The sequence below is a fragment of the Zoogloea dura genome, from assembly GCF_012927165.1.
GTDB lineage: Bacteria > Pseudomonadota > Gammaproteobacteria > Burkholderiales > Rhodocyclaceae > Zoogloea > Zoogloea dura.
This window is the reverse complement of the sequence record NZ_JABBGA010000008.1, coordinates 1-56,095: the sequence shown is the minus strand read 5'-3', so window position 1 is coordinate 56,095 and position 56,095 is coordinate 1. Positions and strand designations below refer to the sequence as shown.

General features: G+C 66.8%; 57 protein-coding genes (1 of these 57 cut by a window edge). 30 read left to right on the top strand and 27 right to left on the bottom strand.

Features of this window, described 5'->3' with window-relative positions; genetic code table 11:
- The 11 genes from gshA to HHL15_RS11680 all read left to right on the top strand — a co-directional run.
- A protein-coding gene (gshA, locus tag HHL15_RS11730) for a glutamate--cysteine ligase (protein ID WP_169145954.1) crosses the window boundary here: on the top strand, window positions 1–686 show its 3' portion. 613 nt of this gene lie to the left of the window's left edge; 686 of the gene's 1,299 nt are visible here — the last part of the coding sequence; its start codon lies off the left edge, out of view; the stop codon is at window positions 684–686.
- Window positions 687–760: 74 nt separating this feature from the next.
- Window positions 761–1,702, top strand: a complete 942-nt coding sequence (gene gshB / locus HHL15_RS11725) for a glutathione synthase (RefSeq protein ID WP_169145953.1) — start codon at window positions 761–763, stop codon at window positions 1,700–1,702.
- Window positions 1,693–2,745 carry an FAD:protein FMN transferase gene (locus HHL15_RS11720; RefSeq protein ID WP_169145952.1) on the top strand — a complete coding sequence of 351 codons (1,053 nt, stop codon included), beginning with the start codon at window positions 1,693–1,695 and terminating at the stop codon, window positions 2,743–2,745. Before gshB ends, HHL15_RS11720 begins: the two co-directional genes overlap by 10 nt.
- Before the next feature lie 115 nt (window positions 2,746–2,860).
- Window positions 2,861–3,244, top strand: coding sequence for a PTS sugar transporter subunit IIA (locus HHL15_RS11715; RefSeq protein ID WP_169145951.1), 384 nt, complete (start codon window positions 2,861–2,863; stop codon window positions 3,242–3,244).
- 77 nt (window positions 3,245–3,321) lie between these two features.
- The gene (locus tag HHL15_RS11710; RefSeq protein ID WP_169145950.1) at window positions 3,322–3,591 is read left to right on the top strand and encodes an HPr family phosphocarrier protein; all 270 of its coding nucleotides are present in this window, start codon (window positions 3,322–3,324) and stop codon (window positions 3,589–3,591) included.
- Between the two features lie 34 nt (window positions 3,592–3,625).
- The gene (gene ptsP / locus HHL15_RS11705) at window positions 3,626–5,347 is read left to right on the top strand and encodes a phosphoenolpyruvate--protein phosphotransferase (RefSeq protein ID WP_169145949.1); all 1,722 of its coding nucleotides are present in this window, start codon (window positions 3,626–3,628) and stop codon (window positions 5,345–5,347) included.
- 204 nt (window positions 5,348–5,551) lie between these two features.
- Window positions 5,552–6,673: a homoserine O-succinyltransferase MetX gene (gene metX, locus HHL15_RS11700; protein WP_169145948.1), complete on the top strand. Its 1,122-nt coding sequence runs from the start codon at window positions 5,552–5,554 to the stop codon at window positions 6,671–6,673.
- Between the two features lie 10 nt (window positions 6,674–6,683).
- Window positions 6,684–7,271 carry a methionine biosynthesis protein MetW gene (gene metW / locus HHL15_RS11695; RefSeq protein WP_169145947.1) on the top strand — a complete coding sequence of 196 codons (588 nt, stop codon included), beginning with the start codon at window positions 6,684–6,686 and terminating at the stop codon, window positions 7,269–7,271.
- Between the two features lie 44 nt (window positions 7,272–7,315).
- Window positions 7,316–7,732, top strand: coding sequence for a hypothetical protein (locus tag HHL15_RS11690; RefSeq protein ID WP_169145946.1), 417 nt, complete (start codon window positions 7,316–7,318; stop codon window positions 7,730–7,732).
- Window positions 7,733–7,775: 43 nt separating this feature from the next.
- The gene (locus HHL15_RS11685; protein WP_169145945.1) at window positions 7,776–8,645 is read left to right on the top strand and encodes a Dyp-type peroxidase; all 870 of its coding nucleotides are present in this window, start codon (window positions 7,776–7,778) and stop codon (window positions 8,643–8,645) included.
- Between the two features lie 38 nt (window positions 8,646–8,683).
- Window positions 8,684–9,172: a ribonuclease HI family protein gene (locus HHL15_RS11680; protein ID WP_169145944.1), complete on the top strand. Its 489-nt coding sequence runs from the start codon at window positions 8,684–8,686 to the stop codon at window positions 9,170–9,172.
- Here the strand turns inward: HHL15_RS11680 and HHL15_RS11675 are convergent.
- The 13 genes from HHL15_RS11675 to HHL15_RS11615 form a co-directional block, all read right to left on the bottom strand.
- Entirely contained in the window at window positions 9,137–9,739 is a 603-nt protein-coding gene (locus HHL15_RS11675) for a Gx transporter family protein (RefSeq protein ID WP_169145943.1), read from the bottom strand. The genes HHL15_RS11680 and HHL15_RS11675 overlap by 36 nt on opposite strands.
- Window positions 9,720–10,109, bottom strand: a complete 390-nt coding sequence (locus HHL15_RS11670; RefSeq protein WP_169146114.1) for a NusG domain II-containing protein — start codon at window positions 10,107–10,109, stop codon at window positions 9,720–9,722. Before HHL15_RS11670 ends, HHL15_RS11675 begins: the two co-directional genes overlap by 20 nt.
- A gap of 197 nt (window positions 10,110–10,306) precedes the next feature.
- Window positions 10,307–11,149, bottom strand: coding sequence for an RNase adapter RapZ (rapZ, locus tag HHL15_RS11665; protein ID WP_169145942.1), 843 nt, complete (start codon window positions 11,147–11,149; stop codon window positions 10,307–10,309).
- Window positions 11,150–11,304: 155 nt separating this feature from the next.
- Window positions 11,305–12,222 (bottom strand): MBL fold metallo-hydrolase, encoded by a 918-nt coding sequence (locus HHL15_RS11660; RefSeq protein ID WP_328825031.1) that lies wholly within the window; start codon window positions 12,220–12,222, stop codon window positions 11,305–11,307.
- A gap of 10 nt (window positions 12,223–12,232) precedes the next feature.
- Complete coding sequence (locus HHL15_RS11655; protein WP_169145941.1) at window positions 12,233–12,415, bottom strand: DUF1289 domain-containing protein; 183 nt, start codon at window positions 12,413–12,415, stop codon at window positions 12,233–12,235.
- An 11-nt stretch (window positions 12,416–12,426) separates the two neighbouring features.
- Window positions 12,427–12,639, bottom strand: a complete 213-nt coding sequence (locus HHL15_RS11650; protein WP_169145940.1) for a DUF1289 domain-containing protein — start codon at window positions 12,637–12,639, stop codon at window positions 12,427–12,429.
- Between the two features lie 156 nt (window positions 12,640–12,795).
- The gene (gene fghA / locus HHL15_RS11645) at window positions 12,796–13,647 is read right to left on the bottom strand and encodes an S-formylglutathione hydrolase (protein WP_169145939.1); all 852 of its coding nucleotides are present in this window, start codon (window positions 13,645–13,647) and stop codon (window positions 12,796–12,798) included.
- Between the two features lies 1 nt (window position 13,648).
- Window positions 13,649–14,755: an S-(hydroxymethyl)glutathione dehydrogenase/class III alcohol dehydrogenase gene (locus HHL15_RS11640; RefSeq protein WP_169145938.1), complete on the bottom strand. Its 1,107-nt coding sequence runs from the start codon at window positions 14,753–14,755 to the stop codon at window positions 13,649–13,651.
- Window positions 14,756–14,782: 27 nt separating this feature from the next.
- Complete coding sequence (locus HHL15_RS11635) at window positions 14,783–15,367, bottom strand: LOG family protein (RefSeq protein ID WP_169145937.1); 585 nt, start codon at window positions 15,365–15,367, stop codon at window positions 14,783–14,785.
- Window positions 15,368–15,380: 13 nt separating this feature from the next.
- A complete protein-coding gene (locus HHL15_RS11630) occupies window positions 15,381–16,001 on the bottom strand; it encodes a 2-hydroxychromene-2-carboxylate isomerase (RefSeq protein ID WP_169145936.1) in 621 nt (206 codons plus the stop codon).
- 16 nt (window positions 16,002–16,017) lie between these two features.
- Complete coding sequence (locus HHL15_RS11625; RefSeq protein WP_235943362.1) at window positions 16,018–16,455, bottom strand: PaaI family thioesterase; 438 nt, start codon at window positions 16,453–16,455, stop codon at window positions 16,018–16,020.
- 11 nt (window positions 16,456–16,466) lie between these two features.
- Window positions 16,467–17,609 (bottom strand): carbonate dehydratase, encoded by a 1,143-nt coding sequence (gene can / locus HHL15_RS11620; protein ID WP_169145935.1) that lies wholly within the window; start codon window positions 17,607–17,609, stop codon window positions 16,467–16,469.
- Between the two features lie 183 nt (window positions 17,610–17,792).
- Entirely contained in the window at window positions 17,793–18,224 is a 432-nt protein-coding gene (locus tag HHL15_RS11615) for a MerR family transcriptional regulator (RefSeq protein ID WP_169145934.1), read from the bottom strand.
- Window positions 18,225–18,343: 119 nt separating this feature from the next.
- Here HHL15_RS11615 and HHL15_RS11610 point away from each other — a divergent pair, with 119 nt between their 5' ends.
- From HHL15_RS11610 to HHL15_RS11595, 4 genes are all read left to right on the top strand, one after another.
- Window positions 18,344–19,366: an MBL fold metallo-hydrolase gene (locus HHL15_RS11610; protein ID WP_169145933.1), complete on the top strand. Its 1,023-nt coding sequence runs from the start codon at window positions 18,344–18,346 to the stop codon at window positions 19,364–19,366.
- Window positions 19,367–19,382: 16 nt separating this feature from the next.
- The gene (locus tag HHL15_RS11605) at window positions 19,383–21,197 is read left to right on the top strand and encodes a PHA/PHB synthase family protein (RefSeq protein WP_169145932.1); all 1,815 of its coding nucleotides are present in this window, start codon (window positions 19,383–19,385) and stop codon (window positions 21,195–21,197) included.
- 124 nt (window positions 21,198–21,321) lie between these two features.
- Window positions 21,322–21,786: a putative toxin-antitoxin system toxin component, PIN family gene (locus HHL15_RS11600; protein ID WP_328825029.1), complete on the top strand. Its 465-nt coding sequence runs from the start codon at window positions 21,322–21,324 to the stop codon at window positions 21,784–21,786.
- 100 nt (window positions 21,787–21,886) lie between these two features.
- Window positions 21,887–22,705: a mechanosensitive ion channel family protein gene (locus tag HHL15_RS11595; RefSeq protein WP_169145931.1), complete on the top strand. Its 819-nt coding sequence runs from the start codon at window positions 21,887–21,889 to the stop codon at window positions 22,703–22,705.
- Window positions 22,706–22,762: 57 nt separating this feature from the next.
- On the opposite strand, the gene HHL15_RS11590 is transcribed toward HHL15_RS11595, so the two are convergent.
- Complete coding sequence (locus tag HHL15_RS11590) at window positions 22,763–23,599, bottom strand: helical backbone metal receptor (protein WP_169145930.1); 837 nt, start codon at window positions 23,597–23,599, stop codon at window positions 22,763–22,765.
- Between the two features lie 100 nt (window positions 23,600–23,699).
- Here HHL15_RS11590 and ald point away from each other — a divergent pair, with 100 nt between their 5' ends.
- From ald to HHL15_RS11565, 5 genes are all read left to right on the top strand, one after another.
- On the top strand, window positions 23,700–24,815 hold the full coding sequence (ald, locus tag HHL15_RS11585) for an alanine dehydrogenase (RefSeq protein ID WP_169145929.1): 1,116 nt from the start codon (window positions 23,700–23,702) through the stop codon (window positions 24,813–24,815).
- An 83-nt stretch (window positions 24,816–24,898) separates the two neighbouring features.
- Window positions 24,899–25,381 (top strand): MarR family winged helix-turn-helix transcriptional regulator, encoded by a 483-nt coding sequence (locus HHL15_RS11580; RefSeq protein WP_169145928.1) that lies wholly within the window; start codon window positions 24,899–24,901, stop codon window positions 25,379–25,381.
- A 115-nt stretch (window positions 25,382–25,496) separates the two neighbouring features.
- Entirely contained in the window at window positions 25,497–26,921 is a 1,425-nt protein-coding gene (locus HHL15_RS11575; RefSeq protein WP_169145927.1) for an efflux transporter outer membrane subunit, read from the top strand.
- 34 nt (window positions 26,922–26,955) lie between these two features.
- Window positions 26,956–28,203 (top strand): HlyD family efflux transporter periplasmic adaptor subunit, encoded by a 1,248-nt coding sequence (locus tag HHL15_RS11570; RefSeq protein ID WP_169145926.1) that lies wholly within the window; start codon window positions 26,956–26,958, stop codon window positions 28,201–28,203.
- A 3-nt stretch (window positions 28,204–28,206) separates the two neighbouring features.
- On the top strand, window positions 28,207–29,760 hold the full coding sequence (locus tag HHL15_RS11565; RefSeq protein WP_169145925.1) for a DHA2 family efflux MFS transporter permease subunit: 1,554 nt from the start codon (window positions 28,207–28,209) through the stop codon (window positions 29,758–29,760).
- A gap of 6 nt (window positions 29,761–29,766) precedes the next feature.
- Here the strand turns inward: HHL15_RS11565 and HHL15_RS11560 are convergent, their stop codons facing one another.
- Genes HHL15_RS11560 through argS form a run of 4 tightly spaced genes read right to left on the bottom strand, consistent with a single transcriptional unit; the run spans window position 29,767 to window position 33,723 of the window.
- Window positions 29,767–30,534, bottom strand: a complete 768-nt coding sequence (locus HHL15_RS11560; protein ID WP_328825028.1) for an SDR family oxidoreductase — start codon at window positions 30,532–30,534, stop codon at window positions 29,767–29,769.
- 50 nt (window positions 30,535–30,584) lie between these two features.
- Window positions 30,585–31,208, bottom strand: a complete 624-nt coding sequence (locus HHL15_RS11555; RefSeq protein ID WP_169145924.1) for a thiol:disulfide interchange protein DsbA/DsbL — start codon at window positions 31,206–31,208, stop codon at window positions 30,585–30,587.
- Window positions 31,209–31,236: 28 nt separating this feature from the next.
- Window positions 31,237–31,971: an SPOR domain-containing protein gene (locus HHL15_RS11550; RefSeq protein WP_169145923.1), complete on the bottom strand. Its 735-nt coding sequence runs from the start codon at window positions 31,969–31,971 to the stop codon at window positions 31,237–31,239.
- Window positions 31,972–31,989: 18 nt separating this feature from the next.
- A complete protein-coding gene (gene argS, locus HHL15_RS11545; protein ID WP_169145922.1) occupies window positions 31,990–33,723 on the bottom strand; it encodes an arginine--tRNA ligase in 1,734 nt (577 codons plus the stop codon).
- A gap of 165 nt (window positions 33,724–33,888) precedes the next feature.
- Between argS and HHL15_RS11540 the strand changes: the two genes are divergently transcribed.
- The 7 genes from HHL15_RS11540 to HHL15_RS11510 all read left to right on the top strand — a co-directional run bounded on the left by HHL15_RS11540 (window position 33,889) and on the right by HHL15_RS11510 (window position 41,699).
- A complete protein-coding gene (locus HHL15_RS11540; protein WP_169145921.1) occupies window positions 33,889–34,563 on the top strand; it encodes a hypothetical protein in 675 nt (224 codons plus the stop codon).
- Between the two features lie 82 nt (window positions 34,564–34,645).
- On the top strand, window positions 34,646–36,181 hold the full coding sequence (ubiB, locus tag HHL15_RS11535; protein WP_169145920.1) for a ubiquinone biosynthesis regulatory protein kinase UbiB: 1,536 nt from the start codon (window positions 34,646–34,648) through the stop codon (window positions 36,179–36,181).
- Between the two features lie 72 nt (window positions 36,182–36,253).
- Window positions 36,254–38,392, top strand: a complete 2,139-nt coding sequence (rocD, locus tag HHL15_RS26915; protein ID WP_408065726.1) for an ornithine--oxo-acid transaminase — start codon at window positions 36,254–36,256, stop codon at window positions 38,390–38,392.
- Window positions 38,389–38,739: a YajD family HNH nuclease gene (locus HHL15_RS11525; protein WP_169145918.1), complete on the top strand. Its 351-nt coding sequence runs from the start codon at window positions 38,389–38,391 to the stop codon at window positions 38,737–38,739. Before rocD ends, HHL15_RS11525 begins: the two co-directional genes overlap by 4 nt.
- A gap of 215 nt (window positions 38,740–38,954) precedes the next feature.
- On the top strand, window positions 38,955–39,713 hold the full coding sequence (locus HHL15_RS11520) for a hypothetical protein (protein WP_169145917.1): 759 nt from the start codon (window positions 38,955–38,957) through the stop codon (window positions 39,711–39,713).
- Window positions 39,701–40,288, top strand: a complete 588-nt coding sequence (locus tag HHL15_RS11515) for a FlgO family outer membrane protein (protein ID WP_169145916.1) — start codon at window positions 39,701–39,703, stop codon at window positions 40,286–40,288. The genes HHL15_RS11520 and HHL15_RS11515 overlap by 13 nt, the downstream gene beginning before the upstream one ends.
- A 145-nt stretch (window positions 40,289–40,433) precedes the next feature.
- Window positions 40,434–41,699: an Hsp70 family protein gene (locus HHL15_RS11510; RefSeq protein ID WP_169145915.1), complete on the top strand. Its 1,266-nt coding sequence runs from the start codon at window positions 40,434–40,436 to the stop codon at window positions 41,697–41,699.
- A gap of 17 nt (window positions 41,700–41,716) precedes the next feature.
- On the opposite strand, the gene HHL15_RS11505 is transcribed toward HHL15_RS11510, so the two are convergent.
- The 6 genes from HHL15_RS11505 to scpA all read right to left on the bottom strand — a co-directional run bounded on the left by HHL15_RS11505 (window position 41,717) and on the right by scpA (window position 50,962).
- A complete protein-coding gene (locus tag HHL15_RS11505; protein ID WP_169145914.1) occupies window positions 41,717–43,048 on the bottom strand; it encodes a GGDEF domain-containing protein in 1,332 nt (443 codons plus the stop codon).
- Window positions 43,048–43,788 carry a substrate-binding periplasmic protein gene (locus tag HHL15_RS11500; protein WP_206198728.1) on the bottom strand — a complete coding sequence of 247 codons (741 nt, stop codon included), beginning with the start codon at window positions 43,786–43,788 and terminating at the stop codon, window positions 43,048–43,050. Before HHL15_RS11500 ends, HHL15_RS11505 begins: the two co-directional genes overlap by 1 nt.
- 354 nt (window positions 43,789–44,142) lie before the next feature.
- Window positions 44,143–46,146: an acetyl-CoA carboxylase biotin carboxylase subunit gene (gene accC / locus HHL15_RS11495; protein WP_169145913.1), complete on the bottom strand. Its 2,004-nt coding sequence runs from the start codon at window positions 46,144–46,146 to the stop codon at window positions 44,143–44,145.
- A 20-nt stretch (window positions 46,147–46,166) separates the two neighbouring features.
- Window positions 46,167–47,702: an acyl-CoA carboxylase subunit beta gene (locus tag HHL15_RS11490; RefSeq protein WP_169145912.1), complete on the bottom strand. Its 1,536-nt coding sequence runs from the start codon at window positions 47,700–47,702 to the stop codon at window positions 46,167–46,169.
- 34 nt (window positions 47,703–47,736) lie between these two features.
- Window positions 47,737–48,729 (bottom strand): methylmalonyl Co-A mutase-associated GTPase MeaB, encoded by a 993-nt coding sequence (gene meaB, locus HHL15_RS11485; protein WP_235943368.1) that lies wholly within the window; start codon window positions 48,727–48,729, stop codon window positions 47,737–47,739.
- 67 nt (window positions 48,730–48,796) lie between these two features.
- Window positions 48,797–50,962 (bottom strand): methylmalonyl-CoA mutase, encoded by a 2,166-nt coding sequence (gene scpA / locus HHL15_RS11480; RefSeq protein ID WP_169145910.1) that lies wholly within the window; start codon window positions 50,960–50,962, stop codon window positions 48,797–48,799.
- A gap of 284 nt (window positions 50,963–51,246) precedes the next feature.
- Between scpA and HHL15_RS11475 the strand changes: the two genes are divergently transcribed.
- A complete protein-coding gene (locus HHL15_RS11475) occupies window positions 51,247–51,918 on the top strand; it encodes a GntR family transcriptional regulator (RefSeq protein WP_169146108.1) in 672 nt (223 codons plus the stop codon).
- 28 nt (window positions 51,919–51,946) lie between these two features.
- On the opposite strand, the gene HHL15_RS11470 is transcribed toward HHL15_RS11475, so the two are convergent.
- From HHL15_RS11470 to HHL15_RS11460, 3 genes are all read right to left on the bottom strand, one after another.
- On the bottom strand, window positions 51,947–52,603 hold the full coding sequence (locus HHL15_RS11470) for a class I SAM-dependent methyltransferase (RefSeq protein ID WP_169145909.1): 657 nt from the start codon (window positions 52,601–52,603) through the stop codon (window positions 51,947–51,949).
- A gap of 141 nt (window positions 52,604–52,744) precedes the next feature.
- Complete coding sequence (locus tag HHL15_RS11465; RefSeq protein ID WP_169145908.1) at window positions 52,745–54,409, bottom strand: cation acetate symporter; 1,665 nt, start codon at window positions 54,407–54,409, stop codon at window positions 52,745–52,747.
- Window positions 54,409–54,744, bottom strand: coding sequence for a DUF485 domain-containing protein (locus HHL15_RS11460; protein WP_169145907.1), 336 nt, complete (start codon window positions 54,742–54,744; stop codon window positions 54,409–54,411). Before HHL15_RS11460 ends, HHL15_RS11465 begins: the two co-directional genes overlap by 1 nt.
- A gap of 249 nt (window positions 54,745–54,993) precedes the next feature.
- On the opposite strand from HHL15_RS11460, the gene HHL15_RS11455 reads away from it, so the two are divergent.
- Both HHL15_RS11455 and HHL15_RS11450 read left to right on the top strand, forming a co-directional pair.
- Window positions 54,994–55,776 carry an enoyl-CoA hydratase/isomerase family protein gene (locus tag HHL15_RS11455; protein ID WP_169145906.1) on the top strand — a complete coding sequence of 261 codons (783 nt, stop codon included), beginning with the start codon at window positions 54,994–54,996 and terminating at the stop codon, window positions 55,774–55,776.
- Window positions 55,777–55,898: 122 nt separating this feature from the next.
- Window positions 55,899–56,095 (top strand): leucine zipper domain-containing protein (locus tag HHL15_RS11450; protein WP_169145479.1); only part of this gene is annotated, 197 nt, incomplete at its 3' end.

The window sequence follows — 56,095 nt, the reverse complement described above, 5'->3', positions numbered from 1 at the left end:
GCCGCAAGTCCAACCACGCCGCCGCCTACGACAGCGTGACCCGCGACTTCGGCGCCGCCATCGGCATCGACCCATGGCGCATCAACCCGGCCTGGGACACCTGTTCGGGGCTCGACTTCCACGCCCGCACCGGCGAGCAGGAGCTGGCCGACAAGGTCGCCGCGATGCTCGACAACATCCGCGCCAAGTACAAGGAATACGAGGTCAGCGACGAACCCTTCGTGGTCGTCAAGGCCGACGCCGGCACCTACGGCATGGGCGTGATGACGGTCAAGGACGCCTCCGAGCTGATCGGCCTCAACCGCAAGCAGCGCAACAAGATGAGCGTCGTCAAGGAAGGCCTGGAAGTCCACGACGTGATCATCCAGGAAGGCGTACACACCTTCGAGACGGTCAATAACGCCGTCGCCGAGCCGGTCGTGTACATGATGGATCACTACGTGGTGGGCGGCTTCTACCGGGTGCACACCCAGCGCGGCCGCGACGAGAACCTCAACGCCCCGGGCATGCACTTCGAGCCGCTCGCCTTCGAAGCCCCCTGCAGCCTGCCCGACTGCAACCAGGGCCCCGACGCACCGCCCAACCGCTTCTACGCCTACGGCGTGGTGGCCCGCCTGGCCCTGCTGGCCGCGGCCATCGAGATCGAGGCCACCGAGCCAGCCGTACTCGAAGAAGCCGCCGCCTGATCGCCGCAGCAGGGCGGCCTCCACCGCCCTGCCCTGCGCGCCCTCCCTGAAAAATGCCTTCACCCGGAACGGCCATGAAATTCGCCTTCATCCTCGACCCCCTCGACCAGCTCAAGGCCTACAAGGACTCCAGCATCGCCATGATGCGGGCCGCGGCCCGCCGGGGACACCAGGTCTTCGCCATCCGCCGGGAAGCCCTGATCTGGGAGGGCGGCGTGGTCTCGGCGCGGGCCCTGGCCCTCACGCCCACTGATGACGATCACGCCTGGTACATCGCCGGCGACGAGGCCGTCCTGCCCCTCACTGCCTTCGATGCCGTGCTGATGCGCCAGGACCCGCCCTTCGACTTCGAATATGTCACCGCCACCTGGCTGCTCGAACGGGCAGCCCAGGCCGGCGCACGGGTCTTCAACCACCCCCGCTCGATCCGCGACCACTCCGAGAAGCTCGCCATCACCGAGTTCCCGCAGTTCACCCCGGCCACCCGGGTGGCCCGCGCGGCGGTGGACATCAACGCCTTCATCGACGCCCACGGCGACACCATCCTCAAGCCCCTCGACGGCATGGGCGGCAGCCAGATCTTCCGGGTGCGGGCGGACGACCCCAACCGCAACGTCATCATCGAGACCCTCACCCAGGACGAGCGCCGCACCATCATGGCGCAGGCCTACCTGCCGGCCATCTCCGGTGGCGACAAGCGGGTGCTGATCATCGGTGGCAAGGTCATCCCCTACGCCCTCGCCCGCATCCCGATGGCCGGCGAGACCCGCGGCAACCTGGCCGCCGGCGGCCGCGGCGTGGCCATGCCGCTGACCGACGGCGAGCGCGCCATCGCCGAGTATCTCGCCCCCATCCTGTGGGCCCGCGGCCTCCTGATCGTCGGCCTCGACGTGATCGGCGACCGGCTCACCGAGATCAATGTCACGAGCCCCACCTGCATGGTCGAGATCACCGCCCAGATGGGCTTTGACGTTCCCGGGGCGGTCATCGACGCCCTCGAGGAGGCATGCGCCTGATACGCCGGGCCGCCGCCTCGCTGGCGGCCCTGTGCCTCACGGGACTGCTGCTCGCCGGCTGCCAGCGGGAAAGCCTGCACCAGCAGGAGTCCTACGTCTTCGGCACGCGGGTCGAGATCCTCACCTGGGATGCCTCCGAAGAGCGCTCCCGGGCCGCGGTGGCCGACGTCCTGCAGGAATTCGACCGCCTGCACCGCAGCTACCATGCCTGGGAGCCCTCCGAGCTCACCACCCTCAACCAGGCCATCGCCGCAGGCCGGCAGAACATCCCGGTATCAAGCGAGCTGGCCGCCATGCTCGGCGATGCCCAACGCATTGCCGCGACCGGCGACCAGTTGTTCGACCCCGCCCTCGGCCGGCTGATCGCCCTGTGGGGCTTTCACACCGACAGCTTCAAACCGGTACGGCCCGATCCGGCCCGCCTTGCGGCCGAGGTGAAGGCCCACCCGAGCATGGCCGACCTGACGATCAGCGGCAGCACGGTGAGCAGCCGCAACCCGGCCGTGCAACTCGACCTGGGCGGCTACGCCAAGGGTTATGCCATCGACCGGGCCGCCGCCATCCTGCGCCAGCGTGGCATCCACAATGCCCTGATCAACATCGGCGGCAACCTGATGGCCCTCGGCAGCAAGGGCGACCAGCCCTGGCGGGTCGGCATCCAGCACCCCCGCGAACCGCGCCCCCTGGCCAGCCTGCCCCTGCGCGACGGCGAGGCGATCGGCACCTCCGGCGACTACCAGCGCTTCTTCGAGCTGGACGGCAAACGCTATTGCCACCTGCTCGACCCCCGCAGCGGCCAGCCGGCCGAAGGCACCCGGGCGGTCACCGTGCTGGTCACACCGCGTCCCGGCGCAGGCACCCTTTCCGACGCGGCAAGCAAACCCGTCTACCTGGCCGGCGAGCAGTGGCGGGACTATGCCCGCCGCTATGGCATCGAACACGCCCTGCGGGTGGATGCGGAAGGACACATCATGGTCACCCGCGCCCTGCGCGACCGCCTGCAGCCCGGCGAGGGAATGCAGCTGGAAACAATGCCCGACTAGACCCCCGCCAGTCCTCTGGCGACCCGGTTTCCCGCTGCAGCGCAGCAACGTTTGCATACGCATTGTCACCGTGTTCCTGCCCGCGGTGGCGCGCCCTTCGGCTAGAATGGCCCGCATGATCGGCATCCTCCTCATCACCCACGGCAGCCTCGGCGAGTCGCTCATCCAGTGCGCCTGCCACGTGATGAACCGCCGTCCGCCGCAGATGATGCAACTGGGGGTGTCCGGCCAGGACGACCCGCTGGACGTCCTGCCCCTGGCCCGCCGCCTGCTCAACACGGTCGATAGTGGAGACGGCACCCTGATCCTCACCGACATCCTCGGCGCCACGCCGGCCAACATGGCGGCCAAGCTCCTGGAGCCAGGGCGCATCGAGGGCGTGGCGGGGGTCAATCTGCCCATGTTGCTGCGGGCCATCACTTACCGGGAACGGAACATGGAAGTGCTGGTCAAGAAAGCTGTCGCTGGCGCCTGCGAGGGCGTCGTGCATATGAAGTAGGCAGGCCGCCGATCCACGACATAAGAATAATCAGACCGCATCCCAGAGACCTCGAGGAAGACAGGAAGAACACACCGATGCCGCGCCAGGAAGCAGAAATCATCAACAAGCTGGGCCTGCATGCCCGCGCCTCCGCCAAGCTGACCCAGACCGCCAGCGCCTACCAGTGCGAAGTCTGGCTTGAACGCAACGGCAAGCGCGTCAACGCCAAGAGCATCATGGGCGTCATGATGCTGGCCGCCGCCAAGGGCAGCACCATCACCATCGACACCAGCGGCGCCGACGCAGACACCGCCATGGCCGCCCTGCAGGCCCTCATCTCGGACAAGTTCGGGGAAGGAGAATGACGCCCCCGGCCCACCCGGCCAAGGGGAGGTGCCGATGAGCTTCACAATCCACGGCCTGGCCGTCTCCCAGGGCATCGCCATCGGCCATGCCCACCTGGTATCCCATGCCCTGCTCGAAGTCGCCCATTTCACGATCGCCCCCAAGCACGTGGAGGCGGAAGTGCTGCGCCTCCACAAGGCGGTCGACCGGGTCAAGGTCGAGCTGGCCGGCCTGAAGGCCGCCACCAGCAGCGGCGCGGCCCCCTCCGAGGTGGACGCCTTCGTCGGCATGCACATCATGCTGCTCGAAGACCCGATGCTCGTCGATGCCGCCGAGAACCTGATCCGGACCCGCCGCGCCAATGCCGAATGGGCCCTGGTGCAGCAGATGGAGCAGCTCGTCGAGCAGTTCGAGGCGATCGAGGACGCCTACCTGCGGGAACGCAAGTCCGACGTGGTGCAGGTGGTGGAACGGGTCGTCAAGGTACTCCTCGGCCACCCTGGCCACCTGCCCCCCAAGCGCAAGGACGGGCTCGGGACCATCGTGGTGGCCCACGACCTCTCACCCACCGACACCATCGGCTTCAAGGACCACGCCGTCGCCGGCTTCATCACCGATGCGGGCGGCCCCACCGGCCACACCGCCATCGTCGCGCGCAGCCTGTCCATCCCTGCCGTGGTCGCCCTGCGCCACGTGCGCCACGTGGTCAAGGACGACGAGCTGATCATCATCGACGGGACCCGTGGTGTCGTCATCGTCGACCCCGACGAGCGGGTGCTCGAGGAATACCGCCTGCGCAAGGCCGCTGTCGAGCTAGAACGGTCCAAGCTCAAGCGCCTCAAGTCCACCCGCGCCGCCACCCTCGACGGTGAGGAGGTGCAGATCCTCGCCAACATCGAGCTGCCGCCTGACGCCGTGCAGGCGAAGGGCGTGGAAGCCGACGGTGTCGGCCTGTTCCGCACCGAGTTCCTGTTCATGAGCCGCGACACCTGGCCGGACGAGGACGAGCAGTTCGAGGCCTACAAGTCCGTGGTCAAGACCATGGCCGGCAAGCCGGTCACGGTGCGCACCCTCGACGTCGGCGCCGACAAGGAACTCGAGGGCGCCTCCCGGGCCGAGGACAACCCGGCCCTGGGCCTGCGCGCCATCCGCTTCTGCCTGGCCGAGCCGAAGATGTTCCTCACCCAGCTGCGGGCGCTGCTGCGGGCCAGCCACTTCGGCAAGCTCAAGATCCTGATCCCCATGCTGGCCAGCAGCCACGAGATCGATCAGACCCTGATCCTGCTCGACAAGGCCAAGGCCCAGCTGCGCGAGCGCAAGATCAAGTTCGACGAGTCCGTGCCGGTCGGCGGCATGATCGAGGTCCCGGCCGCCGCCCTGTGCCTGGGCGCCTTCACCAAGCGCCTGCAGTTCCTGTCCATCGGCACCAACGACCTGATCCAATACACCCTCGCCATCGACCGTGGCAACGAGGCCGTCGCCCACCTCTACAACCCGCTCCACCCGGCGGTGCTGCGCCTGATCCACCAGACCATCCAGGCCGGCATCAAGGCCAGCGTGCCGGTCTCAGTGTGCGGCGAGATGGCCGGCGATCCCGATTGTGCCCGGCTGCTGATCGGCATGGGCCTGCGCCAGTTCTCGATGCATCCGGCGCAGATCCTGGAGGTCAAGCAGGCCATCCTGCGCGCCGATGCCAGCGACCTGGCCCCCAAGGTGCAGCGCCTGCTCAAGCTGGACGAACCGGACCGGGTGCGGGAGGCCGTGGAAAAGCTCTGAGCCGCAACACCGGCAACGGCGCGCCGACGTCCCGGCCCGTCGTTACCGGGTTTGACTTGGAGCCGCGCATCGCGCTAATCTTTTGCCTCAGCGCCGATTTGAACCCTTCAGCTTGCGGGCGCTTTACAAGTACGGCTAAAGCGACGGCAGCCCAGTCCGCGACCGTTCGCCGGCTGGGTTTTTCGTTTTCCGGACGAAAGTGAGATGACAGAACAATCCGTTGGAATCGTGGCGCCCCAGACGGCCCACTTCAACACCCCCCTGCCCCTCAAGAGCGGCGGTGTACTGCCCGAGTACGACCTCGTTTACGAAACCTACGGCACCCTCAACGCCAGCCGCAGCAATGCGGTGCTGGTCTGTCACGCCCTTTCCGGCTCCCATCACGTGGCCGGCGTGCATGCCGACAGCGGCGCGGTAGGCTGGTGGGACAACCTGGTCGGGCCGGGCAAGCCCCTCGACACCGGGCGCTTCTTCGTGATCGGGGTGAACAACCTGGGCGGCTGTTATGGCAGCTCGGGGCCCAACAGCACCAATCCGGCCACCGGCAAGCCGTGGGGCGCCGACTTTCCGTTCGTCACGGTGGAGGACTGGGTGGATGCCCAGGCCCGCCTGGCCGACCTGCTCGGCATCGAACGCTTCGCCGCCGTCGTCGGCGGCAGCCTGGGCGGCATGCAGGCCCTGTCCTGGACCCTCCAATACCCGGAGCGGGTCGGCCATGCCCTGGTGATCGCCTCGGCGCCCAAGCTCACCGCCCAGAACATCGCCTTCAACGAGGTGGCCCGCCAGGCCATCCTCAAGGATCCGGAGTTCCACGGCGGCCACTACTACGAGCACGGCGTGGTGCCCACCCGCGGCCTGGCCCTGGCGCGCATGGTCGGCCACATCACCTACCTGTCGGACGACTCGATGGACCAGAAATTCGGTCGCAGCCTGCGTCACGACAAGCCGGTGTTCAGCTACGACGTGGAATTCGAGATCGAGTCCTACCTGCGTTACCAGGGCGACAAGTTCGCCGGCTACTTCGACGCCAACACCTATCTGCTGACCACCAAGGCCCTCGACTACTACGACCCGGCCTTCGACTACAGCGGCGACCTGGTGGCGGCCCTGTCCCGTGCCACCGCCGATTACCTGGTGGTGTCCTTCACCACCGACTGGCGCTTTGCCCCGTCGCGCAGCCGCGAGATCGTCTATGCCCTGATGCACAGCGACCGGCGGGTGAGCTACGCCGAGATCGACTGTCCGGCCGGCCACGACTCCTTCCTGCTCGACGACGCCCAGTACCATGCGGTGCTGCGGGCCTACATCGACAACATCCGGATCTGAGGGCGGATCGATGAGCTTCCAACGCTACGACTACGACGTGATCGCCAACTGGATCGAGCCCGGCGAGCGCATCCTCGACCTGGGCTGCGGCGACGGCAGCCTGCTGCGCTACCTGGGCGAGGTGCGCCAGGTGCGCGGCTACGGGGTGGAGAACGACCCCGAGCGCATCGTCGCCTGCGCCCGCAACGGCATCAACGTGATCCAGATCGACATGGAGCAAGGCCTCGCCGGCTTCGACGACGGCTTCTTCGACCACGTCATCATGAGCCTGTCGCTGCAGGCCATGCGCAACACCCAGGGCATCCTGCGCGAGATGCTGCGGGTCGGCCGCGAGGCCGTGGTGAGCTTCCCCAACTTCGCCTACTGGCGCCACCGCCAGGCCATCCTCAATGGCCACATGCCGGTCTCGAAGAACCTGCCCTACCAGTGGTACGACACGCCCAACGTGCGCTTCTTCACCATCGCAGACTTCGACACCCTGTGCGAGCAGGAAGGCATCGCCATCCGCGAACGGCTGGCCTTCGACGAAGACAAGGTCATCACCGAGGAACCCAACTTCCTCGCCAGCGTGGCCCTCTACCGCCTCGGCCGGGCCTGAGCTCAGCGGAAACCGCCCCTCCACATGCAATGGCAGGCCGTCGATTGCTTACCGACGGCCCGCCATTGACGATCGACGCGCTGCCATTGGCAATCGACGCTCGTCCATTGCTTCCGGCAGACCCGCCATTGCTTCCCGACGGCCCGCCATTGACGATCGACGCGCTGCCATTGGCAATCGACGCTCGTCCATTGCTTCCGGCAGACCCGCCATTGCTTCCCGACGGCCCGCCATTGACGATCGACGCGCTGCCATTGGCAATCGACGCTCGTCCATTGCTTCCAGCAGACCCGCCATTGCTTCTCGACGGCCATCCATTGACGATCGACGTGCTGCCATTGGCAATCGACGCTCGTCCATTGCTTCCAGCAGACCCGCCATTGCTTCCCGATGGCCATCCATTGACGATGGACGCGCTGCCATTGGCAATCGACGCTCCCCTACAACGGTTACGGGATTGATCTATCATCGCGGGCATTGTCCGCACTGTCTCCGGAGACCACCATGAGCCAAGCGCAAGCCGGCATTCTTCAGCCCTTGCCCCCCCTCTCCCGCTATCTCGCCTTCTCCCTGGAGCCCGACAGCGACGTGGCCGCCGGCCTCGCCGTCCTGCAGGGGCTGGTGGATGGCGACCGCAGCGTGGCCGGCATCGGCCTGGCCCCCGTATCGGCTCTCGGCCGCAAGGTGGCGGGGCTGAAGCCCTTTCCGCCCCTCGCCGGTCCCGGCGTGGACATCCCCTCCACCCCTGTCGCCCTGTGGCTGTGGCTGCGCGGTGACGACCGGGGCGAACTGCTGCACCGCGCACGCCGCCTGGAAGCAGCCCTGGCGCCGGTGTTCCGCCTGGAAGAGTCCATCGACGGCTTCAAGCATGCCGGCGGGCGCGACCTGAGCGGCTACGAGGACGGTACCGAGAACCCGGAGGGTGAAGCAGCGCTTGCCGCAGCCATCGCTGCCGACGGCTCCAGCTTCGTCGCCGTGCAGCGCTGGGTACACAACTTCAAGCACTTCGAAGCCATGCAGCCCGAGGAGCGCGACGACTGCATCGGCCGCCGCCGTTCCGACAACGAGGAACTCGACGACGCCCCCGCATCCGCCCATGTGAAGCGCACCGCCCAGGAGAGCTTCAGCCCGGAGGCCTTCGTGCTGCGCCGCTCCATGCCCTGGGTTGAAGGCAAGGATGCCGGCCTGATGTTCGTGGCCTTCGGCCATAGCGTGGATGCCTTCCAGGCCCAGATGCGGCGCATGGTCGGGCTGGAGGACGGGATCGTGGACGCCTTGTTCCGCTTCACCCGGCCGGTCACCGGCACCTATCTGTGGTGCCCGCCGGTGAAGGACGGGCGCCTCGACCTGTCTGCCCTGCTCGGCAAGGCCTGAGGCTGGCCGCGGCGCTCCGTAGCCAGGGCCTGCCCACCATGCTGCCGCCCCGCCCGCCCGCTCCGCTCTGGCCGGATGCCTGGCAGCTCTGGTTCGACGGCTCGGCCAGCCCGAACCCGGGGCGCATCGGCCTGGGTGCCGTGCTGCTGGGGCCGGCCGGCGAACGGATCGAAGTCTCGGAGCTGGCCGCGGCGGGCGGCTGCAACAACACGGCCGAGTTGCTGGCCCTGCAAAGGGCCGTGGACGCCGCGCACCAGGCAGGCGCCCGACGGGTGGTGATCCGTGGCGACAGTGACTTCGCGGTACGCCACCTGCTCGGATCGGCCCGCACCGCCATCCCCCGCCTGACCGCCCTGCTCGAGCCCCTCGCATTCAGCCTGCAGGGCTTCGATGAAGTACGTATCGAATGGGTGCCACGCCATCGCAACGGCGACGCCGACCGCCTGTCCCGCGCGGCCCTGGGGCTGCCCGACAAGCCGGCCCTGGTCCCCTTATCCCTGGCGCGCTCCCGCCGTCGCCGACGCTGAGGACTCCAACTCCTCTTGCAGCAGCCGCGCGGCGATCAAGCCATTGACCAGACCGAAGACGGTCGCCGCCAGGGCGAACACCGGCACCAGGTAGAAGACCCCGTCGTGGGGAACCAGCCATAAGCGGGCCACCACCAGCTGACCGCCAATGTGGGCAAAGGCCGCCAGCACGCTCTGACTGACCGGCCCGAACCAGCGCCCCGGCAGCTGCGCCGCCGCCCCCAGCACCACCAGGCTGAGCAGGCTGCCGGCCAGGCTCAGGAAGAAGCCCGGCGCCAGGAACTGCCCCAGCAGCAGGCTGCCCACCAGCACCCGCAGCAGGGCGACCCATGCCGCCTCGCGCCAGCCCCAGCGCGCCAGCACCACCAGGGTGATGATGTTGGCCAGCCCCGGCTTGACCCCCGGCAGCGGCAGCGGCAAGGCCGCCTCCGCCACCGTCAGGACGATCGCCGCCGCCGCATGGCGGGCGATCCGGTGATCGTCCGCGGTGGCCCGCAGCACGCGCTCCCCGGAAGGAGTCGGGCCGCCCCGGGCATCCCGGGAGTCGTCAGTAGGCAAGGGAGTCATAGTCGGCACGGCGCCCGGAGAGGGCCAGGCTGACCTGGTTGGGCGCACAGATGGCCACCGCGCCGGCGGTGCTCAGCCAGCCCTGGCGCACGCAGTACTGGCGCGGCCCGGGGTCGGAGGCCACGCGCGCGCGGCCCGGCTGGATCTCGATGCGGGTGGTGCCCAGGGGCCCCGGCACCTCGATGAGCGCGGGAGCAGACAAGGCCACTTCGGCAAAGGTGCGCCCGCCCGCCTTGATCACCGCCTTGTCGGGTCGCCCGCCCTGCCACAGGCTCAGGGCCGAGGCCACGCACACGCCGAGCGCGGCGATCAGCACCAGCACATCCCCGCCCCGCAGGCAGGCCGCCCAAGCGGCCAGCCAGCTGCGCAGGGCGGACCCGCCAATGACTGGACGACCTCCGCCCTTACGGGCTTCGGTGCGAGCGCCTTCGGGCGGCCGGGCGGCGGCCGGACGACCTCCGCCCTCACGGGCTGCGGTGCGAGCGCCTTCGGGCGGCCGGGCGGCGGCCGGACGACCTCCGCCCTCACGGGCTGCGGTGCGAGCGCCTTCGGGCGGCCGGGCGGCGCTCACGCCTTCAAGGAACGGTGCCGCACCTGGACGCGGGCGGTCTCCCGGAACTGCTCGGCCAGCTTCTCGGCGATGTACACCGAGCGGTGCTGGCCGCCGGTGCAGCCGATGGCGATGGTCAGGTAGCTGCGGTTGTCATTGACGTAGGACGGCAGCCAGGAGGCGACGAAGCGGTAGATGTCGTCCACCATCTGCCCCACTTCCTCGTGTTTGCACAGGAAATCGATGACCGGGCCATCCTTGCCGGTCAGCGGGCGCAACAGCGGATCGTAATGGGGGTTGGGCAGGCAGCGCACGTCGAACACCAGGTCGGCATCCAGCGGCAGGCCGTGCTTGAAGCCGAAGGACTCGAACAGCACGGTGATCTGGCTGCTCGGTTCGAGGCCGACGAAGCTCTTGACCCAGTTGCGCAGGGTGTTGGCGGCCAGGTCGCTGGTGTCGATGCGCTGGCCGAGTTCGGCGATCAGGGCCAGGGCTTCGCGCTCGCGGGCGATGGCCTCGCCGAGGGTGCTGCACTCGTCGCCCAGGGGGTGGCGCCGGCGGGTCTCGGAGAAGCGGGCGATCAGCACGTCGTCGCGGGCATCCAGGAACAGGAAGCGCAGGTCACTGACCATCGCCCGCAGGGCCTCGACCTGCCGCGGCACGGCGGCGATGCTGGCGCCGGAGCGCACATCCACCGCCACCGCGATGCGCTGGTAACCCGCGCCCCGGAGATGTGACACCAGTTGCGGCAGCAGCGCCGCCGGGAGGTTGTCGACCACGTAATGCCCGCTGTCTTCCATGACATTGAGGGCGACGCTCTTGCCGGAACCGGAAAGACCGCTGATCAGAACGAGTTGCATGAGAGTACCTGTAGGGGAGCGGCCGATCTCTGCGTCAGCCTGCAGGGAAAATGTGACGCCAAATGTGACGCCTCGTCACGACCCGCCCGGCAAGGATAAACAACTTCCCTCGCCGCGTCGGCCCCCTTTTACATGGAAAGTAACGGTTTATTCAATCAGGTCACGATCAGCCGGCCCCCCTCGCGGGAAACCACGCCGGCGCGCACCAGATCGGCCACCAGCCAGTCGGCGAGGGCCTCGGGGCTCAGGCCCAGGAAGCGGCGGTTGGCCTCACGGTAGAGATGGACGCGATCGAGATAGGCCGGCAATTCGTCCACCGCCATGCTGCGCCGCTCCAGCAGCATGAAGGTGATGCAGGCGCGGATGGCGTTGCGGGCCATGCGCGCGCCGTCCTCCTCGAAGGCCCGCAGACGCGAGAAGGCGGCGGCAAGGGCTTCGTCCACTTCAACAAAGGGTGCGCCATGGCCCGGGATGACCCGGTCCACGGGCAGCCGGGCGATGGCCTCGAGGGTGGCGCGCACGGCCTCGATACCGCCTCCGCTGCCGATCACCTCGGCAAACAGGATGCCGAAACCGTCCCGCCACAGGGCATCGCCGGAGATCAGCAGGCGGGCATCCGGGGCGTGGAAGACCAGCGCGTCCATGTCGTGGCCGGGGGCCGGCAGGGCCTGCCACTCCAGCCCCCCCATCACCAGGCGCTCGCCGGCCGACAGGGTGAAGTCGGACTGGAAGGGCTCGCCCTGCTGGGCCGCGACGCTGAGCAACAGGGCTTCCTCGTCCCAGCGCTCAACGGCCCCGGCCATGCCCTCGGGTACGCCGATGCGGCAGCCGAAGGCGCGCTGCACGGCGGCGTTGCAGCCGATGTGGTCGGAGTGGGAGTGGGTGTTGATGAGGCGCGCCAGGGCGCAGCCATCCAGCGCCTCGCGCAGCAGCGCGACGGTCTGCGCGGCATGGCTGACGTAGCCGCTGTCGATCAGGGTGGCCTCGTCCCCGTCGCGCAGGATCACGTTGTTGGCAGACAGCCAGCCCCGCTCCACGACCTGGACAGATGCAGGCAGGACGCAGCGGCTCACGGCCCGCGCCTCAGTCGGAAGCCTGGGGCCGCTCGCCGGGCACGCCGGCAAGACTGGCCACCTCGGCGTCGGCCTGGCTGTCGGCGGCGGAGTCCGTCTCGCCGAAGATCACGTCGGCGCTGCGGCCGCAGCCGATGCAGTAGCCGCTTTCGTCGATCTCGCAGATACCGACGCAGGGGTTGTCTTCGCTCATGGCCGCTCCTCTCAGGCGTCGCCCACGCATTCGCCGCGCAGGTCGCCCTCGAACAGGTCGGCGGCCTGCCGGCGCGCCTCCACCTCGGCCAGGATGGCGGTCTTGCGGGCGTCGCTGGCGCGGCTCCACTCGGTGATCTCGGGAATGGTGCGGAAACAGCCTTCGCAGTAGCCGGAGGCCGGGCTCATGCGGCAGATGTTGATGCAGGGGGACACTATGCTCATGGCTCTCTTGGGGTCGGACGCGTCCGGCGCTGCGTGGCGGCGGATCATGGGGGATCGGAGACTTGCCTTATCTCAGACCCGGGGCCGACTGGCAAGTTGCCCCACCGGAAGGTCGAGGGCTGGGCCGGACCGGCGAGTGCCGGTCCGGGTGCGCAACTAGCGGGAGAGCTGCCCGGCGTGGTGGGCCAGGTGGTCCGCCATGAAGGTTGAGATGAAGTAATAGCCGTGATCGTAGCCCTCGTGCCGGCGCAGGCTAAGAGGCTGCCCGGCCGCGGCACACACCTGCTCGAGGCGCTCCGGGTTGAGCTGGGTGGGCAGGAAGCTGTCGGCCAGGCCCTGGTCCACCAGGATGGGCGGACAGCGCCGGCCATCCTCGATCAGGGCGCTGGCATCGTGCGCCCGCCACAGGCCACGGTCCTCGCCCAGGTAGCCGCCGAAGGCCTTCTCGCCCCAGGGACACAGGCCGGGTGCGGCGATGGGCGCGAAGGCCGACACCGAGCGGTACAGGTCCGGATGGCGGAGTGCCAGGGTCAGCGCACCATGGCCGCCCATCGAGTGACCAAAGATGCCGCAGCGCGCCAGGTCTGCCGGAAAGTGCGCGCCCACCAGGGCCCGCAGTTCACCGGTGATGTAGCTCTCCATGCGCCAGTGGCGGGCCCAGGGCTCGCGCACGGCGTCCAGGTAGAAGCCCGCCCCGACGCCGAAATCCCAGGCCTCTGCCTCGCCGGGCACGTTGGCCCCGCGCGGGCTGGTATCCGGCGCCACCAGCATCAGGCCCAGCTCGGCGGCCAGGCGCTGAGCGCCGGCCTTGATCGGGAAGGTCTCCTCGGTGCAGGTCAGACCGGCCAGGTAGAACAGCACCGGCACGGGCCCGGCCGCCGCCTGGGGCGGCACGAACACGGCAAAACGCATCGGCAGGCCGATCTCCGCCGAGGCATGGCGGTAGAAGCCCTGCCGGCCGCCGAAGCAGCCGTGCTCCGAGAGGGTTTCGAAGGGGCTGTCGGCCATGTCAGAAGAGCACCACCGAACGGATGGACTCGCCCTTCTTCATCAGGTCGAAGCCGTCGTTGATCTGATCCAGAGACAAGGTATGGGTGATCAGGTCGTCGATGTTGAGCTTGCCTTCCATGTACCAGTCCACGATCTTCGGCACATCGGTACGGCCGCGCGCGCCACCGAAGGCGGAGCCCTTCCAGACCCGGCCGGTGACCAGCTGGAACGGACGGGTGGAAATCTCGGCGCCGGCCTCGGCCACGCCGATGATCACCGACTGGCCCCAGCCCTTGTGGGTGCACTCGAGGGCCTGGCGCATCACCTTGGTGTTGCCGATGCACTCGAAGCTGTAATCGGCGCCACCGTCGGTCAGCTGGACGATGTGATCCACGACGTTTTCCACATCGCTGGGGTTGATGAAGTGGGTCATGCCGAACTTGCGGGCCATGGCCTCACGGCCGGGGTTGAGGTCCACCCCGATGATCTTGTCGGCGCCCACCATCTTGGCCGCCTGGATCACGTTGAGACCGATGCCGCCGAGGCCGAACACCACCACATTGGCCCCCGCTTCCACCTTGGCGGTGAACAGCACGGCACCCACGCCGGTGGTCACGCCGCAGCCGATGTAGCAGACCTTGTCGAAGGGCGCGTCCTCGCGGATCTTGGCCAGGGCGATCTCCGGCACCACGATGTAGTTGGAGAAGGTGGAGGTGCCCATGTAATGCAGGATCGGCTTGCCGTCCAGGCTGAAGCGGCTGGTGGCGTCGGGCATCAGGCCGCGGCCCTGGGTGCTGCGGATCTTCTGGCACAGGTTGGTCTTGCGCGACAGGCAGAACTTGCACTCGCGGCATTCCGGCGTGTAGAGCGGGATCACGTGGTCGCCGCTCTTGAGGGACTTCACGTCGGGGCCCACATCCACCACCACGCCGGCGCCTTCGTGGCCCAGGATGGCGGGGAACAGGCCTTCCGGGTCGGCCCCGGACAGGGTGTAGTAGTCGGTATGACAGATGCCGGTGGCCTTGATCTCCACCAGCACTTCACCGGCCTTCGGGCCTTCCAGGTCAACGGTTTCGATGCTCAGCGGAGCGCCGGCCTTCCAGGCCACGGCTGCACGGGTTTTCATGGGAGAGTCCTCGGGGTTGGGGAGAGATCAGAGTTGTTTTTCGTCGCGGATGCGTTTGCCCACGGCCGGGGGATGATAGGCCCCCATGGCGCGCAACAGGGTCTGGACGTTGTCCTCGACCAACAGCAGGCCACGGTTTTCGGCCTTCATGAAACCTTCTGTCACGCCCCGGTCCATCATCTGGATCAAGGGCTGGTAATACGCGTCCACGTTGAGCAGGGCGATGGGCTTGCAGTGGAAGCCGAGCTGGGCCCAGGTGAGGATCTCGAAGAGCTCCTCGAAGGTCCCGAGCCCGCCGGGCAGGGCCACGAAGCCGTCTGCCAGCTCAGCCATACGGGCCTTGCGGGAATGCATGGAGTCCACCACCTCCAGGCGGGTCAGGCCCTCATGCCCGACCTCCCATTCCATCAGGGCGCGGGGGATCACCCCCACCACCTTGCCACCGGCCGCCAGGCAGGCGTCGGCGACAATGCCCATCAAGCCGACGTTGCCGCCACCATAGACCAGTTCGATGCCCCGCTCGGCCAGGGTCTTGCCGAGCGATTCGGCCACGTCCCGGTAGACCGGCCGCACGCCCGGCCGGGAGCCGCAAAACACGCAGATGCGCCGCATGGGTCGGCCTGCCTCAGAAGCCGCCTTCGGCGAGCCAGCGCTCCACCTGGGGCAAGCGGTCGGCGCCCCAGAAGGACTCTCCGTCAACGATCAGGAAGGGGGAGCCGAAGACCCCCCGCGACATGCCGAGCTCCACCTCCGCGGCCAGGCGCGTCTTGATCTCGGTGCCCGCCAGCACGGCAGACAGCTCGTCCTGGTCGGCCCCCACTCCGGCGGCGATGCGCAGCACGGTGGCCAGGTCGGAGATGTTCACGTCATCCACGAAGTAGGCGCGGTAGGCAGCCAGGCCGAACTCACGAGCCCGCGCCGGGCTGCGGTCGTTGAGCCACAGGAAGGCACGCGCCGCATGCTGGGTGGGGATCGGAAAGGCGCTGGGCTGCCGGAAGGGCAGGCCGAAATAGCGGGCCGAACGCTCGATGTCGTGCATTGAGTAGGCGCCCTTGAGCGGGATGCTCGGCAGCGGCGCCAGCCCGGTCACCTTGAAGGTGACGCCGAGCAGGAAGGGATGCCACAGCACGCTGCGCCCGTAGCGAGCGGCCAGGGCATCGATCTTCTCGGCCGCAAAATAGCCATAGGGCGACGAAAAATCGAAGTAGAAATCGATGGGCCCCGCGGCCTGCCGTGCTTCGCTCATGGATGCATCCTCCGTGTCAGGCCCCGCGGGGCCACAGAATCATCTGGGTACAGCGGAACAGGGCAAGCCGCCGGCCGTCGGCACCGCTCACGGTGGCATCCCACACCTGGGTGCTGCGCCCCAGATGCACGGCCACTGCCTCGCAGACCAGCTCGCCCTCAGTCTGGGTGCCGAAGAAATTGCTCTTCAGCTCGATGGTGGTGAAGTTTTCGGCGCCCGGTGGCAGGTGGGCGACGGTGGCATAGCCCGCCGAGGTATCGGCCAGGGCAATCACCGATGCGGCGTGCAGGAAGCCGTTGGGCGCCAGCATATCCGGACGGATCTGCATGCGCGCGCTCAGACGGCCCTCCTCCAGCTGGGTCACCTCCAGCCCGAACCAGCCCGGCAGGCGGCCTTCACCGCGGGTGTTCAGGCTGTCCAGGCGAATGTCCGGGCGCAGGCAGGGCATGCTCATCCCGCCCGCCTTCAGGCCTCGAGGGTGTCGAGGGCCGCCCGGTAACGGCCGGTCAGGTCCTCGCGCCGGCTCACGTTGATGCCCAGGTCGCGGATCAGGCCATCCTTCAGGCCATACACCCAGCCATGCACGGTAAGGCGCTGGCCACGCTTCCAGGCATCCTGCACCACCATGGTCTGGCACACGTTGACCACCTGTTCGAGGGCATTGAGTTCGCACAACCTGTCGTGGCGCATCTCGGGCGGCAGCAGGTCGACCCGCTCAAGGTGCTTCACATGCACGTCCTGGACGTGACGCAGCCACAGATCCACCAGCCCCACGCGTTCACGCTGCAGGGCCGCCTTGACGCCGCCGCAGCCGTAGTGCCCCACCACCATGATGTGCTTGACCTTGAGCACGTCCACCGCGAACTGGATCACCGACAGGCAGTTGAGGTCGGTATGCACCACCACGTTGGCCACGTTGCGATGCACGAAGACCTCGCCCGGCAGCAGGCCGATGATCTCGTTGGCCGGCACCCGGGAGTCGGAACAGCCGATCCACAGATACTCCGGCGCCTGCAGGGTGGACAGCTTCTCGAAGAAACCGGGATCCACCTGGCGCATGCGACGCGACCAGGCCAGGTTGTAGTCGAACAGGTGGAACAGGTTTTCATTCTGGATCTCGCTCTCGGACCAGTTCTCCAGGTCCAGGGCGAGGAACATGGTGCCCTCTATGGGGGTCGGGTAGTAGGCTGGCGCCTCCTTGAAACCCAGCTCCCGGTAAAGCTTGACCGCGATGCGCATGGCCGGCAGCGTGTCCAGCATCATCTTGCGGTAGCCCAGGGCCTTGGCGGCCTTGATGGCGGCCAGGGCCAGCTCGCGGCCCACGCCGTTGCCGCGCAGTTCGGGCTCGACGTAGAGGCGCTTCATCTCGCAGACGCCGTCGGTGGTCGGCCGGATGCCGATGCAGCCGGCGGGCCGGCCATCCATCTCGGCAAAGAACAGGCGGCCCGCCGGCGCGGAGTATGCCCCCGGCAGCGATGCCATCTCCTCGAAGAAATTCTGATAGCCCAGGTCAACGCCCAGCCAGCCCGCGTAATTGCGGAAGAACTGCCTGACGTGCTCGATTTCGGCATGGTCGTCGGACCCCAGGACGCGGAGTGTTACAGCCATCGATCAACTCATCCTTAGAACGGAACAGCCCGACACGATACCCGTGTGCGCCGATCCTTTCATCCCGAAAGTGCACTGCACAAGCGCCGTCTGCCCCAGCCCATGCCCGAACACTCGCCGTTGCCTCCCCACACCTCAAAAATTTACGCTTACGTTAACGTAATTTTGATGGTAAAAACAGGATCAGCCCTGCAGACGGGCAACCAGTTCCGCCCTGGCTTCGGCCGCCCCCTCCGGGTTCTCGGCCAGCAGCTCGTGGCACTGCTTCTCGAGCATGCCGATCTCGCCGAGCACGGCGATGATGTCTTCGCGCTGCTGCTCGATGGCCTTGCGGCGTTCAGCCAGCACGGACAGGAAGCGCGCCAGCTGGGGAGCGGAATTGCGGACACCGTCGTACATGCCGAGCAGTTCGCCGATCTCCGCCAGGGACAGGCCCAGGCGCTTGCCGCGCAGGATCAGGCGCAGCCGGGTCCGGTCGCGCTTGGCGTAGATCCGGTTGCGGCCGGCGCGGGTGGGCGCCAGGAGGCCTTCGTCTTCATAGAAGCGGATGGCTCGCGGCGTAATGCCGAACTCCCGGGAGAGTTCGGTAATGGTGTAGGTTTCTTCCTGGTTCATGGATCGGTTTTGAAACACGCAATTTGCAGATGCAACATGGTCCAGTAAATCAGATTTCGCAGCCCCGGGCAACGCGGGCCAGCGAAACACCCGGCCTCATTCGACAGGAGAACACAGGCATGACCCCGACACTGGAATACCCCTTCGAGATCACCCCCCAGGCGGGTGAGACCCTCCCCGTGGCACCCGGCGTGCATTGGATCCGCATGCCCCTGCCCTTCGCCCTGAACCACATCAACCTGTGGCTGATCGAGGACGGCGACAGCGTGGCCATCGTCGACACGGGCTATGGCATCGAAGCCACCCAGCAGGCCTGGGAGCAGATCCTAGGCGGGCTGGGCCGACCGGTCAGCCGCATCGTTGTCACCCACTGCCACCCGGACCACCTGGGCCTGGCCCAATGGCTGTCCGAGCATACCGGCGCGGCCATCACCATGACCCTCGGCGAGTATCTCGGCGGCCATGCCCTGTGGAGCCAGCTCCCCGGCTACGACGCCCCGTCGATGGTGGCCCAGTTCCGTCGTCACGGCCTGGACGAGGCCCGCTGCGAAGCCCTGGCCCGGCGCGGCAACGCCTATGCGCGCGGGGTGCCATCGCTGCCGTCGAGCTATCACCGGGTCACCGATGGCGAGACCCTGTCGATCGGCGGCCACACGTGGCGCGTCATCATCGGCTACGGCCACTCGCCGGAGCACATGTCCCTGCACTGCGAGGATCTCGGGATCCTGATTTCGGGCGACATGCTGCTGCCGCGCATCTCCACCAATGTGAGTGTTTTCGCGGCCGCGCCTGATGACGATGCGCTGGGTCGTTTCCTCGATTCGATCAGCGGTTTCAAGAAGTTGCCTGCAACAACGCTCGTGCTACCATCCCACGGGAGCCCGTTCCGCAATATCGGGCTGCGCGTGGATCAGCTCGTCGAGCACCACGCCGCCCGCTGCGCGGAACTTCTCGACGCCTGCCGCGTACCGCGGAGCGCGGGGGAGGTTCTTGCAACCCTCTTCCCGCGTGAACTGGACACGCACCAGGTCATGTTCGCCATGGGAGAAGCCATCGCCCATCTGAACCATCTCGCGCGCAAGAGGGAGGTGCGCCGGCTGGTTGAGGAGGATGGAATCGTTCGTTTCGTCACAAGCCACTAGTACAAGGAGCCCAAGAATGGCTGCGCCCGAAAAAGAAGTCGCCAAATCCGAACTGCCGGATCCCAAAGAAGTCGCCAAGACCTACGCCGAAGTTGCGCAGCGGGCCTCCAAGCTGCTCGCCGACCACATCCAGAAGCAAGTCAAGAAGGGCATCAGCGCCCCCGCCGACGAACTCGGCATCGCACAGGCCTTCATGGACATGATGGGCAAATTGCTGGCTAACCCCTACCGTCTCGCCCAGGCCCAGATGAACCTGGTGTGGGACTACTTCTCCCTGTGGCAGCACTCCGTGATGCGCTTCTCCGGCATGGGTGCCGGCGCTCCGGTGGCCGCCCCCGCCAAGGACGACAAGCGCTTCAAGGACGAAGAGTGGCAGGAACACTTCCTGTTCGACTTCATGAAGCAGTCCTACCTGATCGCCGCCCGTCACATCCATGACACCGTGAGCACCGTGGATGGCCTCGACGAGCAGAGCCAGAAGAAGGTCAACTTCTACACCCGCCAGTACATCGACGCCCTGTCCCCGTCGAACTTCGCCATGACCAACCCGGAAGTCTTCCGCGAGACGGTCAAGAGCCACGGTCAGAACCTGATCAAGGGTCTGAACAACCTGCTCCGTGACGTGGAAGAAGGCGGCGGCACCCTGCGCGTCAAGATGACCGACACCACGGCCTTCGAGCTGGGCAAGAACGTCGCCACCACGCCGGGCAAGGTCGTCTTCCAGACCGACATGATGCAGCTGCTGCAATACACGCCCAGCACCCCGGACGTGTCCAAGCGACCGCTGCTGATCGTGCCGCCCTGGATCAACAAGTTCTACATCCTCGACCTGCGCGAGAAGAACTCCTACATCAAGTGGTGCGTGGATCAGGGCCATACCGTGTTCGTGATCTCCTGGGTCAACCCGGACGAGCGCCTGGCCGAGAAGAGCTTCGACTCCTACCTGCAGGAAGGCACCCTGGCCGCGGTTGACGCCATCGTCGAGCAGACCGGCGCCAAGGAAATCAACGCTGCTGGCTACTGTCTGGGCGGCACCCTGCTGGCCACCACCCTGGCCTACATGGCCGGCAAGAAGGACAAGCGGATCGCCTCCGGCACCTTCTTCACCACCATGACCGACTTTGCCGAACCGGGCGAGCTGGGCGTGTTCATCGACGAAGGCCAGGTTTCCAGCCTCGAGAAGAAGATGTTCGAGCGCGGCTACCTCGAGGGCTCCGAGATGGCCGGCACCTTCAGCATGCTGCGCGCCAACGACCTCGTCTGGTCCTTCGTGGTGAACAACTACCTGATGGGCAAGGACCCGTTCCCCTTCGACCTCCTGTACTGGAACTCCGATTCCACGCGCATGCCGGCCAAGATGCACAGCTTCTACCTGCGCAACATGTACATGAAGAACCTGCTGAAGGAAGCCGGTGGCATCGAGATCGGCGGCGTGCCCATCGACCTCAGCAAGATCAAGGTCCCGACCTACTTCATCTCCACCATTGAAGACCACATCGCCCCGTGGAAGAGCACCTACTCCGGTGCCCGCAACTTCGGCGGCAACGTGCGCTTCGTGCTGGGCGGCTCCGGCCACATCGCCGGCATTGTCAACCCGCCGGCGGCCAACAAGTACGGCTACTGGACCAACTCCGCCGCCAAGCTGCCCGCCACCGCGGACGAGTTCTTCGCCGGCGCCGAGCAGCACCCCGGCTCCTGGTGGACCGACTGGCAGGCCTGGCTGATCGACCAGGACGCCGAGAAGGTGCCGGCCCGCGACCCCGTCAAGGGCAAGCTCAAGGTGCTGGAAGACGGCCCGGGCTCCTACGTCAAGGCGCGCCCGGCAGCCTGATCCGCAGGGACCGCATGCAGTTCGAGGGGGCTTCGGCCCCCTTTTTCCTTTCCCTTCTGCCTGTTCCCGTCTTCCTACCCCTCTCCCGCATCAACCACCTCCGAAACCCGAGCACCCCGACCCCGTGGCCACCTACCCCCTCGACGCCCCTTTGCCCGACGCTTTCCCCGTCGTCCTCGACACCAATGTCGTCCTGTCCCTGTGGATGTTCGAAGACCCGGCCTTGGTCCGCCTACGGCAGGCCGTCGAAAGCGGTGCTCTGCGCCCCTTCAGCCGGGAAGACTGCCTCGGGGAGCTGTCCCGGGTCCTGGCCTATTCCCAGTTCAAACAGCCCGAGGAAAGGCAGCTGACCATCGCCAGCGCCTACCGTGCCCGCTGCACCCTGACCGCCCCCCCACCGGAGGACGCCTGTGAGCTCCCCAACTGCCTGGACCGGGATGACCAGAAGTTCCTCGAGGTCGCCCGAGACAGTGGCGCCCGGGCACTCCTCAGCCGCGACAAGCTGGTCCTCAAGCTCGGCCGCAGGCCCGTGATCGCCGCCCGTTTTGCGATCCTCACACCAGAGCGCCTGCAAGCCCTGCTGGCCTGAGCCCCAAGGAACACGCCAGTTCACAGTCATTCACAGTCGATGCACATCAGCGCTATGTCCCGGCGCTAGACTGGAGTTCCCTCTTACCCCGGAGTCTCCCATGGCCATCGATACGAGTTTCGACGTCGCCAACCTCGTCACCACCTACCTGATTCCCCTGGGCTGGAAACTGGCCGGGGCCGTCGCCCTGTGGATCGTCGGTGGCTGGGCCATCAACCTGATCGGCAACCTGTCGAGCCGCGGCATGACCCGCCAGAAAGTCGAGCCCACCCTGGTCCGCTACGTGGAAGCCACCCTCCGCGTCATCATGCGGATCGTGCTGGTCATCGTCATCCTGTCGGTGTTCGGCATCGAGACCACCAGCTTCGCCGCCCTGATCGCCGCCGCCGGCGTGGCCATCGGCGTGGCCTGGAGCGGCCTGCTGTCCAACTTCGCGGCGGGTGCCTTCCTGATCATCCTGCGGCCCTTCAAGGTGGGCGATTTCATCAGCGGCGCCGGCATCACCGGCACCGTCAGGGAGATCGGCCTGTTCGCCACCACCATCGACCAGCCGGACAACGTACGCACCACGGTCGGCAACAACAAGCTGTTCTCCGACAACATCGTCAATTACACGCTCAACCCGTCCCGCCGGGTCGACCTGACCGCCCAGCTGGCCCACGCCGTCGATCCCCAGCAGGCCATGGCCCTGATCCGCGCCCGCATCGTGCAGATCCCCAACGTGCTGAAGGATCCGGCCCCCGACGTGGAGATCCTCGAGTTCAACGCCGCCGGCACCAAGCTGGTGGTGCGCCCCTACTGCCACAACGACCACTACTGGCAGGTCTATTTCGATACCAACAAGGCCCTGGCCGAGGTCGGCGCGGCCAACGGCTGGCCGATCCCGGCGCCGCATCAGGTGCTGCGCCAGCCGGTCTGACCCGACAGCCCGGCCGCCGACCTCCCCGACCGACGCCCGCTCACCGGCGGGCGTCGTTTATTGCGGCCCGGGCGCAAAGCCTGCCAGCTGGCGTCGCAGGTGCGACAGATAACGCAGCCCCTCCACCGCCCGGCTGCCGTACCACGAGGCCATCTCGCCATCGATCAGCACCGCCGGCCGGCCCGCCAGGGCAGCCACCTCGGCGACATGCCGGGCCTGGAAGCGGTAGGGCTCGGACGACAGGAAGACGCGCTCCACACCGGCCAGCCAGGGGGCGTCCCATTCGAAGGCCGGATAACGCGGCTCATCCCCCGCCGGCCAGGTTTCCCAGCCCACAGTCGCCAGCGTGGCCGAAATGTAGGTGCTCCGCGCCACACTCATCCAGGGCTCCCGCCAGATCAGGTAGAGCACCTTCTCGGGAGGCAGGCAGGCCCCCGTCGCGCGGGCGTCCGCCAACGCAGCCTCCAGCCCGGCCACCAGGCCCGCCGCCTCGGCCTGGCGCCCGAACAGCGCACCAAACAGCCGGTACACCGCCAGGTTGTCCTCCGGCATGCAAGGGTGGGTCACGATCACGTGGGGCACCCAACGGGCGATCTCCTCGACGCACTCCTTTCGGTTCTCGTCGATATTGACGATCACATGGGTGGCCTCCAGGGCCCGCAGGCGCTCCAGGTTCACGTCCTTGGTGCCGCCCACCTTGGTCACACCCTTCAGCACCTCACGCGGATGCACGCAGAAGCCAGTCCGCCCCACCAGGCTCGGCGCCAGCCCCAGATCACACACCAGCTCGGTCAGGGACGGCACCAGGGACACGATGCGGGCATCGCCGGCAAAAGGGGCATGGCGCTGTCCGGCCGCGTCCACGAGGACATCTTCAGGATTTTCGATCATCATTCCCAAAGTATCTCAAGACCCGCGCCGTTAGTGGAGTCTGGCGCATCCGGCGCATACTTCCACCGGGCACGGAGCGGCCCTATCAGCTACGGAGAGAATCATGAAAATCGGCGTCCCCCGGGAAACCAAGAACCACGAATATCGAGTTGGCCTGACCCCCGGCGCGGTGCGCGAGGCCATCGCCCACGGCCACGAGGTGTGGGTCGAGTCCGGCGCCGGGCATGGCATCGGTGCCAGCGACAGTGACTACGAACGGGCCGGTGCCCGGATCGCCCTGAGCGCGGCGGAAGTCTTCGAGGCCGCCACCCTGATCGTCAAGGTCAAGGAGCCCCTGCGGGAAGAACGCGCCCGCCTCAAGCCCCACCACGTCCTGTTCACCTACCTGCACTTGGCGCCCGACCCGGGCCAAGCCGAGGAGATCCTGGTCAGTGGCGCAACAGCCATCGCCTACGAAACGGTCACCGCCCCCGGCGGCGGGCTGCCCCTGCTGGCCCCCATGTCGGAAGTGGCGGGCCGCATGAGCATCCATGCCGGCGCCTCCGCCCTCGAGAAATCCCACGGCGGCCGTGGCGTGCTGCTGGGCGGCGTGCCGGGCGTAGAGCCGGGCCGGGTGGTCATCCTCGGCGGCGGCACGGTGGGCAACAATGCGGCCCACACCGCCGTCGGCATGGGTGCCGACGTGACCATCCTGGACAAATCCCTGGCGGTGCTGCGCCACCTGGACGAAGTGTATGGTGGCCGGGTCAAGACCCTCTACGCTACCCAGGACGCCATCGAACGCCTGGTCCTGCAAGCCGACCTGGTCATCGGCGCGGTGCTGATCCCCGGTGCCACCGCCCCCAAGCTGGTGACCCGTGCCATGCTGGCCTCCATGAAGCCCGGAGCGGTGATCGTGGACGTGGCCATTGACCAGGGCGGCTGCTTTGAAACCTCCCGCCCCACCACCCACGCCGACCCCACCTACCTGGTGGACGGCATCGTGCATTACTGCGTCTCCAACATGCCCGGGGCCGTGGCCCGCACCGCCACCTACGCCCTCAATGCTGCCACCCTGCCCTATGTGCTGGCCCTGGCCGACAAGGGGTGGAAGGAGGCACTCAAGGACGATGCGGGCCTGCGCGCCGGCCTCAATGTCTGCAACGGCAATATCACCCATCCTCAGGTCGCCGACGCCTTGGGCAAGAAATATCTGCCGGCCATCACCCAACTGGGCTGAAGCGCGCAGGATGCGAAGGGCGCTTGACAGCGTCCTTCGTTTTGGTCAATTATCTGCTTAAGCAGTAATTGACCAGACCAATAATGTCCGATATCCGTGATCCGGGTGCCAGCGCGCCCTATACCGTCGACAACTACAGCCAGGACGAGAGCATCGGCTTCCTCACCCACCAGGTGAAGATGCGCATCAGCCAGGCCATCGACGAGCGCATCAATGAGTTCGGCATCACCACGGCCCAGTGGGCGGTACTCAAGCAGATCGCCATGCACAACGGCGAGACAGCCACCGCCCTGTGCAAATGCACGGGCTGCGACACCGGCTCCATGACCCGCATGCTCGACCGCCTGGAAGAGAAGGACCTGATCCGCCGCGAACGCAGCACCACCGACCGCCGCGTGGTCCAGCTCCAGGTCACCGAAAACGGACAGGCCCTGCTGCCCGACCTCGTTCCCCGGGTGGTCGAAGCCCTCAACCTGGCCCTGAAGGACTTTTCCGACGCCGAGGTAAGCCAGTTGAAGCACCTCCTCCGCCGCATCCTCGATAACCTGGAGCGTCGCGGAGACTGACCGGACACTGGCTGCAAGGCCGAAGGAAGCGGCGTCGCGCGCCGCATTTTTTGCGACATTTAACTGCCTTGGCAGATACAGCACAGGCAGTCTCAGCCCAGAACAGGAAAACCGCATGCGCCATCGCTCCGCCGTCCTGATTGCCCTGAGCGCCCTGCTGGGCGCCTGCGCCAACCCTGCCGGCCTGGCCTCCCGCCTGCAGGCCACCCAGCCGGCGTCCCTCGCCGCCGCCCGCAGCCTTGGCACGCCCGGAGCGGACTGGCCGGTCGCCAACTGGTGGACCGCCTATGGCGACCCGCAGCTGAATCGCCTTGTGGACCGCGCCCTGCGCGACAACCCCGGACTCGCCCTGGCCCAGGCCCGCATCGACAAGGCCCGCGCCCAGGCTGGCGCCGTCGCGGCAAGCGACGGCCCGCAAGTCTCTGCCAATGCCGAGAGCAGCCGGCAGCGCCTGTCCGGCAACTACATCTACCCGCCGAGCCTCGCCGGCGGCTACACCAGCATCAACCGCGCCGCCCTAGATCTCAGCCTGGAGCTGGACCTGTGGGGCCGCAACCGGGCCGCCCTGGACGCCGCCCTGGGCCGTGGCCGGGCCGCCGAAGCAGAGGCGGCCGGCACACGGCTGGCCCTGGCCGGCGCAGTCACCCAGGCCTATCTGCAGTTCGACCGCCTGCACCACTTGCGCGACGTGGCCGAGGCCACCGTGCGCCAGCGGGAGAAGCTGCAGGATCTGGTCAGGCTGCGCCACAAGGCCGGCCTCGACAACAACGCCGAGACCCTGCAGGCCGCGGGGAGCATTGCCGCCGCCCAGGCCGAAAGGCGGGCCCTCGACACCCAGCTCGATGCCGTACGCCACCAACTGGCGGCCCTCGTCGGGCAGGGGCCGGATGCCGGCCTGGACCTCACCCCTCCGGCCATCGCAGCAGCTGCCGCAGCCCGCCTGCCCGACAGCCTGCCCGCCGACCTGCTCGGTCGCCGCCCGGACGTGGTCGCCCAGCGCTGGCGGGTCGAAGCCAGCCAGCGTGACAGCGATGCGGCGCGGGCCGAGTTCTACCCCAACATCAACCTGAATGCCTTCATCGGCCTGCAGTCCCTCGGCCTGTCCAACCTCGCCGAAGGCGGCAGCCGGATCATTGGCGCAGGCCCAGCTCTGCACCTGCCGGTGTTCGACAGCGGCCGCCTGCGCGCCGGCCTGGCCAGCCGCCACGCCGACCAGGATGCCGCCATTGCCCAGTACAACAGCACCCTGCTGGGCGCCTTGCAGGAAGTTGCCGATGCTCTCAGCGACTGGCGCGGCGCCGCCGCCGAAGCCCGCGAGCAGCAGGTCGCGCTGAGCCGCTACGAAGAGGCCTGGCGCCTCACCGAGACCCGCTACCGGGCCGGCCTGACCCCTTACACCGCAGTCCTGGCAGCGGAAACACCGCTGCTGGCCCAACGCAGGCTGAGCGCCGACCTGCGCAGCCGGCAGCTCGAAGCCAGCGCCTCCCTCGCCCGTGCCCTGGGCGGCGGCACCCTGCCGGCGCCCTCCGCCCTTCACTGAGCCCCCCACTGATCCCGCCCGAAGGAACAGGACCATGACGACTCCCAACTCCGACAATCCCGCAGCCGTCCACAACAGCAAGCGCAAGCGCAGCCTCCTCGCCATCGCCGCCATCACCGCCCTGGGCGGGCTCGCCTGGGGCGGCTGGTGGGCCACCCACGGCCGCTTCCTGGAACACACCGACGACGCCTACGTGGCCGGCAACGTGGTTCAGATCACCCCCCAGGTGGCCGGCACCGTGGTGGCTATCGAGGCCGACGACACCCAGCTGGTCAAGGTCGGCCAGCCCCTGGTCCGGCTCGATCCGAGCGATGCCCGGGTGGCTCTGGAGCAGGCGGAAGCCCAGCTCGGCCAGACGGTCCGCGAGGTGCGCGCCCTCTACGCCGGCGGCGGCGCCCTCGAGGCCGCGGCCCGCCAGAAGGAAACCGACTTGGCCAAGGCCCGCGACGACCTGCAGCGACGCCAGCAGATCGCGGGCACCGGGGCGGTGGCCGGTGAGGAGATCGAACACGCCCGGGCCGCCCTGCGGGCTGCCGAAGCAGCCCTCCAGACCGCCCGCGAACAGCTGGCCATCAACCGGGTACAAACCCAGGGCGCACGCATCGATACCCACCCCAGCGTGCTGCGCGCCGCGACGCGGGTCGAAGAGAGCTTCCTGGCCCTGGCCCGCACCGCCGTCTCCGCCCCGGTGGGCGGACTGGTGGCACGCCGCGCCGTGCAGGTCGGCCAGCGCGTGGCCGCCGGCGCACCGCTGATGGCTGTCGTGCCGCTGGAGCAGGTCTGGGTGGACGCCAACTTCAAGGAAAGCCAGCTGCGCGACATGCATGCCGGCCAGACCGTCACCCTGAGCGCGGACCTCTACGGCAACCGGGTCGAATACCACGGCAAGGTGGCCGGCCTGGCCGCAGGCACCGGTTCGGCCTTCGCCCTGCTGCCGGCCCAGAACGCCAGCGGCAACTGGATCAAGGTGGTGCAACGGGTGCCGGTACGGATCACCCTCGACCCGCAGGAACTGGCCGAGCACCCGCTGCGCATCGGCCTGTCGATGCAGGTGGAGGTGGACGTCCGCGACAGCGACGGCAAGGCCGCCGCGCTGGGTACTGCCCCCACGGCTCCAATGGCCTCGACGACGATCTTCGACGATCTGGGCAAGGCTGCACAGGCCCGCATCAAGGCGATCATCAGCGCGAACAGCGGCGAAGGCGGTGCCATCCTGCCGCTGCGCCCCGAGCCGGGCGCTCCCGCTGCGGCCCTGCCCGCCCCGCGGCGCACCCGGGCCTGAACCATGGCCGGCCCTGCCTCCGCACTGCCCCCCCTTGAACCGGGGGCCCGGCGCCTTGCCACCGTCGCCCTGTCCCTGGCGACCTTCATGAACGTGCTGGACACGACCATCGCCAACGTGTCCCTGCCCAATATCGCCGGCGACCTGGGCGTCAGCCCCAACCAGGGCACCTGGGTCATCACCTCCTTCGGCGTGGCCAACGCCATCGCCGTACCGCTCACCGGCTGGCTCAGCCAGCGCTTTGGCCAGGTCCGCCTGTTCGTCAGCTCGGTGGTGCTGTTCGTGATCGCCTCGCTGCTGTGCGGCATGGCCACCAGCCTGGAGATGCTCATCGCCGCCCGGGTGCTGCAGGGTGCCGTGGCCGGCCCGATGATTCCCCTGTCCCAGTCCCTGCTGCTGCAGACCTACCCCCGCGAGAAGGCCGGCATGGCGCTGGCGATGTGGTCGATGACCACCCTGGTGGCGCCGGTGATGGGGCCCATCCTCGGCGGCTGGCTGTCGGACAACCTGTCCTGGCCCTGGATCTTCTACATCAATGGGCCGGTGGGCCTGGCCGCGGCCTGGGTCAGCTGGCAGCTCCTCAAGCACCGTGAATCCCCCACCCGCAAGCTACCCATCGACAAGGTGGGGCTGGTCCTGCTGGTGGTATGGGTCGGCGCCCTGCAGATCATGCTCGACAAGGGCAAGGAGCTGGACTGGTTCGCCTCCGGCGAGATCATCGCCCTGGCCGTGGTGGCCGCGGTCGGCTTTGCGCTGTTCGTCGCCTGGGAACTGACCGAGAACCATCCGGTGGTGGACCTGACCCTGTTCGCGCGCCCCAACTTCCTGTTCGGCGTGATCGCCCTGGCCACCGGCTACGGGGTGTTCTTCGGCACCGTGGTGGTGATGCCGCTGTGGCTGCAGCAGTTCATGGGCTACACGGCGACCTGGGCCGGCCTGGTGACGGCGCCGATCGGCCTGCTGGCGCTGCTGCTGTCACCCTTCATCGGCAAGATCCTGCCGCGCTCCGATCCGCGCCGCATCGCCACCGTGGCCTTCCTGGTGTTTGCCCTGGTGTCCTTCATGCGCTCGGGCTTCTCCACCGGCATCGCCCCGGTGGACGTGGTGATCCCCCAGGTGATCCAGGGTATCGCGATGGCCTGCTTCTTCATCCCGCTGGTGTCGATCGTCCTGTCGGGCCTGCCCATGGAGCGGATCCCGTCGGCCTCAGGTGTCTCCAACTTCGTGCGGATCACCTTCGGCGCCTTTGGCGCATCCTTGATGACCACCCTGTGGGAGCGCCGCGCGGCCCTGCATCACGAACACCTGGCGGCACGCATCGCCCCCGACAATCCACTCGCCGGGCAAGTGCTGAACAGCCTGCAGGGCCAGGGGCTGGACCTGACCCGCGGGCTGGCCTTGCTGGAACGGGAGGTGATCGTGCAGGCCTTTTCCCTGGCGGTGAACGATGTGTTCTGGCTGTCGGGGTGGCTGTTCCTGGCCTTGCTGGCCACCATCTGGCTGACCCATCCGATCCACAGCCGCCCTGCCGGCGCCCCGGCGGACGCCGCCCACTGACCCGGGCTACAGACGCAGGCCCCGCGGCTTGCGCCCCGCCCGGGCGAAGAGCCAGTCGTACAGCGGATTGGGCAACAGACGCAGTAGCCTGGCCACCAAGCCCATCTGCCAGGGAATGACGGTGTAGGACACGCCGGCCTCGATCGCCCGGGCAAAACGCCGGGCGGCCTCGTCGGCGGGCAGCATGAAGGGCATCGGATAGGAATTGACCGCGGTCATCGGCGTCTCGATGTAGCCCGGTGCGATGGTGACCACCTTCACTCCGGTGCCGCGCAACTCGACCCGCAGGCTCTCGAGGCAGGCGATGACGGCCGCCTTGGAGGCGCTGTAGGCCCCCGCTCCCGGCAGACCGCGGATGCCGGCCACCGAGGCGATGCCCACCAGGCGGCCACTGCCGCGCCGCCGCATGGGGATGACGAAGGGCTGCAGGGTGGCCACCAGGCCCAGCACATTGGTGCGCATGACCCGCTCGAAGGCCTGCAGGTCGCCCGCCTCCTCGGTCAAGGTGCCAACCGACACTCCGGCGTTGGCGATCACCACGTCGGGCACGCCAAAGCGGCGGATGAAATCCCGTGCGGCCTCGGCCACTGCAGGGCTGTCCGCCACATCGAGGGAATACACGGCGTGCTCGCCGGGCAGTTCGGCAAGCAGGCCATGCAGGACGGACTCACGCCGGGCCACCAGGCCAAGGGTGGCCCCCCTGGCCGCGTAGTGCCGGGCCAAGGCCGCTCCGATACCGCTGGAGGCACCGGTGATGAATACGCGCAGGGTCACGGAAAAGACAGCAGCGCCCCCCCGGAAACGGGAGGCGCGCACAGGAATAATTACTTGCGGGACTTGGCGATCAGCTGATCGGCCACCTTGAGGGCATTCTCGTGGGTGCCGGCGATGGAGCCCGAGGTGATGTACTTGCCATCCACCGCGAGGGTCGGCACACCCTGGATCTTGTAGTCGCGCTCGACCTTCTGCACGCGCTGCAGAGCCACCTGCACGCCGAAGGACTTGTAGGCGTCGGCAAACTTCTTGGCGTCCACACCCTTCTTGACTGCCCACTCCTGGGCTGCAGCTTCGGTGTGCAGCGGCAGCTTGTCAGTCTGAACCGCATCGAACACCTGGCCATGGAGGCGGCCCAGGTCGCCCGTCGCCGCCAGGGTCAGATGCAGCTTGGCAAGCCCCGTCAGCTGGGGATTGCCCCAGGTCACCGGCACCCGCTGGAAGGCCACGTCGGCGGGCAGCTTCTTGACCCAGATCTCCAGCAGGGGGTCGAAGGCCTTGCAGTGGGGGCAGCCGTAGTGGAAGAACTCGAGGATCTCGACCTTGCCCTTGGCATCGGTCGGCAGGGGCTGGGGAAGCGTCTCGAAGCCACTGCCCTGGGCCAGCGCGGGCAGGCCGAGGCTGCCGAGGGCGGCAAGAGCGGAAAACTGCTTGAGGACGTCACGACGCTGCATTACGGATTCTCCTGGTTCTTCAAAGGATTTATTGAGCGGGGCCGGCCAGCTTTGGTTCCTTCGGCTTGATCTTGATGATGGCAGCCTTGATGCCGGCGCCCGACAGCTGCTGGAGCGCCTTGTTCATTTCATCCTGGCCCAGGTAGGGACCGGTCCGGACCCGGTGGAGGGTGCCCTTCTCGGGCAACTCCACCTTCTGCACGCTGGCCTCCACCCCCATCAACGCAAGACGCGCCTTGAGGTTGTCAGCCTCCGACGGATCCTCGAAGGCGCCCGCCTGCAGGTAGAACTTTTCGGGCACCACCGGCTTGTCGAGCAGGGCGGCCTCCGCCTTGGCCCTTTCAGCGGCGTCCCGCGGGAGGTCGGCCGGCTTGTCGCCCTTATCAGCCTTGTCACTCTTTTCCGGCCTGGCCGGCTTGACCACCTCGGTGGTCTCTTCCGGTCTGGAAGGTGCCGGCAAGGCATCCGAGCCCTTCGGCAGGACGTTGTAGAAGTCGAAGCGGGGCTTCTCGACCGGCTTGTCGCCAGCCTTGCCGGGCAGCGCGATCGGCTCGGTTGCCTGGGGCTTGGGCGGCGGCACCACGACCGGCTTTTCTTCGGGCTTGGGCTTCTGGAAGGGCGAGGAGGTGGTGAAATAAAGGGCAATCCCCGCCGCCACCAGCGCACCGAGGATCAGGCCGACAAAGATACCGACCAGGGTGCTGCCCCGGCTGCCCGATTTGGGCTTTTTGGTCTGCAGGCGTGGCTTGAGATCGCGACTCATGAACGGCGGGTCCGGGAATTACATGGAATCGGGCGCGGAAACACCCAGCAGGCGCAGGCCGTTGCGGATGACCTGACGCACGGCGGCGGCCAGCGCAAGGCGGGCCTGCTTGAGCGCCTCGTCGTCCACCAGCATGCGCTCGGCGTTGTAGTAGCTGTGGAACTCGCCGGCCAGGTCCTTGAGGTAGAAGGCGATCTGGTGCGGCGCGTAGTCGGACGCCGCGTTCTGGACGACTTCCGGGAAAGCCGTGAGTCGGGCACACAGGGCCAGCTCACGCTCGTTGTCGAGGCGCGACAGATCGGCCTCGGCCAGGTCGGCAAGCACACCGTTCCACTGGTTGAGCACCGAGCACAGGCGGGCATGGGCGTACTGGATGTAATAGACCGGGTTCTCGTTGCTCTGGCTCTTGGCCAGGTCCAGGTCGAAGTCCAGGTGCTGGTCAGCCTTGCGCAGCACGTAGAAGAAGCGGCAGGCGTCGTTGCCGACCTCGTTGCGCAGTTCGCGCAGGGTGACGAACTCGCCGGAGCGGGTGGACATGGCAGCCTTCTGGCCATCCCGGTACAGCACCGCAAACTGCACCAGCGCCACGTCGAGCTTCTCGGGCGGCAGGCCGAGCGCCTGCAGCGCGCCCTTGACGCGGGGGATGTAACCGTGGTGGTCGGCGCCCCAGATGTCGATGATGCGGTCGAAGCCGCGCTCGTACTTGTTGGCGTGGTAGGCGATGTCGGAGGCGAAGTAGGTGAACAGGCCGTTCTCGCGCTGCACGACGCGGTCCTTCTCGTCGCCGAAGGCGGTGGAGCGGAACCACTTGGCACCGTCCTGCACGTACAGGTGACCACGAGCCTCGAGCTCGGCCACGGCCTTCTCGACCAGGCCGGTGTCGAACAGGGAGCGCTCGGAGAACCACTTGTCGAAGGTCACGCCGAAGCCTTCCAGGTCCTCGCGGCCGTCACCGAGCTGCTCGGTGAGGGCAAAGCCGTGCACCCATGCGTAGTCGGAGCCGAGCAGGGCCTTGGCGTTGGCGATCAGGGCATCCAGGTGGCCTTCCTTGTCGGCCTCGACCGAGGGCGCATCGGCCAGCACGGCGGCAGCGCTCACCCGGGCGAAGCGGTCGGCATGGGACTCCTTGATCTGCGCCGCCATGTCCTTGACGTAATCGCCCTGGTAGGCGTTGGGCGGGAAGGGGATGGCGATGCCGAAGAGATCGAGATAACGCAGCCAGGTGGACAGCGCCAGGATGTCCATCTGCCGGCCGGCATCATTGATGTAGTACTCGCGGGTCACCTCGAAGCCGGCGAAGTCCAGTACGTCGGAAAGGGACGCACCATACGCTGCACCGCGGCCGTGACCGACGTGAAGCGGCCCGGTAGGATTGGCGGAAACGAACTCCACCTGCACCCTGACCCCGCTCTTGACGCCCCGGCCGAAGCCTTCACCCGCCCCCAGAACGGCCGCCACGACGGCGGTCTTGGCGTCGGAGACCAGGGTGAAATTGATGAAGCCGGCGCCGGCCACCTCGGCCTTGGCGATCAGCCCGGACTTGGGCAGCTCGGCCAGCAGCAGGTTGGCCAGGTCGCGCGGATTGCGCTTGAGGGGCTTGGCCAGCTGAAGTGCCAGGTTGCTTGCAAAGTCCCCGTGGCCGGCCTGCTTGGGCCGCTCCAGGTTGATCGGGGTTTCGGCCTGCTCGGGCGCCACGCTAAGGAGGGCGGCACGCAGGAGTTCGGCAAGCTGGGTCTTCTGATCGGCGCTCATGGGGAATACTGCGACTAAAAGCACAGGATTATATCCAAGAGGGGCCCCGACCGGCTGTGCACCAGGAAGCATGCGGTAACAAAGTGCGACGAACGTGGTAAAAAACGCAGCATTCGCCGCCTGCAGAACGTGATATTGATCATCCCGTCCAAACCGGAGCACCCCATGCGCCTCCGCCTCCTGCACCTTTCGACATTTCTCGCCGCGCTCCTGACCTGCACCGGAGCCATGGCCGAGCCCCCCACCCTGCACTGGCAGGTACCCCTGCCTGCCGGCCAGGGCTGGCGCATCGTCGACCTGCGGGAGGGCAAGGGTGTCCGCCACGAGGAGTACATCCCCCGCGGACAAGGGGTCGAGGACTACCGCGAGCGCATCCTCATCCAGCGTTTCAAGGCCCCAGACATGTCGCCGGAGACCTACCTCGGCCACATCGCCACCGGACTTGCAGGGCATTGCCGCGGATTCACCACCAGCGGCCTGGTGGCCGGCGTGCGCGAGGGCCTGCCCCACGCCACCCGCAGCGCCTACTGCGGCACCTTCAACGGCCGCGACTACGGCTACGTGATCGCCCAGAAGGTCTTCCGGGACGACGACCATCTCTTCGTCGTGGAGCGGGAATGGCGGGTACCGGGCTTCTTCGTGGACGCCACTGGCATGGCCAGCCTGAATTTCGGCAGCTCCGCCGAGGACGAGGCGCTCAAGAAGGACATCCGGCAGGCCGTGCGCTGGCTGACCGAGCAGGTCAATCCGGGCGGAGCGGCGCCCATGCCGGGGGCCGCTCCTGCTGCGGTGCCCACGGCACCGGAACCCACGCTGCAGCGCGCCAGGCGCAAGCCCTGATCCGGGCCGGGCGATCCGGCCCCGCGCTTTGCGCCACCGCCCTTTACGGGCACAATCCGCGTTTTCCTTTTCGCCTGCCGCCGTGCGCCTCTTCCGACTCGTCAAGATCATTTCCGTCAGCCTGAAATACGGGCTCGACCAGATGATCCTCACCAACGAGCCGTCCGGCCGCCTGGCCTGGCTGGCGCGACTGACGCGTTTCCGCCGGACCTTCGACCAGCCCTCCGGCGCCCGCCTGCGCCAGGCCCTCGAATCCCTCGGCCCGATCTTCGTTAAGTTCGGGCAGATGCTGTCCACCCGCCGCGACCTGCTGCCGCCGGCCATCGCCGAGGAGTTGGCACGCCTGCAGGACCGGGTCCCGCCCTTTTCCAGCGCGGAAGCGCTGGCCCAGCTGCAGGAAGCCTACGGCCGCCCCGCCGATGAGGTCTTCGCCCGCTTCGACCGGGAGCCCGTCGCCTCCGCCTCCATCGCCCAGGTGCACTTCGCCCAGCTGCCCGACGGCACCGAAGTGGCGGTGAAGATCCTGCGCCCTGGCATCGCCCCGGTCATCGCCCACGACCTGGCCCTGCTCGACGCAGCCGCCACGGTGCTCGAGAAGGTGTGGCCGGAAGGCCGCCGCCTGAAGCCGCGGGAGGTCGTCGCCGAGTTCTCCAAGTACCTCCGGGACGAACTCGACCTGATGCGCGAGGCGGCCAACTGCTCGCAGCTGAGGCGCAACTTCAAGGACTCCGAGCTGCTCGTGGTGCCCGAGGTGCATTGGGACTTCTGCACCACCGGCGTGATGGTCATGGAGCGCATGAAAGGCGTGCCGATCTCCCAGCTCGACGCGCTCAAGGCCCACGGCGTGGACCTCAAGGCTCTGTCCCGGGCCGGCGTGGAGATCTTCTTCACGCAGGTGTTCCGCGACGGCTTCTTCCATGCCGACATGCACCCGGGCAATATCTTCGTGGCCACCGAGGGCCCCACCCGCGGGCGTTACATCGCCCTCGACTTCGGCATCATCGGCAGCCTCAACGACTCCGACAAGAAGTACCTGGCCACCAACTTCCTGGCCTTCTTCCAGCGCGACTACCGGCGCGTCGCCCTGGCCCACATCGAGGCCGGCTGGGTGCCGGCGCACACCCGGGTGGACGAGTTCGAAGGGGCCATCCGCGCCGTCTGCGAGCCCATATTCGACCGGCCGCTGAAGGACATCTCCTTCGGCAAGACCCTGCTGCGCCTGTTCCAGACCGCCCGGCGCTTCGAGATGGAAGTCCAGCCCCAGCTCGTACTGCTGCAAAAAACCCTGCTCAACATCGAGGGCCTCGGCCGCCAGCTGGATCCGGACCTCGACCTGTGGAAAACCGCCAAACCCTTCCTCGAACGCTGGATGAACGACCAGATCGGCTGGCGTGCCTTCCTGCGCCACGCCCGCGACGAGGCCCCCTCCTGGGCCGCCACCCTGCCCCAGTTGCCGCGCCTGGTGCACCAGGCCCTGGCCACCCCGCGGGACGACGGCACCCGGGACGAGCTCGCCCGTCTCGCCGCCGAGGCGCGCCTCACCCGCCTCTGGCTGGCTGCCTGTGCGGTATTGCTCGGCGGCCTCGCAACGCTCGAAGCCTGGCGCTGGCTGTACTGAACGAAGCGGAGCACCCCGTGCTCCAAGCGTCATAAGCCCGCCGCCATCGCGGCTTCGCCCTGCGTCAAAGGAATGATCATGCCCGCCCCGCTCGCGCCCCCCCGCCCGGTCCGCATCATCGGTGTCGGTTCCTGTCTCGGCGCCCCGATCTTCGGCCCCGCCGCCGGCCCGCGTGCCCTCAAGGAGGGCCGGATCGACGACCAGCTGCGCAAGCGCGGCATCCCCGCCCAGTGGCAGACCCTGCTCGAGCCCTCGGCCCCCAAGCCGCCGCAGCCGCCCCTGCAGGAACGCCTCGGCACCATGAGCGCTCTGCTCCACGACCTCGCCGACGAAGTGGCCGCCATCTGCCAGGCGGGCCAGCTTCCCTTGGTGCTCGGTGGCGACCACGCCATCGCGGCCGGCACCTGGCGCGGTGTCTCCCGGACTCTCGGAGCACGCGGCAGGCTCGGCCTGATCTGGATCGACGCCCACCTGGACGCCCACACCGACCGGACCACCCACAGCGGCAACATCCACGGCATGCCCCTGGCAGCACTGCTCGGCGTTGGCGACGAGAGCCTCACCGGGCTGCCCGGCCCCCACCTGGACCCAGCCCACGTCGCCATCGTCGGTGCCCGCTCCTGGGAGCCGGAAGAAAAAGCGCTGCTGGAACGCCTCGGCGTGCGCATCTTCTACATGCCCGAGGTCAAGCGGCGCGGCCTGCCCGCCGTACTGGCCGACGCGCTGGCCATTGCCCGCGAGGGCACCGCCGGCTTCGGCGTGTCGGTGGACCTGGACAGCATGGATTGCGCCAGCCTGCCCGCCACCACCTGCCTGGTGCCGGACGGGCTAGACCCCCAGGCGCTCACCGACAGCCTCCACTGCCTGCGCAGTTGCGCCGACCTGCTGGCCTTCGAGATCGTCGAGTACGTCCCGGAGCGGGACCGGGACGGCAGCGGCGCGCGCCGGGTCGTCGAACTGGCCGCCGCCGCGCTCGGCCCGACCAGCCTGGTCCTGCGCCAGCGCGAGGAGCTCTTCGGGGCCCGCAACTACGCGCCCCTGCCGGTGGTCTTCAGCCGCGGCGAGGGCGTCTGGCTGTGGGACGTGGACGGCCACCGCTACCTGGACATGATGAGCGCCTACTCGGCAGTCAGCTTCGGCCACAGCCATCCTCGCCTGGTGAAGGCCCTCACCGAGCAGGCCGGGCGCCTGGCCCTCACGTCCCGCGCCTATTCCAACGACCGCCTGCCCCTGCTTCTGGAGCAACTGTCCGCCCTCCTCGGCTACGACCGGGCCCTGCCCGTCAACACCGGCCTGGAGGCTGTCGAGACGGCCCTCAAGGCCGCCCGCAAGTGGGCCCACACCATCAAGCACGTGCCCGACGGCCAGGCCGAGATCATTGTCTGCGACAACAACTTCCACGGCCGCTCCACCACCATCGTCAGCTTTTCCAGCGAGGAGCAGTACCGCCATGGCTTCGGCCCCCTGACGCCGGGCTTCCGCAGCATCCCCTTCGGCGACGCCGACGCGCTCGAGGCGGCCATCACACCGCACACAGCCGCCTTCCTGTTCGAACCCATCCAGGGCGAGGGCGGGATCGTGATCCCGCCGGCCGGCTGGCTGGCCCGCTGCGCCGAGATCTGCCGCCGCCACGACGTGCTGCTGATCGCCGATGAAGTGCAGACCGGCCTCGGCCGCAGCGGCCGCCTGCTGGCCTGCGAGCACGAAGGGGTGCGCCCCGACGGCGTCATCCTGGGCAAGGCCCTGGGCGGCGGACTGCTGCCGGTGGCGGCCTTCCTGGCCGACGAGCGCGTCATGCAGGTCTTTCAGCCGGGCGATCACGGCTCCACCTTCGGCGGCAACCCGCTTGCCGCCGCCGTGGCCACAGAGGCCCTGGCCGTGCTCACCGAAGAGCGGCTCATCGAACGCTCGGCGCAACTGGGCGCCCGCTTCCTGGCCCGCCTGCAGGCCATCGACAACCCGCTGATCCGCGAGGTGCGCGGGCGCGGCCTGATGATCGGACTGGAGCTCGACACGCACCGCGTCCCCGCGCGCATCGCCGCCGAATGGCTGCTCGCCCGCGGCCTGATGACCAAGGACACCCACGAGAAGGTGCTGCGCTTCGCGCCGCCCCTCATCATCACCGAAGCAGAACTCGATGCCGCCGCACGGACCATCGAGGAGGCCCTTGCCGACCTCGCCCAGCGTTTCCCCGCCGGAGTCACCCCATGAGCGAAAAACTCGACCGCATCGTCCTGGAAGCCCGCCGCGCCGCCGACAAGCGCGCCGAGGGCTACCGGGAGAAGGCCCTCAAGATCTATCCCTGGATCTGCGGCCGTTGCGCACGGACGTTCACGCACACCAACCTGCGCGAGCTGACCGTCCATCACCGGGACCACAACCACGACAACAACCCGTCGGACGGCAGCAACTGGGAACTCCTCTGCCTGTACTGCCACGACAACGAGCACCAGCGCCAGCTCGAGGCCAGCCAGGGCAAGGTGGACGGCAAGCAACCTGCCGCGGCAGCCACCCATTCCCCCTTCGCGGGCCTCGAGGGCCTGCTCAAGAAGCGCTGAACGGCACGCCTGCCGTGCATATTCCAGCGCCGGCGCAACATCTTCTTACGATCCGGTGCTAAGCTCCCTTTCATGAAGCAAATGCCCGTCCAGCATGACGGGCCGCGCTTCGCGCATTCAGATCAGGGATGCGCCGGATCGGCATTCATCATCGAACCGTCCGGTGCACTTTTCGAACAGCTCCCGCCCAGAGCGAGCGTTTAGAGAGGGTTGTCGTGAATAGACTTGCAAAGTCCGGCATTGCGATCGCACTGGCCGGCATGATGATCGGCTGCGCGCCGCGCTACGCGGACGTTCCCGCACCGACGCGTTTCGAGAACACCAAGCAGGACAAGCTGCAGGCCGCCGAACACTGGCACAAGATCGCCGAGCACTTTGCCAGCCAGCTCGCCACCGACCTGCGCGACAAGCTCGGCGGCCGGGCCATCCACGTACCCCTGCCCGGCGGCGAGCAGCCCTTCGTGGACGGCTTCCGCGAACTGCTGACCACCGCCCTGGTGGCCCAGGGCCTGCCGGTCAGCACCGAGCCGCGCAACGCCCTCAGCGTCGATGTGCGCTACTCGATCTACCGCTTCCAGCCCGACCGCGCCAAGAACACCTACTACTACGGCGACGCCACCGCGGTCACTGCCGGCCTGTGGGCCATCGGTGCCGTGGCAGCCTCGAACATCTCGCCCAATGCCGGTGTCTCCGCGGGGGTCAAGACCCTCGCCAGCGTTGCCGGCATCGAAGGCTTCGCCTGGGTCTCCCAGGAGGCCATGGGTCGCGGCCAGTATGCCTCCGGCCCGGTTCCCCGCTCCGAGATCCTGCTGACCGCCTCGGTGGCGGATGGCAGCCGCATCGTCAGCCGGCGCAGCAACATCTACTACGCGGTGGACGAGGACAAGGATCTCTACTGGACCCGCCCGGCCCGTACCCACACGATCCCGGTGATGGGCGACTGCGGCGAAAGGAGCAAGCTATGCGCCCGCTGATGATCGCCGCGCTGGCCTCTGCCGGGCTGCTGCTGTCGGCCTGCGAAACCGCTCCCCGCGTGGTCAGCAACGAGCCGACCTACGAGCAGGCCCAGAACAGCGCCTTCAACCAAGCCAACTACAACGCCGTGGCAGAGCTGCTGAAGCGCTACCCGGCAGCAAGCTCACCGGCCTCGGCCAGCAACACCTCCGACAGCAGTGTCGGCGCGCCCTTCGTGGTGGCCACCCTGGTCAATATCGACCAGCTCGAACAGTCGTCCACCCTCGGCCGCCTGATCTCCGAGCAGGTCGCCTCGCGCATGACCCAGCTCGGCTACAGCGTGCTGGAGCTCAAGGTGCGCAACGGCGTGTACATGAAGCGCAACGAGGGCGAGCTGCTGCTGACCCGGGAAATCAAGGAAGTGGCCTCGACCCACAATGCCCAGGCCGTGATCGTCGGCACCTACGCCGAAAGCGCCACCCTGGTGCACGTGAATCTCAAGGTGGTGAATCCTTCCACCAACGTGATCATCGCGGCCCACGACTACGCCCTGCCCCTCGACAAGCAGATCTCCAGCCTGATCCGCAAGCGTTGATAGCGCAACGTCCTGAACAGGGTCATGGGGGAGTGCTGCGGCACTCCCTTTTTGCGCCCGGGCGGCCCCCCTCGCACTACGCAGGGAGATTCCGCTCAGGGCCGATCCGGCGTAGCATTCGCCCCCCGTTCCGTTGCCCTGCCCCATGAGTACCTCGCCTGCCCGCGCCTGCGGTATCGACTTCGGCACCTCCAACTCCACGGTCGGCTGGTTGCGTCCCGGCGTGGAAGCCAGCCTGCTGCCGCTCGAGGACGGCAAGCCGACCCTGCCGTCGGCAATATTCTTCAATGCCGACGAGGAAACCACCCATTTCGGACGCAACGCCCTGCAGGAATACCTGGAGGGCTACGAAGGACGCCTGATGCGGGCGCTCAAGAGCCTGCTGGGCAGCAAGCTGATGGACGGCAGCACGGAGGTCGCCGGCCGCGCCCTGCCCTTCCGCGACCTGCTGGCGAGCTTCATCGGCGAGCTCAAGACCCGCGCCGAAGCCGCGGCCGGACGGAGCTTCGACCAGGCCGTGTTCGGACGGCCGGTGTTCTTCGTCGATGACAATCCGGCGGCCGACCAACGCGCCCAGGACACCCTGGAAGCCATCGCCCGCCAGGTGGGCTTTCGCGAGGTGAGCTTCCAGTTCGAGCCGATCGGCGCCGCCCTGCACTATGAATCAGGCCTGACCCGGGAAGAGCTGGTGCTGATTGCCGACATCGGCGGTGGCACGGCCGACTTTTCGCTGGTGCGCCTGTCGCCGGAGCGGGCCCGACGCGATGACCGGCGCGAAGACCTGCTGGGCAACGCAGGCCTCCACGTGGGCGGAACCGACTTCGACCGGGCCTTGAGCCTGGAGTGCGTGATGCCCTTGCTTGGCTATCGCGGGCTGATGAAAAGCGGCGCGGAGATCCCCTCCAACCTATTCTTCCAGCTGGCCACCTGGCACACCATCAACTTCGCCTACACACGGCAGGCCTTTGCCGATTTCCAGCACATCTACCGAGACTCCACCGCGCGGCGCGAGCTGGACCGGCTCGGGCGCCTGATCGGCCAGCGCGAAGGCCACTGGCTGGCGCTACAGGTCGAACAGGCCAAGATCGACCTGTCCACCCAGACGGTGGCCGGCCTGCAGCTCGATCGGCTGGAAGCCGGGCTGGAACATCCGATCACCGCGGAGGCCTTTGTCCAGGCCACGCGGAGCCTGGTGGAGCGGGTGGCAGGCACCGTCTCGGAGCTGCTGCAGCGGAGCGGAATCAAGCCTGACGACGTGGACACCCTTTATTTCACCGGCGGCGCCAGCGGCGTTACGCAACTGCGCGAACGCATCGCCGCGGTGCTACCCCAGGCCCGCCGGGTCGAGGGCGATCTTTTCGGCAGCATCGGCGCAGGGCTGGCAGTGGAAGCGCGGCGGCGCTACGGCTGAGCCCCCCGGCAAGCTGCTCAAGGGGGCATCAATACCCCCTCGTGACCCGCCTCCACCACGACGATACGATCACGGCCCCTGTCCTTGGCCTCATAGAGCGCTTGGTCGGCCCGCGCCAGACACTCCTCGAGCCCGCGGCCCGCTCCATCCGCCAGCCCCATGCTCACCGTGACCTGCAGGACCTGCCCGTCGGCCAGCACGACCGGCCTGTCAGCCAGGCGCAGACGCAGGCGGCCCGCCAGACGCATGGCCTCCTCCGGGGCCGTCTCCGGGAAGATGAAGGCGAACTCCTCCCCCCCGTAGCGGCACACCAGATCGGTCTGGCGCAGGGTTTCGGCGAGCAGTGCGGCAAACACCTGCAGCACGTGATCGCCGGCCGAATGCCCGAAGCGGTCATTGACCTGCTTGAAGTGGTCGAGGTCGGCGATACCCACGGTGATCGGCCTGCCGTAGCGGGCCGCCCGGGCCATTTCCGCCGCAGCGAGGCCCATGAAATGGCGGCGATTGGGCAGGCCGGTCAGGCTGTCGGTTGTAGCCAGCCGCTCCAGCTTGCGGCGCACGTCCTCGTTTTCGCGCAGGGTCTCGTGGAAACGCACGATGGCCTTCTCCACCACGTGGATCTCCGCCATCGCCAATGGCGCCGGCTGGGGCACGGGGCCATGGGGATCGAGGGTGGTCAGCGACGCATGGATGCGCTGCAGGGGGCGGATCAGGAAGCGCTGCAGGATCACCAGGAAGCTGGCCAGGAAAGCCCCCACCAGGATCAGGTTGAACAGCAGCTTGTAGCGGGCCTGGTTCATGGCATCGGTCATCCGCGCCAGCTCCACGGTCATGCGTTGGCCGCCTTCCACCGAAAGATCATCCGCCAGCAGGCGCAAACGGTTCGACAGCGCCTCCCATCTGGCCATGTCGGGTTTGCTGGCGCCCGACACGATCTGCGCCAGGAAGCTCTCCACCTCGGCCACCAGCACGGCGACGCGCGGATCGTCACCCATGCTTGGATGTGCCGCCAGCACACGGATCAAGAAGAAGGCCTCCTCCCGCCGCCCCTGGTCGCCCGCCGTCAACACCGACTGGCCACCAAAGCGCAACTCTTCCAGATTGCGCGCCAGGCGCTGGCGCTCCAGCGTCCAGGGCACGGTCTGATCATGCAGCTGCAGGGCGACGTCCTTGACCAGGCGCTGATCCACCGCCAGCCACATGACCAGGCTGGCCGCAATGGCTGCGAAGACCAACCCCAGACCGGCCAGCACCGTCCCCGCCGGCCAGTGCCGGATCCGCTCCCCGGCGATCACCGGCGGCGTGGCGCCACTTGTCTGCTCGAGGCCCCGGGATCGGTCGTCGTCCATCACTGCAGGCGGAAGGGAATGAAACGGCTGTTGATGCGATCAAACCGGCCGTCACGCTTGATCAGGTCGATCGCCTCATTGAGCTTGTCCGCCAGTTCCGGCGAACGCGGATTGACGCTAAGGCAGACATCTCCAGCCAGCTCGGGGTCCCTCAACACGGCCGTGGTGAGGCCAAGGCCCCTGATGCGTGGATCCTGCTGCAGGGCAAGGGCCGTCGCCATCGGCAGCAGGGTCGCATCCGCAGTGCCCTGATGAAGGGCCGTAGCGATGCCATCGTGGTTCTCAACCGGGATCACCGACCACGCATGGGCTGTGCCATAGCGGTACTGGACGCCGCCCTTTACCAGGGCCACCCGACCATCTCCCGGCCGGACACCGGGACGCGCAAACCAGACACTGATGGAACGGTAATAAGGCCGGGTCATCAGCACCCTGGCCCGGCGTTCAGGGGTGGCCAGCAGACTGACCGCGGCGAAATCGAACTCCCCCGCAGCCACGGCATCCACGACCCGCTCGAGGGTCACCGATACCGGCTCACATCGGGCGTTCATGGCTTCGCAGAGAGCATGCATGATCTCCACGTTGAAGCCGGTCAGCTTCCCCGCAGGATCCGTGTAGGACATGGGCGGCGAATGGTTGAGCACGGCCACCCGCAGTACGGGCTCCGCAGCATGCGCCAGCCAGGACACCGCCGACAGCACCAACACAATCAGAATGTGGAGAATCGCGTTTTGCGCCACGTTGAAGTTGGTCTCTATATGTTTTTTAACAGATTCTAACCCCGTCCCCCGGGATTGCACCGCCTCCCGTCCCGCCGAACACCCCATCCGGCGGACGAGGCAAGGGGGAGCCTTTCGTTTTGGGACGGCCCGGCGACGAAAAAATACCCCCACGCTCACCGCTGCGCGGATCGCTGCCCCCCGAGGGGGCGCTTTTCGTTTTGGGACGGCCCGGCGACGAAAAAAAGGGGTCGTCCTAGGACGACCCCACTCCCTCGACAGGAACCCGCCACGAGGACGGGTCTCCCTCCCCATCGAACGAAACGGTAGCCACTGCGCCGGGCTGGAGAAAACCGGCGCAGTCCTTGCAAACTCTTATTCGAACTCGATGATCACCTCGTCCACCGCCAGGCTCTGGCCGGCGCCGGAGACGATCTTCTTGACCTTGCAGTCCTGCTCGGCCTTGAGGATGTTCTCCATCTTCATCGCTTCGATGACCGCCAGCTTCTCGCCGGCCTTCACTTCCTGACCCACCTGCACGGACACTTCGCGCAGCAGGCCCGGCATCGGCGACAGCAGGAACTTGGACAGGTCGGGCGGCAGCTTCTCGGGCATCAGAGCCAGCAGTTCGGCGGCACGGGCGCTCATGACCATGAAGTCGGCGCGGGTGCCCCAGTGGAACAGGCTGTACTTGGTCTTGTGACGCTCCACCTGAAGGGTGAAGGGCTCGCCATTGCAGGTGCCGTTGAACAGGGACTCGCCGAGCTTCCAGTCGGACTTGAGCTCATAGCTCTCGCCCTTGTATTCCACGTGGTAGCCGCCAGCGATCGGCTTGGCCACCACCGGGTGATGCTCGTTGCCGTCCTTGCCCAGGCGGACAACCATCCAGTTGTCGCTGACCAAACGCTCGTGGCCCTGCAGCTGGCCGGAGATCGACGCCGAGCGGTCGGTAAAGGCGCGGTACACGTAGGCCGCCACCGAGACCAACAGCGCCGGGTCATCGTGGGGCACCATCGAGGCGTCGAAGCCCTTCGGATATTCCTCGGCGATGAAGCCGGTGTTGAAGTTGCCGGACTGGAAGCGCGGGTGCTGCATCAGCGCGGCCTGGAACGGGATGTTGGAGGAGATGCCGCGGATCACGAAGCCGTTCAGGGCGTCGCGCATGCGGGAGATCGCCTGCTCGCGGGTCGCACCGTGGACGATCAGCTTGGCGATCATCGAGTCGTAGAACATCGAGATCTCGCCGCCGTCATACACGCCGGTATCCACGCGGACCTGGCCCGGCACTTCCTTCGGCGGCTGGAACTTGACCAGCCGGCCGGTGGAGGGCAGGAAGCCGCGGAACGGGTCTTCGGCGTTGATACGGCACTCCATCGCCCAGCCGTTGATGCCCACATCGGCCTGCGTGAGGGGCAGCTTCTCGCCGTAGGCCACGCGGATCATCTGTTCAACCAGGTCGAGGCCGGTGATCAGTTCGGTGACCGGGTGTTCCACCTGGAGACGGGTGTTCATCTCGAGGAAGTAGAACTCCTTGGTCGCGCCGCTGACCACGAACTCCACGGTACCCGCAGACTCGTAGTTCACCGCGCGGGCCAGCGCTACAGCCTGCTCGCCCATGGCCTTACGCATCTCGGCGTCGACAAAGGGGCTCGGTGCCTCTTCGATGACCTTCTGGTGGCGGCGCTGGATCGAGCAGTCGCGCTCGTTCAGGTAGACGTAATTGCCGTGGGAGTCGCCCAGCACCTGGATCTCGATGTGGCGCGGCTCGAGCACGTACTTCTCGATGAAGACGCGGTCGTCGCCAAAGGAGTTGCGCGCTTCATTGACGCAGGAAGAGAAGCCTTCGTGGGCTTCCGCATCGTTGTAGGCCACGCGCAGACCCTTGCCGCCGCCGCCGGCGGAGGCCTTGATCATCACCGGGTAGCCGATCTTGCGGGCGATTTCGACCGCGGCATCCGGGCCGGCGATCGCATCGTTGTAACCCGGGATGGTGTTGACCCGGGCTTCGATGGCGAGCTTCTTGGACTCGATCTTGTCGCCCATCTTGGCGACCGAGTAGTGCTTCGGACCGATGAACTTGATGCCTTCCTCTTCGAGGCGGCGGGAGAACTCGGCGTTCTCCGACAGGAAACCGTAGCCGGGGTGGACCGCCTGGGCGCCGGTCTGCTTGCAGGCGGCGATGATCTTGTCCATGACCAGGTAGGACTCTTTCGAGGCGGCCGGTCCGATGCAGACGGCTTCGTCGGCGAGCTCCACGTGCAGGGCATCCTTGTCGGCCTCGGAATACACGGCGACAGTGGCGATGCCCATCTTGCGGGCGGTCTTGATGACACGGCAAGCGATCTCGCCGCGGTTCGCAATCAGGATCTTGGTAAACATGTTCTTGGCGTCCTCGGCGATCACAGCGGAATGTTGCCGTGCTTGCGCCACGGGTTGTCGAGCTGCTTGTCCTTGAGCATGGCCAGCGAGCGGGCGATCCGCTTGCGTGTGGCGTGCGGCATGATCACGTCATCGATAAAGCCGCGGGCACTGGCCACGAACGGGTTGGCGAACTTTTCCTTGTATTCGGCTTCGCGCTGGGCCAGCTTGGCCGGATCGTTCTTTTCTTCGCGGAAGATGATCTCCACGGCGCCCTTCGGGCCCATCACCGCAATCTCGGCAGACGGCCAGGCGAGGTTCACGTCACCGCGCAGGTGCTTGGAGGACATCACGTCATAGGCACCACCGTAGGCCTTGCGGGTGATCACGGTGACCTTCGGCACGGTGCACTCGGCGTACGCATACAGCAGCTTGGCGCCATGCTTGATGATGCCGCCGTATTCCTGGGCGGTACCCGGCATGAAGCCCGGCACATCCACGAAGGTGACGACGGGAATGTTGAAGGCGTCGCAGAAACGTACGAAGCGGGCGGCCTTGATGGCGGACTTGATGTCCAGGCAGCCGGCCAGCACCAGCGGCTGGTTGGCGACGATGCCCACCGGGCTGCCGTCGATGCGGCCAAAACCGATGATGATGTTCTTGGCGTAGTCGGGCTGAAGCTCGAAGAAGTCGCTGTCGTCCACAACCTTGACGATCAGCTCCTTCATGTCATACGGCTTGTTGGCGTTGTCCGGCACCAGGGTGTCGAGGGAGTAGTCGTAACGGGCGACCGGATCATTGGTCGGCGTGACGGGGGGCTGCTCCCGGTTGTTGGCCGGCAGGAAGTTCATGAAGCGGCGCAGCATGGAGAGCGCCTCGACATCGTTCTCGAAGGCCAGGTCGGCCACGCCGGACTTGCTGGTGTGGGTCACTGCGCCGCCCAGCTCCTCGGCGGTCACATCCTCGTGGGTCACGGTCTTCACGACTTCCGGACCGGTGACGAACATGTAGGAGGAGTCCTTCACCATGAAGATGAAGTCGGTCATCGACGGGGAATACACCGCGCCACCGGCACAGGGGCCCATGATCATGGAGATCTGCGGCACGACACCGGAGGCCATCACATTGCGCTGGAACACATCGGCATAGCCGCCCAGGGAGGCCACGCCTTCCTGGATGCGGGCGCCGCCCGAGTCGTTGAGGCCGATCACCGGCGCCCCGACCTTCATGGCCTGGTCCATCACCTTGCAGATCTTCTCGGCATGGGTTTCGGACAGCGAGCCGCCGAACACGGTGAAATCCTGGGAGAAGACGAAGACCAGGCGGCCATTGATGGTGCCATAGCCCACCACAACACCGTCACCCGGGGTCTTCTCGGCTTCGTTCATGCCGAAGTCGACGCAACGGTGCTCCTTGAACATGTCCCATTCTTCAAAGGAGTCCGGGTCGAGCAGGAGCTCGATACGTTCACGGGCCGTCAGCTTGCCCTTCTTGTGCTGGCTGTCGATACGCTTCTGGCCGCCACCCAGGCGGGCCGCTTCGCGCTTCTCTTCCAGCTGGTGGATGATGTCGTGCATTTACAACCTCCAGTAAAAATCCGGTTCGTTGGTTTCAGCCCAGATAACCCAGCAGCCGCATTGCAGCGGCCGATGGCGTCGTCCGGCCGGCCTCCACGGCCGCCTGCAAACCGGCCAGATCCTGCTGGACCCGGGGATGGCTTGCAAAGCGGGCGCGCAGGCCCTGGTCGATCAGTTCCCACATCCATGCCTGTGCCTGATGACGGCGACGGGCATCGAATTCACCGCTCTTCTGCATGGCGGAGCGGTAGTCGCCAATGGTCTTCCAGAACTCCGCGATGCCCTGTTTCTGCAACGCCGACAGCATGAGCACCGGCGGCGTCCAGTTGGGCGAGGCATGGCGCAGCATGCCCAAGGCACTCTTGATCTGCGAGCGGGCCACGTTGGCCGCCTGCGGATTGATGTCGGCCTTGTTGATGACGATCAGGTCGGCGATCTCCATGATGCCCTTCTTGATCGCCTGCAGATCGTCGCCGGCGTTGGGCAGCTGGAGCAGGCAGAAGATGTCGGTCATGCCCGCTACAGCGGTCTCCGACTGGCCGACGCCCACCGTCTCGATGATGATCACGTCGAAGCCGGCCGCCTCGCACACCAGCATGGCCTCGCGGGTCTTCTCGGCAACACCGCCGAGGCTGCCCGCCGAAGGGCTCGGCCGGATGAAGGCCTCGGTGCGCTGGGACAACATCTCCATGCGCGTCTTGTCGCCGAGGATGGAGCCGCCGGTGACGCTGGAGGACGGATCAACCGCCAGCACCGCCACCTTGTGACCCTGCTCGATGAGGTACAGCCCCAGCGCCTCGATGAAGGTGGACTTGCCCACGCCGGGCACGCCGGAGATGCCGACGCGCATCGACCTGCCGGTATGGGGAAGGAGGCCTTCCAGCACGCTGCGGGCACGCTGCTTGTGGTCCGGCCGCTGGGATTCGATCAGGGTGATCGTCTTGGCGAGGGGACGCAGCTGATGCGCGAGCACACCGTCGACCAGGGCTTGGTCGACAGCGTCCCGTTGCGGCAGGTCGGCAGGCATGTTCATGGGGCTCATCAAGGCACGGCGCGCCGGACTGATCCGGCGCGCATGGGCTTCGGGTGACGGATCAGGCGGCCTTGCGGGCGGCGCGGATCTGCTTCAGCACCTCGCGGGCCGAGGTCTGGATCGGCGTGCCCGGGCCGAAGATGCCCTTGGCACCGGCAGCGTAGAGCGCGTCATAGTCCTGGGCCGGGATGACACCACCCACGAAGGTGATGATGTCGTCGGCCCCCTGGGCCTTGAGGGCGTTGATGATCGCCGGCACCAGGGTCTTGTGGCCAGCGGCCAGGCTGGAGCAGCCCACGGCGTGCACGTCGTTCTCGACGGCGTGACGGGCGGCTTCTTCCGGAGTCTGGAAGAGCGGGCCGATGTCGATGTCGAAGCCCAGGTCGGCAAAGGCCGAGGCCACCACCTTGGAGCCGCGGTCGTGACCATCCTGGCCCAGCTTGGCGATCATGATGCGGGGACGACGGCCTTCCTCGGCCACGAAGGCCTCGATGTCGGCCTTGAGGGCCTGCCAGTCGTCGTTGCCTTCGACCACCGCGTTGTAGATGCCGGTCACGGCCTGCGGGTTGGCGCGGTAGCGGCCGAAGACCTCTTCCAGCGCATCGGAGATTTCACCCACGGTAGCGCGCAGGCGCACCGCCTTGACGGCCAGGTCGAGCAGATTGCCTTCGCCGGTCTTCGCTGCTTCGGTCAGGGCCGCCAGGGCGGCGGTGACGGCAGCGCTGTCACGGGTGGCACGGATCTGGGCGAGGCGGGCGACCTGTGCTTCACGCACGGCATGGTTGTCGATGTCGAGGATCTCGATCGGGTCTTCCTTGGCGAGCTTGTACTTGTTGACGCCAACGATCACGTCCTTGCCGGAGTCGATGCGGGCCTGCTTGTCGGCAGCGCACTCCTCGACCTTCATCTTGGCCCAGCCGGACTCGACCGCCTTGGTCATGCCGCCCATGGCCTCGATCTCCTCGATCAGGGCCCAGGCCTTGTCGGCCATGTCCTGGGTCAGCTTTTCCATCATGTAGGAGCCGGCCCACGGGTCCACCACGCTGGTGATGTGGGTCTCTTCCTGGATGATGATCTGGGTGTTGCGGGCGATGCGGGCCGAGAACTCGGTCGGCAGCGCGATCGCTTCGTCCAGCGCGTTGGTGTGCAGGGACTGGGTGCCGCCGAACACGGCCGCCATCGCCTCGATGGTGGTGCGCACCACGTTGTTGTACGGGTCCTGCTCGGTGAGCGACCAGCCGGAAGTCTGGCTGTGGGTCCGCAGCATCATGGACTTCTGGCTCTTCGGCTCGAACTGCTTCATCAGGCGCCACCACAGCATGCGCGCGGCGCGCATCTTGGCGATCTCGAGATAGAAGTTCATGCCCACCGCCCAGAAGAAGGACAGGCGGCCGGCAAAGGTGTCCACGTCCATGCCGGACTTGATGCCGGTGCGCACGTATTCGACACCATCGGCGAGGGTGAAGGCCAGCTCGATGGCCTGGTTCGCGCCTGCTTCCTGGATGTGATAGCCCGAGATCGAGATACTGTTGAACTTGGGCATGTGGGTCGACGTGTAATTGAAGATATCAGCGATGATCTTCATAGACGGCGTCGGCGGGTAGATATAGGTGTTGCGGACCATGAACTCCTTGAGGATGTCGTTCTGGATGGTCCCGGACAGCTTGTCCTGCGACACGCCCTGCTCTTCCGCGGCCACGATGTAGCCGGCCAGGATCGGCAGCACGGCGCCGTTCATGGTCATGGACACCGACACCTTGTCGAGGGGGATCTGGTTGAAGAGGATCTTCATGTCCTCGACGGAGTCGATGGCCACGCCGGCCTTGCCCACGTCGCCCACCACACGGGGATTGTCCGAATCGTAACCGCGGTGGGTGGCCAGGTCGAAGGCCACCGACACGCCCTGACCGCCGGCGGCCAGCGCCTTGCGGTAGAAGGCATTGGACGCCTCGGCGGTGGAGAAGCCGGCGTACTGGCGGATGGTCCACGGGCGGGCCGCGTACATGGTAGCCTGCGGGCCACGCAGGAAGGGCTCGAAGCCCGGCAGGGTGTTGGTGTACTTGAGGCCTTCGAGATCGGCCGCGGTGTACAGCGGCTTGACCGAAATACCTTCTGGGGTCACCCAGTTCAGCTTGGCGACATCGCCTTCAGGAGCCGACTTGGAGGCGGCCTTGTTCCAGGCGGCCAGATCAGGTTGGGGGAAGGTCGGTTCGTTGGTGTTCGCCATGGCTTTTCTACCCTCACGATGCTGGGCCGCTGTGCAGCCCGTAGTAATTAGTGACGCCAGAACCGGCCGTGACCCCTGGTCACGGCCGGCTGCCGTGCCCTGCGCAGGGCAGTTTTCTCCCTCCCTCTGTTTTTTATGATCCAGCCGCCATCAGCGACCGGATCGGCACAAGGGTTACGTACCTGCGCAGGAACTTGACTTGCTATCCGGTAGATAATACTTTATCCATAATTATGGATGCAACAACAGAAGACGATACTTTCCCGACCTTGTCAGCCAGAACCATGAACGCCGGCCGGATCGCCCCCCTTGCGCTCTACCAGGAGGTGGCGGAACGCCTGCGCCAGCGCATTTTTTCCCATGAGCTGCCGCCCGGCACCTGGGTGGATGAGCAGGCCCTGGCGACCCAGTACGGCATTTCGCGCACCCCCTTGCGGGAGGCGCTGAAGGTGCTTGCCGCCGAAGGCCTGGTCACCCTCAAGCCACGCCGTGGCTGCTATGTGACGGAAATCTCGGAACGCGACCTGGACGAGATCTTCACGGTCATGGCCCTGCTCGAAGGCCAGTGCGCGGCAGATACCGCCCGCAAGGCGAGCGATGCCGACCTGGCACGCCTGCAAAGCGTTCACGAGGAACTGGAACGGGCGGCAACGTCGAAGGACATCGACGGCTACTTCGAGGCCAACCAGGCCTTCCACCAGGAAATCCAGCTGATCGCCGACAACCGCTGGCTGACCCAGGCCATCACCGATCTGCGCAAGGTGATCAAGCTGTCACGCCACCACTCCCTGTTCATCGAAGGACGGCTGGAGCAATCACTGGCGGAGCACCGGACCATCCTGGAGGCCATCTCCAGCCGGGATGCGGTGCGGAGCGAGGGGACGATGCGGGAACACATTGCCAGCGGACGCAAGGCCTTGGCGAAGATTGCCGCAAGAAAGGAAGCCGCGGCCTGACAACCGGAAGACGGCCCGAGCCTGGCGCTCAGGCCTTCGGCAGTTCGGCGATCACCAGAACCTGGATGCAACGCATGTCGCGGGTGAGCTCCGGAAACAGGCGGAATGCCAGCCTGCGCAGCCATTTTCCCGAACGCCACCAGTCCTCGTTGATGCCCACCAGCTGCTTTACGGTATAGCCGCTGGCCCGGAACAGGTCCGCCACACTCTTCTCGGTAAAGAAGCGCAGGTGCGTCTTGTCGCGGATCCCCTGCTCATCGTAGTGCCAGTCCCGCTCCAGCAACAGGTGCTCCAGGTTGTCGATATGGCGCACGTTCGGCACGCAGCAGTTGATCTGCCCACCCGGTCGCAACCTGCTGCGGCAGTAGTCCAGTATCCGGACCGGGTCCGGCATGTGCTCGAGGGAATCGTTGAAGGTGATGAGGTCGAAATAGGCTTCGGGCAGAGGGTTGCCCGGACCGAAGAAGTCATTGATCACGTGGTCCAGGCGCTGAGCTGCCACTGCTGCCGCCTCAGGGTTGGGCTCCACGCCCCACACCTCGACATCCCGCCGCGACTTCAGGGCATACCCGAATCCACCACGGGAACACCCTACATCAAGAACTTTTGTGGCCCCATCCGGAACATGACATATGAGTTCATCACGGGCTTGATCGCGATAGTCGGTATGCTCGATGGATCCCATGGGGTGCAGTGGCTGAATGATCTGAGCGGGAGATGCTAGCACACGAAAAAGCAGGGATCTGTGGGAATTCAATGCGTCGTTCGTGTAAAAAACCCCTGCAGAACAGAGTTCGGCAGGGGTTTTACAATGCCTTACCAAGGATCAGTGTGCGCTGGCTTCCGCAGCACCGAAACCGGTCTGGGCACGCACGTACTGATCCTCGAAGCCTGCACGCTCAGCCTGCGCCTCTGCGCTGTTATCCAGTTTGGACACGATGAACGTGACCAGGAAGGCCAGGGGCATGGAGAACAGGGCCGGCTGGTCGTAGGGGAACAGGGCCTGGGCATTGCCCAGCACGGTCACCCACACCGACTTGGAGAACACCACCAGCAGCACCGCAGCGACCAGTCCGGCGTAGCCGCCTGCCACGGCACCGCGGGTCGTCAGGCCCTTCCAGTACATGGACAGGATCAGCACCGGGAAGTTGGCGGAAGCCGCAATCCCGAAGGCCAGGGCCACCATGAACGCCACATTCATCTTCTCGAAGGCGATGCCAAGAACGATGGCCACCAGGCCCAGGCCCACCGAGGCGAAGCGGGAGACGCGCAGTTCTTCCGTTTCGGTCGCCTTGCCCTTGCGGATGACGCGGGCGTAGATGTCATGGGAGATCGCCGCCGCGCCCGCCAGGGCCAGACCGGACACCACCGCCAGGATGGTCGCGAAGGCCACGGCAGACAGGAAGCCCAGCAGCAGGTTGCCGCCCACGGCCTTGGCCAGGTGCATGGCGATCATGTTGCCACCGCCGATGACCTTGCCGCCGATCTGGCCACCTTCGAAGAACTCCGGGTTCTGACCGACGATGATGATGGCAGCGAAGCCCATCAGCAGGATCACGTTGAAGAAGTAGGCCACGAAACCGGACGCGTAGAGCACCGACTTTCGGGCTTCCTTGGCGTTGGTCACGGTGAAGAAGCGCATCAGGATGTGCGGCAGGCCGGCCGTACCGAACATCAGGCCCAGGCCCAGCGACAGGGCGGTGATGGGATCCGGCAGCAGGGTACCCGGGAAGAGCAGCTTCTCACCCAGGGAATGCAGGGACACGGCCTGCCCCATCATCTTCTCGAAGCTGAAGCCGAACTGGGACATGGCCAGCACCGCCACCAGCGTACCGCCAGCAAGCAGCATGCAGGCCTTGATGATCTGCACCCAGGTGGTGGCGACCATGCCACCGAAGGTGACATAGACCATCATCAGGGCACCAACCACGAACAGCGCGATGTTGTAGTCCAGGCCGAAGAGCAGCTTGATCAGCTGGCCGGCACCGACCATCTGAGCCACCAGGTAGAAGCACACCACGGTCAGCGAGGACACCGCCGCCATCGTGCGCACCTTGCTCTGGTTGAGCCGGTAGGAGGTGATGTCGGCAAAGGTGAACTTACCCAGGTTGCGCAGACGCTCGGCCATCAGGAACAGGATGATGGGCCAGCCGGCGAAGAAGGCGATCATGTAGATATAGCCATCGACGCCCTTGGTGTACACCAGCGCGGTGAGGCCCAGCAAGGTGGCGGCAGACATGTAGTCACCGGCAATCGCCAGGCCGTTCTGGAAGCCGGTGATGCCACCGCCGGCGGTGTAGAAGTCGGCCGCAGACTTGGTGCGGCCGGCCGCCCAGTAGGTGATGCCAAGCGTCATCGAGACGAAGAGCACGAACATCCCGATGGCGTGCAGGTTCAGGGGCTGCTTCTCGGTGGCGGAGATCGCGTCACCGGCAAAAGCCAGGACGGGTGCCAGCAGGCCCAGCAGGGCAAGGTTCAGACGGGCAAGCATCACTTCACCTCCTTGGCAGCGTCGCGGACGATCTCGCTGGTGATCTCATCGAACTCGCCATTGGCGCGCTTGACGTAAACGGCAGTCAGGCCCCAGAAGAAGATGAACATGAACAACTCGGCGGCAATCCCCACGGTCACGTAGGAGCCTTCGGACAGGCGCTGGCCGATCAGGTTGGGGTTGAAGGCCACCACCATGAAGAAGCCGTAGAAGATCGTCAGGACAATGACGGACAGCAGGGTTGCAAAACCCTGGCGCCTGGAGACAAGTTCGGTGAAACGCGGATTTTTTCGAATGCGTGCGTAAACCGCACTCTGCGATGAAGTGCTCGACATGATTTCCCTCCCTAGAGAAAGTCAATTGATTTGGCGCGATCTGCCTGTTGGTGTTGTTGAAAGGCGATCGGTACAGCTTGTTATAGTTTTGCGTACTTCGATTACGGCATGCTGCGAGGCGGGCGGCGTCGCGCCATTACGAACGCCCAACCCGATGATATAACATACACAAGACTCCATACTACAACGTACGGATGCTTTTTTGCAGTGCAACATCCCTGCCATACCCGACCATCCCAGGAACCCCCAATGCCCGGAGAGATCCTTTTCAGCCAGGATGCTGGCCTTGCCACGCTGACCCTGAGCAACCCCGACAAACTCAACGCCGTGGATGCCGGCATGTGGCGCAGCCTGAAGGTCCGGATGGACGCGATCAACGCCGATCCGGAAGTGCGCTGCGTGGTCTTGCGGGGCGCTGGCGACAAGGCCTTCGCCGCCGGCGGGGACATCGAGGAATTCATCACCGTGCGGGCCACCGTCGATGATGCCCTCCACTATCACGAGGAGCTCGTCGCGGCCGCCCTGGACGCCATCCGGGCCTGCCCGGTACCCACCGTGGCGCAGATCCAGGGCGCCTGCGTCGGTGGCGGGCTGGAAATCGCCGGCTGCTGCGACCTGCGCATCGCCGGCGAATCCAGCCGCTTCGGTGCCCCCATCAACAAACTGGGCTTTTCCATGTACCCGGGAGAGATGGCCGGCCTGCTGGACCTGGTGGGCCCCGCCGTGCTGCTCGAAATCCTGCTCGAAGGCCGCATCCTGTCCGCCTCCGAAGCGCTCACCAAGGGCCTTCTGACCCGGGTCGTGGCCGATGACGCGGTGGAGCCGGAAGCCTCCGCCACCGCAGCCCGCATCATGAAGGGCGCCCCCTTGGTCGCGCGCTGGCACAAGCAGTGGGTACACCGCCTGATGCAGGGCGGCCCCCTGAGCAAGGAGGAGAAACGGGCAGCCTTCGACTTCCTCGCCACCGCCGACTACAAGGAAGGACTCGACGCCTTCCTGGCCAAGCGCAGCCCCCGCTTCACCGGCCACTAGCCTGCCTTCCCCCACCCCGGCTAGCTGTGGAGGTTCAATAGGTTGTTTCGGGTGTTCACCCGGAGAGATTCTGAGAGACTGGAAATCGCCAAACCCCCAGTCACCTCGAGAGCCTGCCCCGGATGAACACCCATAAGAATGCCCGATTGACGTACCTTCGTCGCCTGGAAATGGTTCAGGACATCACCGGACGCGGCCTGTCGGCCTCGCAGGCGGGCGCCGCGCATGACGTGAGTGCCGTGACGGCCCGCAAGTGGCTCGGCCGCTATCTGGCCGAGGGCGCTGCCAGCCTGTGCGACAAGTCCTCGCGCCCGGCCTG

Coding starts and splice junctions, on each gene's coding strand:
- gshB (WP_169145953.1), top strand. CDS start 761: ATGAAATTCGCCTTCATCCTCGACCCCCTCGACCAGCTCAAGGCCTAC.
- HHL15_RS11720 (WP_169145952.1), top strand. CDS start 1,693: ATGCGCCTGATACGCCGGGCCGCCGCCTCGCTGGCGGCCCTGTGCCTC.
- HHL15_RS11715 (WP_169145951.1), top strand. CDS start 2,861: ATGATCGGCATCCTCCTCATCACCCACGGCAGCCTCGGCGAGTCGCTC.
- HHL15_RS11710 (WP_169145950.1), top strand. CDS start 3,322: ATGCCGCGCCAGGAAGCAGAAATCATCAACAAGCTGGGCCTGCATGCC.
- ptsP (WP_169145949.1), top strand. CDS start 3,626: ATGAGCTTCACAATCCACGGCCTGGCCGTCTCCCAGGGCATCGCCATC.
- metX (WP_169145948.1), top strand. CDS start 5,552: ATGACAGAACAATCCGTTGGAATCGTGGCGCCCCAGACGGCCCACTTC.
- metW (WP_169145947.1), top strand. CDS start 6,684: ATGAGCTTCCAACGCTACGACTACGACGTGATCGCCAACTGGATCGAG.
- HHL15_RS11685 (WP_169145945.1), top strand. CDS start 7,776: ATGAGCCAAGCGCAAGCCGGCATTCTTCAGCCCTTGCCCCCCCTCTCC.
- HHL15_RS11680 (WP_169145944.1), top strand. CDS start 8,684: ATGCTGCCGCCCCGCCCGCCCGCTCCGCTCTGGCCGGATGCCTGGCAG.
- HHL15_RS11675 (WP_169145943.1), bottom strand. CDS start 9,739: ATGACTCCCTTGCCTACTGACGACTCCCGGGATGCCCGGGGCGGCCCG.
- rapZ (WP_169145942.1), bottom strand. CDS start 11,149: ATGCAACTCGTTCTGATCAGCGGTCTTTCCGGTTCCGGCAAGAGCGTC.
- HHL15_RS11655 (WP_169145941.1), bottom strand. CDS start 12,415: ATGAGCGAAGACAACCCCTGCGTCGGTATCTGCGAGATCGACGAAAGC.
- HHL15_RS11650 (WP_169145940.1), bottom strand. CDS start 12,639: ATGAGCATAGTGTCCCCCTGCATCAACATCTGCCGCATGAGCCCGGCC.
- fghA (WP_169145939.1), bottom strand. CDS start 13,647: ATGGCCGACAGCCCCTTCGAAACCCTCTCGGAGCACGGCTGCTTCGGC.
- HHL15_RS11640 (WP_169145938.1), bottom strand. CDS start 14,755: ATGAAAACCCGTGCAGCCGTGGCCTGGAAGGCCGGCGCTCCGCTGAGC.
- HHL15_RS11635 (WP_169145937.1), bottom strand. CDS start 15,367: ATGCGGCGCATCTGCGTGTTTTGCGGCTCCCGGCCGGGCGTGCGGCCG.
- HHL15_RS11630 (WP_169145936.1), bottom strand. CDS start 16,001: ATGAGCGAAGCACGGCAGGCCGCGGGGCCCATCGATTTCTACTTCGAT.
- HHL15_RS11625 (WP_235943362.1), bottom strand. CDS start 16,455: ATGAGCATGCCCTGCCTGCGCCCGGACATTCGCCTGGACAGCCTGAAC.
- can (WP_169145935.1), bottom strand. CDS start 17,609: ATGGCTGTAACACTCCGCGTCCTGGGGTCCGACGACCATGCCGAAATC.
- HHL15_RS11615 (WP_169145934.1), bottom strand. CDS start 18,224: ATGAACCAGGAAGAAACCTACACCATTACCGAACTCTCCCGGGAGTTC.
- HHL15_RS11610 (WP_169145933.1), top strand. CDS start 18,344: ATGACCCCGACACTGGAATACCCCTTCGAGATCACCCCCCAGGCGGGT.
- HHL15_RS11605 (WP_169145932.1), top strand. CDS start 19,383: ATGGCTGCGCCCGAAAAAGAAGTCGCCAAATCCGAACTGCCGGATCCC.
- HHL15_RS11595 (WP_169145931.1), top strand. CDS start 21,887: ATGGCCATCGATACGAGTTTCGACGTCGCCAACCTCGTCACCACCTAC.
- HHL15_RS11590 (WP_169145930.1), bottom strand. CDS start 23,599: ATGATGATCGAAAATCCTGAAGATGTCCTCGTGGACGCGGCCGGACAG.
- ald (WP_169145929.1), top strand. CDS start 23,700: ATGAAAATCGGCGTCCCCCGGGAAACCAAGAACCACGAATATCGAGTT.
- HHL15_RS11580 (WP_169145928.1), top strand. CDS start 24,899: ATGTCCGATATCCGTGATCCGGGTGCCAGCGCGCCCTATACCGTCGAC.
- HHL15_RS11575 (WP_169145927.1), top strand. CDS start 25,497: ATGCGCCATCGCTCCGCCGTCCTGATTGCCCTGAGCGCCCTGCTGGGC.
- HHL15_RS11570 (WP_169145926.1), top strand. CDS start 26,956: ATGACGACTCCCAACTCCGACAATCCCGCAGCCGTCCACAACAGCAAG.
- HHL15_RS11565 (WP_169145925.1), top strand. CDS start 28,207: ATGGCCGGCCCTGCCTCCGCACTGCCCCCCCTTGAACCGGGGGCCCGG.
- HHL15_RS11555 (WP_169145924.1), bottom strand. CDS start 31,208: ATGCAGCGTCGTGACGTCCTCAAGCAGTTTTCCGCTCTTGCCGCCCTC.
- HHL15_RS11550 (WP_169145923.1), bottom strand. CDS start 31,971: ATGAGTCGCGATCTCAAGCCACGCCTGCAGACCAAAAAGCCCAAATCG.
- argS (WP_169145922.1), bottom strand. CDS start 33,723: ATGAGCGCCGATCAGAAGACCCAGCTTGCCGAACTCCTGCGTGCCGCC.
- HHL15_RS11540 (WP_169145921.1), top strand. CDS start 33,889: ATGCGCCTCCGCCTCCTGCACCTTTCGACATTTCTCGCCGCGCTCCTG.
- rocD (WP_408065726.1), top strand. CDS start 36,254: ATGATCATGCCCGCCCCGCTCGCGCCCCCCCGCCCGGTCCGCATCATC.
- HHL15_RS11525 (WP_169145918.1), top strand. CDS start 38,389: ATGAGCGAAAAACTCGACCGCATCGTCCTGGAAGCCCGCCGCGCCGCC.
- HHL15_RS11515 (WP_169145916.1), top strand. CDS start 39,701: ATGCGCCCGCTGATGATCGCCGCGCTGGCCTCTGCCGGGCTGCTGCTG.
- HHL15_RS11510 (WP_169145915.1), top strand. CDS start 40,434: ATGAGTACCTCGCCTGCCCGCGCCTGCGGTATCGACTTCGGCACCTCC.
- HHL15_RS11505 (WP_169145914.1), bottom strand. CDS start 43,048: ATGGACGACGACCGATCCCGGGGCCTCGAGCAGACAAGTGGCGCCACG.
- accC (WP_169145913.1), bottom strand. CDS start 46,146: ATGTTTACCAAGATCCTGATTGCGAACCGCGGCGAGATCGCTTGCCGT.
- HHL15_RS11490 (WP_169145912.1), bottom strand. CDS start 47,702: ATGCACGACATCATCCACCAGCTGGAAGAGAAGCGCGAAGCGGCCCGC.
- meaB (WP_235943368.1), bottom strand. CDS start 48,729: ATGCCTGCCGACCTGCCGCAACGGGACGCTGTCGACCAAGCCCTGGTC.
- scpA (WP_169145910.1), bottom strand. CDS start 50,962: ATGGCGAACACCAACGAACCGACCTTCCCCCAACCTGATCTGGCCGCC.
- HHL15_RS11475 (WP_169146108.1), top strand. CDS start 51,247: ATGAACGCCGGCCGGATCGCCCCCCTTGCGCTCTACCAGGAGGTGGCG.
- HHL15_RS11470 (WP_169145909.1), bottom strand. CDS start 52,603: ATGGGATCCATCGAGCATACCGACTATCGCGATCAAGCCCGTGATGAA.
- HHL15_RS11465 (WP_169145908.1), bottom strand. CDS start 54,409: ATGCTTGCCCGTCTGAACCTTGCCCTGCTGGGCCTGCTGGCACCCGTC.
- HHL15_RS11460 (WP_169145907.1), bottom strand. CDS start 54,744: ATGTCGAGCACTTCATCGCAGAGTGCGGTTTACGCACGCATTCGAAAA.
- HHL15_RS11455 (WP_169145906.1), top strand. CDS start 54,994: ATGCCCGGAGAGATCCTTTTCAGCCAGGATGCTGGCCTTGCCACGCTG.